Source organism: Polyangium sorediatum (assembly GCF_029946465.1).
Lineage (GTDB): Bacteria > Myxococcota_A > Polyangia > Polyangiales > Polyangiaceae > Polyangium > Polyangium fumosum.
In genome coordinates this window covers 1-57671 of the sequence record NZ_JARZHI010000028.1, presented here as the reverse complement: position 1 = coordinate 57671, position 57671 = coordinate 1, and the positions used below count along the sequence as shown (strand labels likewise).

At 67.2% G+C, this 57671-nt stretch carries 42 protein-coding genes (1 of these 42 running past the window's edge); 32 read left to right on the top strand and 10 right to left on the bottom strand.

What is annotated here, in order from left to right:
* From QHF89_RS27605 to QHF89_RS27595, 3 genes are all read left to right on the top strand, one after another.
* Positions 1 to 1124, top strand: partial view of an NAD(P)/FAD-dependent oxidoreductase gene (locus QHF89_RS27605; protein WP_136966619.1) — the 3' portion only. Its footprint begins 229 nt before the window's first position; only the last 1124 of its 1353 coding nucleotides appear in the window; its start codon lies off the left edge, out of view; its stop codon occupies positions 1122 to 1124.
* A 386-nt stretch (positions 1125 to 1510) separates the two neighbouring features.
* Complete coding sequence (locus QHF89_RS27600) at positions 1511 to 2941, top strand: thrombospondin type 3 repeat-containing protein (protein ID WP_284721003.1); 1431 nt, start codon at positions 1511 to 1513, stop codon at positions 2939 to 2941.
* A gap of 369 nt (positions 2942 to 3310) precedes the next feature.
* Entirely contained in the window at positions 3311 to 4057 is a 747-nt protein-coding gene (locus tag QHF89_RS27595) for a thrombospondin type 3 repeat-containing protein (protein WP_284721002.1), read from the top strand.
* Between the two features lie 57 nt (positions 4058 to 4114).
* Here the strand turns inward: QHF89_RS27595 and QHF89_RS27590 are convergent, their stop codons facing one another.
* Both QHF89_RS27590 and QHF89_RS27585 read right to left on the bottom strand, forming a co-directional pair.
* Entirely contained in the window at positions 4115 to 4534 is a 420-nt protein-coding gene (locus QHF89_RS27590) for an NUDIX domain-containing protein (protein WP_136966621.1), read from the bottom strand.
* 13 nt (positions 4535 to 4547) lie between these two features.
* Positions 4548 to 5150 carry a hypothetical protein gene (locus tag QHF89_RS27585; RefSeq protein ID WP_136966622.1) on the bottom strand — a complete coding sequence of 201 codons (603 nt, stop codon included), beginning with the start codon at positions 5148 to 5150 and terminating at the stop codon, positions 4548 to 4550.
* A 41-nt stretch (positions 5151 to 5191) separates the two neighbouring features.
* Here QHF89_RS27585 and QHF89_RS27580 point away from each other — a divergent pair, with 41 nt between their 5' ends.
* From QHF89_RS27580 to QHF89_RS27535, 10 genes are all read left to right on the top strand, one after another.
* Positions 5192 to 5779, top strand: a complete 588-nt coding sequence (locus QHF89_RS27580) for a hypothetical protein (RefSeq protein ID WP_136966623.1) — start codon at positions 5192 to 5194, stop codon at positions 5777 to 5779.
* 104 nt (positions 5780 to 5883) lie between these two features.
* Positions 5884 to 7023 carry a right-handed parallel beta-helix repeat-containing protein gene (locus QHF89_RS27575; RefSeq protein WP_136966624.1) on the top strand — a complete coding sequence of 380 codons (1140 nt, stop codon included), beginning with the start codon at positions 5884 to 5886 and terminating at the stop codon, positions 7021 to 7023.
* A 119-nt stretch (positions 7024 to 7142) separates the two neighbouring features.
* Complete coding sequence (locus QHF89_RS27570; RefSeq protein ID WP_136966625.1) at positions 7143 to 7646, top strand: deoxycytidylate deaminase; 504 nt, start codon at positions 7143 to 7145, stop codon at positions 7644 to 7646.
* Between the two features lie 76 nt (positions 7647 to 7722).
* The gene (locus tag QHF89_RS27565) at positions 7723 to 10467 is read left to right on the top strand and encodes a WD40 repeat domain-containing protein (protein ID WP_136966626.1); all 2745 of its coding nucleotides are present in this window, start codon (positions 7723 to 7725) and stop codon (positions 10465 to 10467) included.
* 88 nt (positions 10468 to 10555) lie between these two features.
* A complete protein-coding gene (locus QHF89_RS27560) occupies positions 10556 to 12064 on the top strand; it encodes an SWIM zinc finger family protein (protein ID WP_136966627.1) in 1509 nt (502 codons plus the stop codon).
* 16 nt (positions 12065 to 12080) lie between these two features.
* Entirely contained in the window at positions 12081 to 13961 is a 1881-nt protein-coding gene (locus QHF89_RS27555) for a HEAT repeat domain-containing protein (RefSeq protein ID WP_136966628.1), read from the top strand.
* 49 nt (positions 13962 to 14010) lie between these two features.
* Entirely contained in the window at positions 14011 to 15141 is a 1131-nt protein-coding gene (locus QHF89_RS27550; protein ID WP_136926828.1) for an AAA family ATPase, read from the top strand.
* Between the two features lie 6 nt (positions 15142 to 15147).
* Entirely contained in the window at positions 15148 to 17553 is a 2406-nt protein-coding gene (locus QHF89_RS27545) for a DUF5682 family protein (protein ID WP_136966629.1), read from the top strand.
* Between the two features lie 5 nt (positions 17554 to 17558).
* Positions 17559 to 18869, top strand: a complete 1311-nt coding sequence (locus QHF89_RS27540; protein ID WP_284721001.1) for a VWA domain-containing protein — start codon at positions 17559 to 17561, stop codon at positions 18867 to 18869.
* Between the two features lie 84 nt (positions 18870 to 18953).
* Positions 18954 to 19319: a hypothetical protein gene (locus QHF89_RS27535; RefSeq protein WP_136926826.1), complete on the top strand. Its 366-nt coding sequence runs from the start codon at positions 18954 to 18956 to the stop codon at positions 19317 to 19319.
* On the opposite strand, the gene QHF89_RS27530 is transcribed toward QHF89_RS27535, so the two are convergent.
* Positions 19270 to 19680, bottom strand: a complete 411-nt coding sequence (locus QHF89_RS27530) for a hypothetical protein (RefSeq protein ID WP_136966630.1) — start codon at positions 19678 to 19680, stop codon at positions 19270 to 19272. The genes QHF89_RS27535 and QHF89_RS27530 overlap by 50 nt on opposite strands.
* A 165-nt stretch (positions 19681 to 19845) precedes the next feature.
* On the opposite strand from QHF89_RS27530, the gene QHF89_RS27525 reads away from it, so the two are divergent.
* From QHF89_RS27525 to QHF89_RS27490, 8 genes are all read left to right on the top strand, one after another.
* On the top strand, positions 19846 to 22827 hold the full coding sequence (locus QHF89_RS27525; RefSeq protein ID WP_136966631.1) for an AIR synthase-related protein: 2982 nt from the start codon (positions 19846 to 19848) through the stop codon (positions 22825 to 22827).
* Complete coding sequence (locus tag QHF89_RS27520) at positions 22817 to 23680, top strand: phosphoribosylformylglycinamidine synthase subunit PurQ (RefSeq protein ID WP_284721000.1); 864 nt, start codon at positions 22817 to 22819, stop codon at positions 23678 to 23680. The genes QHF89_RS27525 and QHF89_RS27520 overlap by 11 nt, the downstream gene beginning before the upstream one ends.
* 80 nt (positions 23681 to 23760) lie before the next feature.
* Entirely contained in the window at positions 23761 to 25902 is a 2142-nt protein-coding gene (locus tag QHF89_RS27515; protein WP_136966633.1) for a hypothetical protein, read from the top strand.
* A gap of 183 nt (positions 25903 to 26085) precedes the next feature.
* A complete protein-coding gene (locus QHF89_RS27510; RefSeq protein ID WP_284720999.1) occupies positions 26086 to 27705 on the top strand; it encodes a golvesin C-terminal-like domain-containing protein in 1620 nt (539 codons plus the stop codon).
* Between the two features lie 54 nt (positions 27706 to 27759).
* Positions 27760 to 29058 (top strand): PD40 domain-containing protein, encoded by a 1299-nt coding sequence (locus QHF89_RS27505; RefSeq protein WP_136966634.1) that lies wholly within the window; start codon positions 27760 to 27762, stop codon positions 29056 to 29058.
* A gap of 29 nt (positions 29059 to 29087) precedes the next feature.
* Positions 29088 to 31397, top strand: a complete 2310-nt coding sequence (locus QHF89_RS27500; protein WP_136966635.1) for a PhoX family protein — start codon at positions 29088 to 29090, stop codon at positions 31395 to 31397.
* Positions 31376 to 33028 (top strand): hypothetical protein, encoded by a 1653-nt coding sequence (locus QHF89_RS27495; protein ID WP_136966636.1) that lies wholly within the window; start codon positions 31376 to 31378, stop codon positions 33026 to 33028. The genes QHF89_RS27500 and QHF89_RS27495 overlap by 22 nt, the downstream gene beginning before the upstream one ends.
* Before the next feature lie 22 nt (positions 33029 to 33050).
* Positions 33051 to 33965, top strand: coding sequence for a class I SAM-dependent methyltransferase (locus tag QHF89_RS27490; RefSeq protein WP_136966637.1), 915 nt, complete (start codon positions 33051 to 33053; stop codon positions 33963 to 33965).
* A 3-nt stretch (positions 33966 to 33968) separates the two neighbouring features.
* On the opposite strand, the gene QHF89_RS27485 is transcribed toward QHF89_RS27490, so the two are convergent.
* Positions 33969 to 35591, bottom strand: a complete 1623-nt coding sequence (locus QHF89_RS27485; RefSeq protein ID WP_136966638.1) for a PAS domain-containing protein — start codon at positions 35589 to 35591, stop codon at positions 33969 to 33971.
* A 100-nt stretch (positions 35592 to 35691) separates the two neighbouring features.
* Complete coding sequence (locus tag QHF89_RS27480) at positions 35692 to 36441, bottom strand: SDR family oxidoreductase (RefSeq protein WP_136966639.1); 750 nt, start codon at positions 36439 to 36441, stop codon at positions 35692 to 35694.
* A gap of 167 nt (positions 36442 to 36608) precedes the next feature.
* On the opposite strand from QHF89_RS27480, the gene QHF89_RS27475 reads away from it, so the two are divergent.
* Positions 36609 to 37238 carry a TetR/AcrR family transcriptional regulator gene (locus tag QHF89_RS27475; RefSeq protein WP_136966640.1) on the top strand — a complete coding sequence of 210 codons (630 nt, stop codon included), beginning with the start codon at positions 36609 to 36611 and terminating at the stop codon, positions 37236 to 37238.
* Between the two features lie 22 nt (positions 37239 to 37260).
* On the opposite strand, the gene QHF89_RS27470 is transcribed toward QHF89_RS27475, so the two are convergent.
* The 3 genes from QHF89_RS27470 to QHF89_RS27460 all read right to left on the bottom strand — a co-directional run bounded on the left by QHF89_RS27470 (position 37261) and on the right by QHF89_RS27460 (position 40150).
* The gene (locus QHF89_RS27470) at positions 37261 to 38559 is read right to left on the bottom strand and encodes a PAS domain-containing protein (RefSeq protein ID WP_136966641.1); all 1299 of its coding nucleotides are present in this window, start codon (positions 38557 to 38559) and stop codon (positions 37261 to 37263) included.
* A gap of 149 nt (positions 38560 to 38708) precedes the next feature.
* A complete protein-coding gene (locus QHF89_RS27465; RefSeq protein WP_136966642.1) occupies positions 38709 to 39563 on the bottom strand; it encodes an SDR family NAD(P)-dependent oxidoreductase in 855 nt (284 codons plus the stop codon).
* 32 nt (positions 39564 to 39595) lie between these two features.
* Complete coding sequence (locus QHF89_RS27460) at positions 39596 to 40150, bottom strand: glutathione peroxidase (protein WP_136966643.1); 555 nt, start codon at positions 40148 to 40150, stop codon at positions 39596 to 39598.
* Positions 40151 to 40363: 213 nt separating this feature from the next.
* Between QHF89_RS27460 and QHF89_RS27455 the strand changes: the two genes are divergently transcribed.
* From QHF89_RS27455 to QHF89_RS27435, 5 genes are all read left to right on the top strand, one after another.
* Entirely contained in the window at positions 40364 to 40528 is a 165-nt protein-coding gene (locus tag QHF89_RS27455; RefSeq protein WP_284720998.1) for a hypothetical protein, read from the top strand.
* A gap of 362 nt (positions 40529 to 40890) precedes the next feature.
* Complete coding sequence (locus QHF89_RS27450) at positions 40891 to 44964, top strand: TOMM system kinase/cyclase fusion protein (RefSeq protein WP_136966682.1); 4074 nt, start codon at positions 40891 to 40893, stop codon at positions 44962 to 44964.
* Positions 44961 to 45791, top strand: a complete 831-nt coding sequence (locus tag QHF89_RS27445; protein ID WP_284720997.1) for a BMA_0021/BMA_0022 family TOMM bacteriocin — start codon at positions 44961 to 44963, stop codon at positions 45789 to 45791. The genes QHF89_RS27450 and QHF89_RS27445 overlap by 4 nt, the downstream gene beginning before the upstream one ends.
* A 20-nt stretch (positions 45792 to 45811) precedes the next feature.
* Entirely contained in the window at positions 45812 to 48037 is a 2226-nt protein-coding gene (locus QHF89_RS27440) for a TOMM precursor leader peptide-binding protein (RefSeq protein WP_136966645.1), read from the top strand.
* A gap of 17 nt (positions 48038 to 48054) precedes the next feature.
* Complete coding sequence (locus QHF89_RS27435; RefSeq protein WP_136966646.1) at positions 48055 to 49221, top strand: amidohydrolase family protein; 1167 nt, start codon at positions 48055 to 48057, stop codon at positions 49219 to 49221.
* A gap of 28 nt (positions 49222 to 49249) precedes the next feature.
* Here QHF89_RS27435 and QHF89_RS27430 read toward each other — a convergent pair whose 3' ends face one another.
* The gene (locus QHF89_RS27430; protein ID WP_284720996.1) at positions 49250 to 50989 is read right to left on the bottom strand and encodes an AAA family ATPase; all 1740 of its coding nucleotides are present in this window, start codon (positions 50987 to 50989) and stop codon (positions 49250 to 49252) included.
* A 515-nt stretch (positions 50990 to 51504) separates the two neighbouring features.
* On the opposite strand from QHF89_RS27430, the gene QHF89_RS27425 reads away from it, so the two are divergent.
* The 4 genes from QHF89_RS27425 (at position 51505) to QHF89_RS27410 (ending at position 54761) form a co-directional block, all read left to right on the top strand.
* Positions 51505 to 52476: a coiled-coil domain-containing protein gene (locus QHF89_RS27425; RefSeq protein ID WP_284720995.1), complete on the top strand. Its 972-nt coding sequence runs from the start codon at positions 51505 to 51507 to the stop codon at positions 52474 to 52476.
* Positions 52477 to 52934: 458 nt separating this feature from the next.
* On the top strand, positions 52935 to 53291 hold the full coding sequence (locus QHF89_RS27420; protein WP_136966650.1) for a hypothetical protein: 357 nt from the start codon (positions 52935 to 52937) through the stop codon (positions 53289 to 53291).
* Between the two features lie 44 nt (positions 53292 to 53335).
* Complete coding sequence (locus tag QHF89_RS27415; RefSeq protein WP_136966651.1) at positions 53336 to 54310, top strand: hypothetical protein; 975 nt, start codon at positions 53336 to 53338, stop codon at positions 54308 to 54310.
* A gap of 19 nt (positions 54311 to 54329) precedes the next feature.
* The gene (locus QHF89_RS27410; RefSeq protein ID WP_136966652.1) at positions 54330 to 54761 is read left to right on the top strand and encodes a hypothetical protein; all 432 of its coding nucleotides are present in this window, start codon (positions 54330 to 54332) and stop codon (positions 54759 to 54761) included.
* Positions 54762 to 54984: 223 nt separating this feature from the next.
* Here QHF89_RS27410 and QHF89_RS27405 read toward each other — a convergent pair whose 3' ends face one another.
* Entirely contained in the window at positions 54985 to 57378 is a 2394-nt protein-coding gene (locus tag QHF89_RS27405) for a hypothetical protein (protein ID WP_136966653.1), read from the bottom strand.
* A gap of 166 nt (positions 57379 to 57544) precedes the next feature.
* Between QHF89_RS27405 and QHF89_RS27400 the strand changes: the two genes are divergently transcribed.
* A partial coding sequence (locus tag QHF89_RS27400; RefSeq protein ID WP_284720038.1) for a transposase occupies positions 57545 to 57671 on the top strand: 127 nt, incomplete at its 3' end.

Here is a 57671-nt window from a genome sequence, read left to right as displayed (position 1 = left end):
TCCTCCTCGCCGAGGCGAACGGCGTCGACCTCCCGGGCAAGCGCCTTTTGCTGGACAAGGGCGAGCTCCGCTACGATTACCTCGTCCTCGCCGTCGGCGCGACGCACAACTTCTTTGGCCACGACGAGTGGGGCACGCACGCGCTCGGCCTGAAGACGCTCGACGAGGCGCTCCGCATTCGCGAGCGAATGCTCCTCGCGTTCGAGGGCGCCGAACGCACGACGGACCCCGAGGCACGCAAGCGCCTTTTGACCTTCGTCGTCATTGGCGGCGGCCCCACGGGCGTCGAAATGGCCGGCGCCTTCTCCGAGCTCGCCACGCACGTCCTCTCCAAGGATTTTCGCGCCATCGACCCCTCCCAGGCCCGCGTCGTCCTCGTCGAGGCCGGCCCGCGTATCCTCGCGGCGTTCCCCGAGGACCTCGGAAAACGCGCCGAGGCCCAGCTCGCCTCCCTCGGCGTCACCGTCGAAAAAGGAAGGCCCGTCGCGCGCATCGACGACGATGGCATTGCGTTCGGGGATGGCGAGCGTATCGACGCCGCCACCGTCGTCTGGGCCGCGGGCGTCCGCGGCACCAAGCTCTCGCGTGCGCTCGGCGTCGAGCTCGACCGCGGCGGCCGGGTCAAGGTCTCCTCCGATTGCTCCCTCCCGGACCACCCCGAGGTCTTCGCGATCGGCGACATGGCCGCTTGTCGCGACAAGAACGGCGTCGACGTCCCCGGCCTCTGCCCTGCAGCCATTCAACAAGGCCAATACGTCGCGCGCACCATTCGCGCCGAGATCCGGGGAAAACCGCGCGAGCCTTTTGCGTACCTCGACAAGGGCACGATGGCCACCGTCGGCCGCAAGCGCGCCATTGCGATGATGGGAAAACTGGAGCTCGCGGGCTTCCTCGCCTGGCTCGCGTGGATGGCCGTCCACGTCTTCTTCCTGATCGGCTTCAAGAACCGCTTCCTCGTCATGTTCAACTGGATCTGGCAATACTTCACGTGGAAGCGCGGCGCGCGGCTCATCACCACGCATACCGGCGTCGAGCCGCAGCTCTTGCTCGCCGCCGCGCCCGACGGGCCCGTGCCTTCTTTGCGCACGACCGACGCGGCCTCGAAGCCGGCTCCGACGCGCTGACGACACGTCCTGGGCGTCCGCGGCGCGCGGAAACGACGCTCCCCTCCCCTCTCTTCGTGCCCCCTCCAGGTCTCCAGGTCTCCTCACCGCCTGGAGTTTCGCCGCAATGACGCAGCCTTGATGACCGCGGAATCGGCTTGATAGCCGAGCCTCCACGGCTAGATTGTATCTGTATGAATTGACGCGGGGTCTGGCGGACCGGTGCGTCGCGGACGCGCGTGCGCCGCGAATCCGCGCACGACGTGGCCGCGCCTCATCGACCGAACCGAGCCGCGCGAGCTTCCGCGTCCCTTATGGCACGTGCATGGGGGGGACGTGCCGTCACGCACGGCGCGCCTCCGTCACGCTCTTGGCAATCGTCTTCACGGAAGCGAGGTATCATTTCCATGAATCGAAGAAATGGCTTCCATTACGCGACGGGGTTCTTCACCGCGATGATCCTGGCCGGCTGCATGGATTTCGGCGGCCACGGCGAGGACCTGGAGGCGTCCCGGGACAACCTGGTCGCGCCGCCGGTGACCTGCCCGGATCGCGACTTGGATGGAATCTGCGACAACGTCGACAACTGCCCGGATGACGAAAATCCAGACCAGAGAGACACCGACGGCAACGGCCTCGGCGACGCCTGCGATTGTCCGGACATCGATGGCGATTTCATCTGCGATTTCGCGGACAACTGCCCCGCTTGGAAAAACCCCGACCAGAACGACACCGACGGCGACGGCATCGGCGACGCCTGCGATTCGGCCTGCCCCGACATCGACGGCGATAAAATCTGCAACGACGTCGACAACTGCCCGGAGTGGGGAAACCCCTTCCAGGAGGACAGCGACGGCGACGGCATCGGCGACGCCTGCGAATGCCCCGACGCCGACAAGGACACGGTCTGCGACCCCGACGACAACTGCCCGCACCACCCGAACCTGGGCCAGGAGGACGTAGACCTCGACGGCCTCGGTGACGCGTGCGACGCCTGCGCCGATGGGGACGGCGATCTCGTCTGCGATATCGATGATATTTGTCCAGCCGTCCCGAATCCCGATCAGCTCGACACCGATGGCGACGGCATCGGCGACGTTTGCGAAGAGCTTCCGCCGCCTCCGCCTCCTTGCTCGGACGTCGACGGCGATCTCGTCTGCGACATCGACGACAATTGCGTCGACATCCCGAATCCCGATCAGCTCGACGCCGATGGCGACGGCATCGGCGACGTTTGCGAAGAACTTCCGCCTCCGCCTCCCCCGCCTCCTTGCTCGGACGTTGACGGCGACCTCGTCTGCGACATCGACGACAATTGCGTCGACCTCCCGAACCCCGATCAGCTCGATGGGGACCTCGACGGCATTGGCGACGCCTGCGAACTGCCCCCGCCTCCGCCGCCTCCGCCGCCTCCGCCTCTTTGCTCGGACGTCGACGGCGATCTCGTCTGCGACATCGACGACAATTGCGTCGACGTCCCGAACCCCGATCAGCTCGATGGGGATCTCGACGGCTTCGGCGACGCGTGTGATTGCATCGACAAGGACCGTGACTTCATCTGCGACGTGGACGATTTCTGCCCGTTCACCGTCGTCCCGGAACTGACCGTGCCAGCCGTCTCGCTCTGGTTCAACCGCTATGCCCTCGTCGACGGGGACCCCGTCTTCGACACGGGCGGCGTGAAGGGCCAACCCGCGCCGCGCCTCTACACCCTCGAGGACACCCGCGGCTGCTCGTGCGAGCAGATCATCGCAGCGCTCAACCTCGGCCAGGGAATGCTCGACCACGGTTGCAGCATCAGCACCATGGAATACTGGATTTCCCAGGTGAACAAATAGCTGGTCGTATGCCGCGCGCGCTCGTCTGGTCACTCCACTGACCACCGCCCGCTGCCTGGCGCGGCTCCCCTTCCCGATCCTCCAGACAATCATTCGAGCGACGGAAAAACCTCCGGCGTTCTCGACGCCCGCGCCCTTTCGCCGACGGAGCAGATTCGTCGCGGCTTTGCGCCGTTCCCTCCTCGCCTCGACCTCCCGATTTCTTCTTGATGACCACCCCTCCCCCTCCGTGATGAATAGTGCGGCACGAATTCGACGCGGGTGATGATTTTGACCTTCACTGTACCTGCGTCGCGCGTTTGTCCCGTGCAGCGGGGTGAGCAGCGCACTTGTATGCCGGCTTCGCACGAAAAGAGGGGTGTGTTTCGCATGAAACGAAAGAATGCCTTCTACTCCTTGGCTGCCGTCTTGACGACGCTCATCGCGGTGGGCTGCATGGACGCCGCGACCCCTGAAGACGAGGCGCAGGAACTCGGGACGGCCGAAGGTCGTCTGGAGTGCGTGGACATCGACTACGATTACGTGTGCGCGCCTTACGACAACTGCCCGTACGTGGCGAACGCGAACCAGGCGGACATCGATTACGACAAGGTCGGCGACGTCTGCGATAACTGCAAGTACACGCAGAACCCTTCCCAGGAGGACGCCGATTACGACAAGGTCGGCGACGCTTGCGACAACTGCCCGTACGTCGCAAACGCGGACCAGGCGGACACCGACTACGACGGCATCGGCGATGCCTGCGACAACTGCGTATACGTGGCGAACCCCGCGCAGAGGGACGCCGACTACGACGGCATCGGCAACGCCTGCGAATACGGCTGCACGGGCGACAGCGACTACGACGGCGTCTGCGACAACGTCGACGAGTGTCCCTACACGACGTACGACACGGCGCCCGGCGGCCTGAACCCGAACCACTCCATCTGGACAGGCACGAGCGGCCCGAAGTTCGAGATCGGCCCACCGAACGGCCCCGGCTTCGACTTCTCCATCAAGGACACCGCGGGCTGCTCCTGTGCGCAGATCATCAAGGCGCTCGGCCTCGGCGCTGGCCACACGAAGTTCGGCTGCAGCCCGAGCGCCATGCAGACCTGGATCGGGTCCGTCTACTGACGCGCTCTCGATCCCGCTGAATCAACGCGCGGGGCTTAGAACCGCCCCGCGCGCCCTTCACCCGCGCGCCCGCGCCGTGAGCGCGATCCTCCCGAGCTGCGCCACGTTCGGCGGCCCGCCGACGTCGTCGAAATGCGTCACCCAGCGCCACTCCTCGAACTCGTCGTTCGGGTGCACCTCGTCCGTGTCCACGTCGGCCACGAACACGAAATTCAGGTGAATCCCCTTGCTCCCGGCCGGGTGCTCCTCGTAGCCGATGAACCCCGGCGGCGTCCCGTCGACGTCGCTCACCACGGGAAAACGACCGACGAGCCCCGTCTCTTCGCGCAGCTCGCGCGCGGCCGCTTCGAGCGGCGTCTCGTCGGGCAGCATCTCCCCGCCCGGCGGCAGCCAGATCCCGAGCCGCCGGTGGCGGATCATGAGAATGCGGCCTTCAAACCGCGGATACACGGCGACGGAAAATGCGCGGCGGGTCATTCGTTCATCCCCTTCATTTTCCATGCACGACCGTCGCGGCGCAATGCCCTTCGAGCACCGGTTTTCCCCCGGAGAGCGCTCGCTCGACGCACGCCTTCACCTTCGGGCTGCCCGCTGCTTGCACCTCGGTCACCTTCCCGCCGCGCGCCTTCCATACCACGCGCGTCTCCGTCCCGGCGGGCGCGCATGCGTCGAGCGCTTTTTTCTGCGGCGACATCCACGCCGTCACCAGCACCGCCCCGAGCAGCGCCATTCCGCCGCCCTCGGTCTTGCACTGAATGTCCTTCGCCGTCAGCCCGTCCGCTTCGAGCTGCCCGATCGACAGGTTCGCGCCCGGCACGTCCGACGCCGCGGCTTTGCCGTCCGCCGGTGACGAGGGTTTTTCCTCGGGCGTCGGGGATGCCTTGGGGCTCGGTTTCTCTTCGCTCGCTGCGGGGCTCTCGCCGGGCTCCGGCCCGTGATCGGCCTCGGGCGGCGGGGGCGGCGCGTCTTCACGCTCCGCGGCGCCACTCGACGGCGCGAACTCCGGCGGCGGAGACGACGCGCTCTCACCGCCGCAGGCGGGGAACAAACAACCAGCAACGACCAAAACGATCCCAGGGGCTCGGAAATTCATGAGGGCGTCCGCAGCCTACCAGCCCATGCCATGATGGGGCCATGAGAATGACCCTTGTCCTTCCTTCGCTCCTCCTCGCCCTTGCGGCGTCGACCACGACGAGCACCCCGGCGCGCGCCGACGACGCCCCCGACGTCGACGTCGACGACCTGCGCACTTTCAAACGCCGCCGTTTTCCGCTCCTGCCCACCGCCGGCCTCGTCCTCGGCCCGAGCTTCGGCGCGCCGACGACGCGCTTCTTCGGCGGCGCCTGGCTCGGCGCGGCCCACTACCCCATGTCGGGCCCCCATACGTTTTTCTGGTCCCTCGCGGGGGCCCTCGAAGTCCAAAGCGCCGGCGATGAGATCGCCTTCCCTTGGGGCGTCGACCTCCGCATCGGCTCCGCCTGGTTCAGCACGACGCGCCGTTATCTCCTCCAAGGCACCGTCTACCTCCTCGGCGGCTACCGTTTCGCCTCGGCCCTCGACAGCGGCTCGGCGCGGTTCGGCATCGGCGCCTCCTCCCCGGCGTTTTTCCTGGGCGCAGTGCGGACGATCTTCTTCCCGGTCCCCTCCACGCTGGAGCTCGTCGGCGTCCTGCCTCGCGACGCGCCCGCGCGGTTCGAGCTCCGCTTCGGATGGTCTTACTGAAAACGCCCGAGGCTTCGCCACGGACATGCGAGCACGCTTCTGCTCGATGCAAAGTGGTTCCCGCCCGCCATGGCTCCAGGTAAGCTCTTCGCTGGAGAACCTTCATGATCGTAAGAACCTCGCGCACTACATCGTGGATCCGGTCGTTCCTTTCGGGCTCGGGTGTCGTCTCTTTGACGGCCCTCTTGCTCGCGCTCCCCATCGTCTCCGCGTGTGGGGATGGCTCGAGTGGTGCGGGGGGCTCGGGCGCCGCCGGCGCTTCGGGCGGCGCGGGTGGCATGGGAGGTTCCGGCGGCGTGGGCGGCGAGGGCGGCATGGGCGGCGGTCCCCCGGCCGATCCTTGCGAATGGCCGCATGACGTCGTGGTCGAGGTCGCCGACGCGGCCGCCTTGACGGACGCGCTCTCCAAGGCTGCGCCCGGCCAGCTCATCCGCCTCGCGCCGGGCACCTATGCGGACACGTTCGACCTGGAGCTCGTGAGCGGAACCGCGGACAAACCCATCGTGGTCTGCGGCCCGCGCGACGCGATCCTCGATACGAGCGCCATGTCCTCGAACACCGGGCTCCGCTTGCTCCAGGTGAACCATTGGGTCGTCTCGGGCATCACGATCATGGGTGGCCGCAAGGGCATCTACGTCGATGGATCGAGCGACAACATCCTCTCGAGCCTCTTCGTGCACGACGTCGGAGAAATGGCCATTCAGCTACGCAATGGGGCCAGCCGCAACACGATCCAGTATTGCGAAATCACGAACACCGGCCTCAGCGTGCCGGACTCGGCGGAGGGCGTCTACGTGGGCAGCGACGACAGCGCCTGGCCGTCTCCGGACATGCCGGACGCCTGCGACGGCACGAAGATCCTCTGGAACAAGTTCGGCCCCGGGATCCAGACCGAGCACGTCGACCTCAAGGAGGGCACGCAGGGCGGCGAGATCCGCGGAAATACCTTTGACGGCGAGGGCCTCACGCCCGACGGCTCGGAGGACGCGTGGGTGGCCGTCACGGGCAACAAGTACCTCTTCGCGGAGAACATCGGCGACAAGAGCCCGAAGGACGGCTTCGTCGTGCGCCAGGCGACGATGGGCTGGGGCAACGACAACGTATTCGAGAAGAACACGGCCAATGGCATCAACAACCCGAACCTCGGCATCAACGTCGGACCTGGCACGACGGGCACGATCGTGAAATGCGATAACAAGGTCTCCGGCACGGGCATGCTCACGAACATCGAATGCACGAATTGAGGCGCGCCGCGCCCATTTCGACGCCCCTCCCCGGCCCGGCTCGCTTCATCGCTCTCTGCGGGATCCTCCTTGCGCCGATCGAGCGAGCCGGGTAAAACCCTCGCCGAGACGTCCCCGTCATGAAGGCGAAACACCTGCGCATCCGGATCGAGCAATGCTTGGCCCTCGCCAAGGCGTCGAACTGCCCCCGCCGCAAGTTCGGCGCCCTCCTGCTCGACCCCGACCGCAACGTCATCCTGATGGACGGCTACAACGGCGGCCCGCGCGGCGGCGGCGACCTCTGCGGCGGCGACGTGTGCCTGCGCGACAGCATGCAGATCCCGAGCGGCACGCGCATGGAGATCGGCTGCCACCACGCCGAGATGAACGTCGTCTGCAACGCCGCCGCGAGCGGCGTGGCCACGCGGGGCGCCTGGATCATCGTCACGGGCGAGCCGTGCATCCTGTGCGCCAAGCTCATCCACCACGCGGGCATCACGAAGGTCATCGTGGTGGCCGAGGGGTATGCGGGCGAGAACGGCGTGGAGTATTTGACCCGCCATGGAATCGTCGTGGAAACGACGGAAGGCCCGAAGGATCCGCGCCTCTTGGGCGCGACCGAGGGCGAGGGCGGCCCCGCTTGACGGGCCGTTGACGGCCGCGCGGCCGGGGCCCTTCGCCGCATTGCGACACACGGATCCCCCGTGATACGGTCCGCGCATGTTCGCTCGCTCGCTTCGCCTCGTTGGGGTCCTTCCTGCCGCACCGCTCCTCGGGCTCCTCGCCTGCGGGGGCGCGCCGCCTGCGCCCTTGCCCTCGCCGCAATCGTCGGTCGCCAAGACCAACCCGACCCCGCCCCCGCCCCCGGCGACCCCTTGCGAGACCGCGGATGCGCTCCGAAAGAAGGTCCCCGCGCTCCTCGGCAAAGGAAAACTCGACCGCGCCGCGCGCGTATTGGCGCGCGTGCGCGAGCTCTGCACCGAGCCGGCCCCGGAAGTGCTGGCCGAGGATCTGACGACGAGCGCCGAGCTCGCCGTCGAGCTTTCCGATTTCATGTCCGCGTACACGCTCGCGGCGAAGCTGCTCCGCATCCCCGGCGTGAGCGACGCCCATAAGCAGCGGTGGAAGACGGCCCGCGCGGCGGCCGACAAAGCCGAAAAGAAGCTCGCGTCCCTGTCCACGCCCGACATCACGAAGGTCGCGCTGCCGCTCGTCGTGCAAGCCGATGCCCTCGCGGCCAAGGGCGACGAGGCCTCGCTCCGCGCCGCTCGCGAGGCGTACCTCGGCGCCTTCGCGGCGCATCCGAATGGCCAGGCCGCGCTCGGCGCGGCCCTCGTGACGCGCAGGCTCGGCGACGCGGTCGAGGCTCAGAAACTCTTCGATCGTGCCTTGGGCCTGCTCGCCAGGACCGAAAAACGAACGCCGGTGGCAGTCCTGCCAAACCATTCCCTCCTCCCGCGCTCGCTCGATTGGTCGAGCGACGGCCGCTACCTCACGTTTTCGCAAAGCGAGGACGGCGTCGACACCGAGTTCTCTCTCTTCGACGCGGAGACGGGCCGCGAACACCTTCACCTCTACGGGCCCGCGACCTTGTGGGATCCGATCGCCCTGTCGAACGACGGCAAGCTCCTCGGCGTGAAGACCTCCGGGACCGGGTTTTTCCTCGACGTCTCGTCACGCCTCGTCGTCCGCGAGTTCGACCACTTCCCCAGCGCCAAAGACGGCTCCTTCTTTTCTCCCGACCTCACGCGCCTCGTCTTTTTGGAGAACAACACTCCCTTCGTCCTCGATGTCAGCGCGCCGTCGTCGTCGAAAATCCCGATCAAGAATGGTTTGCCAGGTGAGGACGAGGCAACGTGGCCCACCGGCAACCAGCGTCTCTCACCGGACGGCAAGACGCTCGCCATTCTCTACAGCGACGACAAGGTCCGCCTTTGCGACATCGAAAAGCGCCGGGTCTCCGCGACCCTCTCCCCGAACGGGGCCATCTGGCAGATGGCCTTTTCGCGGGATGGGAAAACCTTCGCGACCGCCTCCGAGAAGAACGACGTGCAGATATGGGACACGCGCAGCGGGGCCGTGAAAAAGACGGTTTCATTCGGCGCGGACACCTACATCAGTACGCTCGTCCTCTCGCCGGATGGCTCCCTGTTCGCTACGGACTTCGTCAGAGAAGTCTCCGTGTGGGATGCAAAAACAGGATCTGTCCAGGCAAAGCTCGAAGAATTCGAGTATGGCGGAGACCTTGCCTTCTCGCCCGACGGCCGCCGCCTCGCGACCACCTGCGCGTCCGGTCTGGTCTGCGTGGTCGACGCGACGAACGGCGCCCTCGTGAAGAAGATCGCCTTGAAGGACGTAGGCCTCCGCTCCGTTTTGATCTCCCCCGACGGGAAGACCCTATTCGCGCAGCCCTTTGACGACACGTTGCGGGTCCTCGACCTCGAAAAAGGAACGCTGCTCCGCACCTCGTCGCTCCCCGACGACCTGGGCCGCATCACATTGTCAGGGAACGGAAAGCTCCTCGGCGCGGCTGGTAACCGCATGCGTGTCTGGAACGCGCAAACGGGCGCCACGGTCCGCGAGGAAAAACTCAAAGACTCCCCCTGGGACTTCGCCCTGTCGCCCGATGGCTCCTGGGCCGCCGTTGGCGTGGAAGGCGCGATCCTCCTCTTCTCGCTCACGACGACGAACGCGCCGGCGCGCCCTCTCCTCGGGCACACCGGCCCGGTCGAGGCTCTCGCGTTCTCCCCCGACGGAAAACGCCTCGCCTCCGGATCGAGGGACAAGAGCGTGCGGATATGGGACGTCGCCGCGGGCACCGAAAAATTCCGCTTGCCAGGGCACAGCAACACCGTAACGGCCGTCGCGTTCTCCCCCGATGGAAACCTCCTCGCCTCGGGCTCCGCCGACAAGTCCGCGCGGATATGGGATGCGGCAACGGGTACGTCTCGCCAAACGTTCCTGGACAAAAATGCGAGCATCACGGAGAGCGTCAACGCGGTCGCGTTCTCCCCCGATGGCAAACGGCTCGCCGTGGGCGGGTCCGGCAATACCCTCCGGCTCTGGGATCTCGCGACCGGCGAGCCACGCGCCATGCAGAAGCCGGGCGCGAGCCTCGATTCCCTGGCTTTCACGCCCGACGGTGAATGGCTCGTCACGAGCTGGCGCAACGGCACGATCCTCTTTCAGCGCCCCACGGGCGAGGGCCCGACCGCCTCGATTCAGTTCCTCGCCCAAGAGGACGTCGCCACCGTCCTCGACGGCGAAGGTCACGTCGACTTCTTCGGCAAAAACCCCTGCGCCGCCCGCGCCCGCCTCCAATGCCGCGCCGGCCGCTTCGGAATGCCGTTCGAACTCTGCGAGGAGCGCGCGTTCACGAGCGGCCTCTTCGCCAGGATCCTCGCCGGAAAGCCCGCCGAAGGCGACCCCTCGCACGAGGACGATCCCCCGCGTTGCGCCCGCTGAACCGGTTCGTCCTGGCCCGGACTTTTCCTGTCACACCTCTCCAAACTCCCCCTCCCCACGTCGGCGTCCTTCTGGTACGGTCCGATGCATGGCTGTGGTCGTCACCGAGCAATCGATCGCCGAGTGGGCGCCGAACGAGAAGGTGCTCACCGACGCGAGGGCGCTCTTGCGGAAAGGCGCGCTGAAGAAGCTCGCCAAGAACGACGATGGGACCCTCGCCTTCGGCCACTGCGACGGCTCTGGAAGGACGCCTTATGCGGTCTCCATGGACCTCGCGACCGGAGCGGACAAACCCACCGTCCGATGCTCCTGCCCTTCGCGCCTCTTCCCTTGCAAGCACGGGCTCGCGCTCCTGCTCGCGTACGCGCAAAAAGGCGCGCTCTTCCCCGTCGAGGAGCCGCCGAAGGACCTCGTCCAGAAGCGCGAAAAGCAGGCGCAAAAGGCGGCCGCCGAAAAGAAGCCGGCCGCGGCCGCCGCGGCCCCGCGTAGCGTGAACAAGACCGCGCTCGCGAAAAAAGCCAAGGAGCAGAGCGACGCCCTCGATACCCTGGAGACGTTCCTCGTCGACCTCGTCTCGGGCGGCCTCGGCGGCCTCTCCAGCAAGAGCATCGAGGCGATCGAGCACCAGGCGAAGCGCATGGCCGACGCGGACATGAAGCGCACGGCCGGCGTGCTCACGCGCCTCGCGGCGTACGTATCCGGCGATTGGCTCGGCGACGAGGACGACGAAGACGCCCCCGGCGTGCGGGACGTGGCGCGGGGCCTCGGCGAGGCGCAGGAGGCGCGCATTGCCTTCATGCTCACGCAGCTCTACACCACCGTTCGCCGCGGAAAGAAGGCGCTCGAAGGCAAATTCGTCGAGGAGGGCACGACGCAGAGCGAGGCCGACGCGCAGCTCGAATCGATCCTCGGCAAGGCCTGGCGATTGCCCGAGCTCCGCGAGGCCGGCTACTGGGTCAAGAATCGAAGGTTCCTCGAGCTCGCCCACGAGCGCTCCGACGACGAGATCACCGAGTTCGCCACGGCGATCGGCTTTTTGGTCGACCTCGACGACGGCTCGGTCGTCTGCGAGGTGACGTCGCTGCCGTTCCACACCCTTCCTTTCACGAAGCTCCGCGCCTCGCGCATGGGCACGCTCGAAATCGCGGACGCCGCGCTGTACCCGGGCGACCTCGTGAACCGCCGCGTCCGCTGGGACGAAAAGGTCGAGGGCGTCGTGCGCGAGCGGCCGCGCGAGGCCGCCGATTACGAGGCCGTGCACCGCCACGGAAAGCCGCTCGACCCGGTCCTGCGGGCGATGCGCAATCAGCTCAAGAACCCGCTCCACCCGCTCGACGCAGTGTTTCTGGTCGCGGCGAAAAAATTCGGCGACGTGGGGGGCGAGCTCGTGCTCGAGGACGAGGCGGGCATGCGGCTCGTCCTCCGCAACACGAACGACGGCAAGCTCCCGAGCACCGACGCCCTTCGCCACGCGGCCGCGGCGTTCGGCCCGGGCACGCTCGCCGTCCGCCTCCAGTATGACCTCCTGACGCGCGCCATCTACGGCGACCCGCTCGCGCTCTTCGTGGGCGACGAGCACCTGCGCCTCCGCGCCTGATCGAAGGGGAACGACGATGGCCAAGGATACCCTGAAGCAGCTCGACCGGGACGTCGACCGCTGGCTTTTCGCCGGCGCGCAGATTGCCCGGACAGACCCGAACCTCGCGGGCGCGAGAGACACGCTCGCGCCGCTCGCCGCGCGCGCGCCCGCGCTCGGCAAGGTCACCGACCAGATCGAAAAACTCCAGATTGCCACGGGCAAGGCCGCGGCGTCCGAGCTGCTCGCGCTCGCCTCGCTCATGGCGCAGGTGCGCGGCGCGCAGGCGACGCCAGCCCTGCCCGAGGCGGGCGGCGATATGCAGCCGCTCCCGCCGGCGCGGAAGATCGGCACACCGCTCACGCCCACGGAGCTCCATACGCTCGTCGGCGCCCTGACGAACGCGCCGGATGCGCGCCAGCGCTCCCGCATCATCCGCGATTACGCGACGTCGGACCGCGGCGCGGCGCGGGACCTGCGCATTCTGCCGCTCGTCCTTCCGGCGCTCTCGGACGGCGCCATCGCCGAGGTGGTCGTGCAATACCTCGTGCCGGCGCTCGGCGAGGCGATCGTGCCGAGCCTCCAAAGGCACCTCGACCTCGAAAAGGGCCGCGCGCTCGACGTGCGGCTGCTCCGCGCCATTGCGCAGATCGAGGGAGCGAAGGCCACGGGCATGCTCCGCGAGGCCATCGAAAAGGGCGGGCCGGAGATCCGCGCCGCGGCGATCGCCCAGCTCGGCCGGATCGATCCCCTCGCGGCCGAGCCCATCGCGATCGTGCTCTCGGACAAGGATCGGTCGAAGGACGTGCGCGTCGCGGCCGTGCATGCGCTCGCCGGGGCCCCGAGCGACGAGGCGCTCGACGTGCTCCTCCGCGCCTTCGGGGGCACGGCGGAAATGCGCTCGGCCGCCGAAAGCTCGCTTGCCGTGAGCAAGCACGCGCGCGCGAACGAGCAGATCCTCGCGCTCTTCACGCCCGAGCTCCGCGACCTCGGCCATTTCCGCATCAAAAAAACCACGACGAAAGAGGAAAAGGACGCGGCCGCGAAGGCGCAGAAGGCCCATACGAACCAGATCGAATTCCTCGTCGATCTCGTCGATCTCCTCACGACGCGCGGCACGGACGAGGGGGCGAACCTCGTTCTCGAAACATTCCGCCAACACAAGGTCAAGGAAGTGCGCGACGCGGCGGCGCGCGCGCTCTTGCGAATAGGTTTTCCCGGCGCGTGGGAGGAGCTCATGCCGTCGCTCTACGACGCGCCCGATGCCACGCGGGACGATTTCGTCGTCGGCGTCATCGCCCTCGACGCGGCGAAGGCCCACGACCGCCTCGCGCGTTTCTTCGAGCCCGCGGCGCTCGCGCGGAAGAATGGCAGCCATCTCGCGCAGAGCATCCTCGCGCGGATCGCGAACCATTTCGTGGAGATTGAAGTGGGGGATGACGACACGCTGAGCAACACGGAAACGGCCGAGGCCATTGCGGCGATCAGGAAGGACGAGCGCTGGCTGGATCTCGGGGCCGCCATGCTCGAACAGGAGGGCCTGCGCGCCCCTGCGCTCACCCTGCTCTTGCATGCGAACTCGCCGAAGACGCTCGGCGATGAGCTCTCGATCTCGCGCCACGAGGGTCTGCCCAGCAACGAGGCCTTGCTCGTCTTCGAGTACCTCGGCAAGCAGCGGGATTCGCGCATCCTGCACGCGTTCCTTCGCCTCCTCGAGCCTTTGCACGGCAGCTACGAATATGGCCGCGCCTGCAACGTCATGCTCGCGTACGACGATCCGGCCCTGGCCCCGATGCTCCGGAGCTGGCTCGACGCGAAACAAAAGAAGAAGCGCCTCTCACGCGCCGAGGCGACGCCGTTCGAGGAGTGCCTGCGCTTCCTCGAACGAGCCCGGACGGCGACGTCCACGGACGATTAACACGACAAACCACGAATCTTTCATCGAACGCACGGTCGGGGACAAGAGCATGGCGACGAAAAAGGACACCCAGAAGGCGGACGGCGGCGAGGGCTCTGTGAAATCGGACGTGCTCCGCGAGCCGGCGGAGCGGCTCTATGCGAGCGAGCTCGACGCGCTCGCGGCGGCCGACAAATTCGAAAAACCCACGGGCTGGCGGCTCTCGCCGAAGGCCGTGCTCCTCTACATCATGGGCGGCAAGGTCGGCGAGACGAACATCACGCCGAAATACGTGGGCGCGCCGCGCATCGTGGAGATCGCGATCGCCACGCTCGCCACGGACCGCGCGCTCCTGCTCATCGGCGAGCCGGGCACGGCGAAGAGCTGGCTCTCGGAGCACCTCGCGGCGGCCATCTGCAATGACTCGCAGCTCCTCGTCCAGGGCACGGCGGGCACCACCGAAGAGCAGATTCGGTATACGTGGAATTACGCGCTCCTCCTCGCGGAGGGGCCGAGCCCGAAGGCGCTCGTGCCCTCGCCCATTCACCGCGCGCTCGAAGCGGGCAAGCTCGTCCGATTCGAAGAAATCACGCGTTGCCCCTCGGAGGTGCAGGATGCGCTGATCACGCTCCTCAGCGAGAAGGTCCTCACCGTGCCCGAGCTTGGATTGCACGTGCAGGCGAAGCGCGGGTTCAACGTGATCGCCACGGCGAACACACGCGACCGCGGCGTCAATGACATGAGCGCCGCCCTGAAGCGCCGCTTCAACATTGTCGTGCTCCCCGTGCCGAGCGACATCGACACGGAGGTCGCGATCGTGGCCCGCCGCGTCCGCGAGATTGGTTCGAGCCTGCAATTGCCCGCGGCGCCCCCGGCCGAGGAGGCCGTGCGCCGCGTGGTGCAGGTCTTCCAGGAACTCCGGCGGGGCCAGACGATCGACGGCAAGCAAAAGCTGAAGAGCCCCTCGGGCGTCCTCTCCACGGCCGAGGCCATCTCGGTGCTCGGCAATGGAATGGCCCTCGCCGGCCATTTCGGCACCGGCCGTGTGAACGACCGCGACCTCGCCGCGGGCCTGCTCGGCGCGGTCGTCAAGGAGGACTCGAAGGACGCGGCGGTGTTCGTCGAGTACCTCGAAAACGTCATGAAGAAGCGCGGCGGCGCCTGGGAGTCGCTGTATATGGCCTGCAAGGAGCTCGTGTAGGCAGCCATGGCGGCGAGGAAGGCAAACCTCGGGGCGGCGACGACCATGGTGCCGGGAAAAACCGCACCCACCACAGGTCCGCTCGCCCGTATCTTCGGCGTGCGCCACCTCTCGCCGATGGGGGCCTGGCACGTCGAGCGATTCCTCGACGAGGTCGATCCCACGGCCGTGCTCGTCGAAGGCCCAAGCGACGCGACCGATGAGATCGCGCACCTCCTCGACAAACGCACGAAACCCCCGGTTGCACTGCTCGCCTTCACGCAGCAGCGGCCCGTCCGCTCGGTCCTTTTCCCCCTCGCCGCGTATTCGCCCGAGTGGGTGGCGCTCCGCTGGGCGCTCCAGAAAAACCGCGTGGCCCGCTTCATCGACCTCCCCGCTTCGGTCTACCTCGCCCGCAGCGAGCCCGCGCCCGAGCACACGCACGAGGACGAAGCCGAATCCGGCGAGGCGGAGGAAAAACAAGAGACGGACACGCAGCGTTACCTCGGCGATCCCTACGAGGCCATTGCGCAGCTCTCGGGCGATCCGGACCATGACACCTGGTGGGAGCGCCATTTCGAGCATTCGATGGCGCCGGATTCCTATCGCCTGAGCATCTTCGAGCTTGGCCGCGAGCTTCGCGCGCTCGAATACGAGTCGCTGCGGCGTCGCGAGGAAACGCTCGTGCGCGAGGCGTTCATGCGCCGTCGGATCCGCGACACGATCGCCGAGGGGCACGACCCGGACCGGATCGTCGTCATCTGCGGCGCCTATCACGCGCCGGTGCTCGTCGCCGAGGAGCCGGCGATGACGGACGAGGAAATCGAAAAGTTCCCGACGGTGCCGGTCACGCGCACGCTGATGCCGTACAGCTTCTTTCGATTGAGTTCACAATCGGGATACGGCGCGGGCAACAAGGCGCCCGGGTATTTCCAGGCGCTCTACGACGAGGCCCAGGAGGGCTCGACGGCGCGGCTCGGGACACGATTCCTCGCGGAGGTCGCGGGCAGGCTGCGCAGAGCGGGCATGGTGCGATCGAGCGCGGAGGTCATCGAGGCCGTGCGGCTCGCCGAGGGCATGGCCTCCTTGCGCGACGCGCACGCGCCGACGCTGCGCGACCTCGAAGACGCAGCCGCGACGTGCCTCGGCCAGGGCGAGCCCCTGAACGTCGCGCGGTTCATCCACGACGTCGCGATTGGCGACGCGCTCGGCAAGGTGCCCCCGGGTGTCTTGCGCACGTCGATTCAGGACGATTTTTATCGTTGGGCGAAGGATCTGCGCCTGGAGGAGTACCTCAAGGACAAGGAGCAGGTCATCACAGGACACACCAGTGATCCATGGCTCGACCAGCGAGAGAACCGATTTGTAAAGTCAATCGATGCAGCACTTCGCGACCGCAATCGATCCATCTTCCTGCATCGCCTCACCGTGCTCGGCATTGGATTCGCGGCGAACAAGACAAGCGCGGAGGACAGAATCCGGAGCACATACAAAGAAGTATGGGCCGCGCGCTGGACGCCCGATTGCGAGATCCAGCTCGTCGAGAACGCGCTCCGAGGCGACACGATCGAGATCGCGACGGCGCGGTCCATCGGCGAGGCGCTCGAAGCGGTCGAGAACGTGCATGCCGCGGCGAACCTCGCCCGGAGGAGCGTGGAATGCGAACTCTCGGACGCGACGGCGGCGGCGCTCGCCCGCGTCTCGTCGCTCGCCGTCGACGACGGGGATTTCGTGGCCGTCGCGGGGGCCGCCCTCGAATTGAGCCACCTCGTCGCTTACAAGGACGTGCGCAAGATCGACGTCACGCCGCTCGAACCGCTCGTCGCCCAGCTCTTTTTGCGCGGCGCGCTCCTCGCGCCCGAGGCCGCGCGCTGCAACGAGGACGCCTCGCGGAACGTCGGCACCGCGCTCGGGCACCTGCACCGCGTGGGGCTCATGTTCCCTGACAAACTCGACGGCGATCGTTTCGCGAGCGTACTCGACGCGATCGCCGACGACGACGCCGCCTCGGCGCACGTCGCGGGCGTCGCGAGCGCGATCCTCCTCGAACGTGGCGTCCTAAAGGACGACGTCCTCGACCGGCGTATCTCGCGCCGCCTCTGCCCCGGCATTTCGCCGAGCGAAGGTGCTGGTTTCTTCGAAGGGCTCGCCACACGAAACCGTTATGCCTTGCTCTCGCGCCGTTCGCTCTGGGCTGCCATGAGCGCGTTCGTCGAAGCGATGGACCACGACGATTTCCGGCGGGCCGTCGTCGCGCTCCGCCGCGCGTTCGGCTCGTTCGAGACGAGCGAGGCGCGAAAGATCGCGGCGCTGCTCGCGGAGCTTTGGGGCGGCAACGAAAAAGAGCTGCTCCAGGCCATCGAAACCAAGGTGGACGACGCCGAACTCGCGGCCCTCCAGGACGACCTCGGCGATCTGGATCTGGACCTGTAAACATCATGGCCAAAAAGAAGGCGCCTCCCGCCCCCACCCCTTCTGCGACGAACCCGCCCGCCGCGCCGCCCGCGCCCGCGGGACCAATGACGTTCGACCGGCCCCAGCGTTGGCGGCTCATCCTCGGCAAGCGTGTCGAGGATCAATTGTGCGGCGGCGGGGGCGCGGGCATGGGTGGCCGCGGCGGCGGCGGTCTCCTCACGCGCGAGATGGCGGAAATGGACGCCGCGCTCGGCGCCCTGTACGACATCGAGGAGACCGACCCTGGGAATGGCAGCGGCAGCAGCAACAAGCGCAGCGCGGGGCTCGGCGCGAGCCGCCCGAAGCTCGCGGCGTGGCTCGGCGATGTGCGCAAGTATTTCGAGCAGGACGTGGTCGCAGTCATTCAGCAGGACGCGATCGAGAAGAAGGGCTGGAAAGAGCTGCTCTTCGAGCCCGAGTCGCTCGCGCAGATCACGCCGAGCGTCGAGCTGGTGGGCACGCTGCTCACGATGAAGGACATGATCCCGGACCGGGCCAAGGACGCCGCGCGCGAGATCGTCCGGGCCGTCGTGGAGGAAATCAAGAAGCGAATGCAAGGCGAGCTCGAACGCGCGGTGCGCGGCGCGCTCGATCGCTCACGCCACCAGCCCATCCCGAGCCTGCCGAACCTCGATTGGCGGCGTACGATCGGGAAAAACCTCAAGAACTATCAAAAGGAGCGCCGCACGCTCGTCCCCGATCGGTTCTTCTTTTTCGCCCGCCAGCACCGGCGGCGGGAGTGGAACGTGATCGTCGCGATGGACCAATCCGGCTCGATGGCGAGCAGCGTCGTCTACGGCGGCGTGATGGGCTCGATCCTGGCGAGCTTGCCGGCGCTCGAAACACACGTGGTGGCATTCGACACGGAGGTCGTGGATCTGACGCCGCGGCTCGTGGATCCGGTGGACCTCCTCTTCGGCATCCAGCTCGGCGGCGGGACGGACATCAACCGAGCCGTCGGGTATTGCCGGGGCCTCGTCTCGAACCCGCGCCGGACGCTCTTCATTCTGCTGACGGACCTTTACGAAGGCGGCGATCAGGAGCAGATGGTGAAGCGCATGGAGGAGATGGTCCAGAGCGGCGTGCGCGCGATGTGCCTCCTCGCGCTCGATGACTCCGGGACGCCGATGTACGACGCGGAGCTCGCGAAGAAGCTCGCGAAGCTCGGCGTGCCTTGTTTCGCGTGCACGCCGAATGCACTGCCGTCGATGCTGGAGGCAGCGCTCAAGGGGCATGATCTGGAGATGATCGCGCGGCGGTTCGACGCACGAAAGGCAGAGGGGCGCGACGTGTAACTTCGGCGCTCTCCCCGGGTTGCCACGCCGGGTCTCCTCGTGTCATCATGCTTGGGTTCCAAACGAACGTAGGGAGGAGACCCAGTGGCGAAAATCACCATCTACGAGACGTTCACGAAGGCCGACATCGACGCGCTCCTCACGGTCGGCGCCCATCTCGCGCTGGCATTCGATGCGTCGCATCCGCACGCCGTGAAAACCGTCCACCTCGAACTCGGCATGCAGATCTCGGCGACGCAGATCGTCGACCTCGAATCACGGTTCCACTCCACGTACGTCAAGCTCAAGGGCGGGCTGATGCACGGCGAGGGGAAGTACAAGCTTGAAGCGCACCACTTCGAGCAGGACATCGTGGACGCGTCGCCGAAGGCCTACGAGATCAAGAAGAACCGCGCCATCGTCAAGCACGGGAGCGTGGGCGATCTGGTCGCCGATATCGGCTGGTGGTGACGGCGGCGATCACGAGCACGGCCACGAGCGGCGCGAGCCCCTCCAAAACGATCGTGCCCAGCCAAACCCGCGCCTCCCCCGCGGAGAGTTCTGCGCGAAGGTACGGCCCCACATCGTCCGAGAACCATTCATCCCCGCCGATCCGATAAACGGCCCACGAGCACGCGAGCACGAAGCCGGCCACGCACTGCATCTTTTTCGCGGAGAGGGCGAGCGCGACCGTGACGGCGAGCGCGACGAGCGTGCAGCCGAGGACGAGCGGCGTCCACGGCGGCGGGACCTTGTCGAGCACCTCCGCCCGCGCCACGCACGGAAAGGCGAGCACGGGCAAACCTGCAGCCCACCGGATCCTTCGAGGCACGAGATCGCTCCTTCGCCGAGAGTATCCTTTTGCGCAGGACCTTCCAAGCGCGAGCACGCGCCGCTCGCTCGGGCCCCTCGGCGAAGCGAACGAAGCCGCGCCCGCAAACCTTCCACATCCCCCAGGTTGTGCTAGACGGCTGCGCGGACGAGGAGCCCACCCACCATGCCCATCTACCGGCTCGAGATCGAGAACCGGCCGGCCGTTCCGGACGCGCTCGCCACGAAAACCGCGCAGACGCTCTCGGCCTGGCTCGGCCTCTCTCCGGCGCGCATTCGCACGCGCAAGGTATACCTCTGTGATCTCGACATGTCCGAGGCCGAGGCCCACAAGGTCCTCGCCGCCATCGCCGACCCCGTCATCGAGGTCGCGGCCCTCGGCGCCCTGCCCGACGGCGAGCCCGGGGATCCGCCCGTAATCCTGACCGTTTCTTTTTTGCCCGGCGTGACGGACGCGGTCGGCAAGAGCGTCAAGACCGCATGCGAGGACGCGCTCGGGCGCGCGCTCGCGGGCCAGGTGTACACGGGCACGATGTACCTCGTCTGGGGCCTCGGGCGGACCGACGTCGCGCGCGCCGCGGCCGAGGTCCTGCACAACCCGCTCATCCAGCGCATCCGCATCGACGAGCCGCCGCGCAGGCCCGATCTCGGCGTCCCGCGCGCTGGCGCGACCTCGACGCCGCGGACCGAAATCGTCGCGCTGCGAGGCCTCTCCGACGAGGCGCTCGAACGGCTCTCGCGCGAGCGGCTCCTCGCGCTCTCGGTGCCCGAGATGCACGCGACGCGCGCTCATTTCGAGGCGGAAGGCCGCGAGCCGACAGATGCCGAGCTCGAGTGCATCGCGCAGACGTGGAGCGAGCACTGCAAGCACAAGATCTTCAACGCGCCGATTGATTACACCGATCCGGAGGGCAATACGCGGCGCATCGAGCGGGGCGTCTTCAAGACGTACGTCGTCGCCGCGACCGAGGATGTGCGCAAGGCCCGCGCGTCGTCCGGGATCGACGGGGACGCGGGCGATTTCCTGGTCTCCGTCTTCAGCGACAACGCGGGCGTCGTGCGCTTCACGGACGAATGCCACCTCGTTTACAAGGTCGAGACGCACAACTCGCCCTCGGCGCTCGATCCGTACGGCGGCGCGATGACCGGCATCGTCGGCGTCAACCGCGACAGCTTCGGCTGCGGGCTCGGGGCGGACCTGCTCGCGAACGTGTGGGGGTATTGTTTGGGCAAGCCAAACCATACCGGTACGCTCCCGAAGGGCCTCATGCCCCCGCGGCGCATTCGCGACGGCGTCCACCACGGCGTCATCGACGGCGGCAACCAGTCCGGCATCCCGTACATGCGCGGCTTCGAGCTGTTCGACGACCGGTTCACGGGCAAACCACTCGTCTATTGCGGGACCGTCGCGGCGATGCCCGTCACGACGGCCGGAAGGCCCACGCACGAAAAATTCACGGCGCCCGGGGACCGGATCGTCATGATCGGCGGGCGCGTGGGCAAAGACGGCATTCATGGGGCCACGTTCTCCAGCGTCGAGCTCAATGAGAGCTCGCCCGTGCAGGCGGTGCAAATCGGCGACCCGATCACGCAAAAGATGATGTTCGACATGCTCGCCGAGGCGCGGGATCGGGGCCTCTACAGCGGCATCACGGACAACGGCGCCGGCGGGCTGTCGAGCAGCGTCGGCGAGATGGCCGAGGCCTCCGGCGGCGCAGAGATCGACCTCGCCCGCGTGCCGCTCAAATACCCGGGCCTCGCCCCCTGGGAGATCCTCGTCAGCGAAGCGCAGGAGCGAATGACGGTCGCCGTGCCTCCGGACAAACTGGAGGCGTTTTTCGCGCTGGCCGCGCGGCGCGAGGTGGAGGCCACCGAGATCGGCACGTTCACGAATTCGGGGAGGCTCGTCGTGCGGTACGGCGAGGAGAAGGCCTGTGATCTCCCACTCGCATTCCTGCACGGCGGGCTGCCGAAGGTCGTACGCACGGCGCGCTGGAGCCCGCCCGCGCGGGCCTTCGCGACCGCCGTGGAGCGGGACAAGGCGCTCGCCGCGCGGCCGATCGGAAATCTCGTGGTATCGATGCTCGCGCAGCCGAACATCCGCAGCGGCGACCGGTACGCACGCCATTACGATCACGAGGTGAAGGGGCTCGCGGTCGTCAAGCCGTTCGTGGGCGTTTCTCGGGACGTACCGGCCACGGCCACGGTCATGCGCGTGCGGCACGGGCGCGACGAGGGCGTGGTGCTCGGCGAGGGAATCCACCCGCATTATAGCGACCTCGACGCGCACGCGATGGCCCTCGCCTGCGCGGACGAGGGCGTGCGGCGTATCCTCTGCGCCGGCGCGCGGATCGATCGCATGGCCGCGCTCGACAATTTCTGCTGGCCCGACCCCATCAAGAGCGCGACGACGCCCGACGGCGAGCACAAGCTCGCGCAGCTCGTGCGCGCGTGCGAGGGCCTGTACGAGGCGTGCGTGGCGTACGGATTGCCGCTCATCTCGGGCAAGGACTCGATGAAAAACGACGCCACGATGGGCGGCGTGAAGATCTCGGTGCCGCCGACCTTGCTCGTCAGCGTCATCGGGCAAATGAAAGATGTCCGGCGCGCGCTCACGCTTTCGCCGCGCGCCCCGGGTGATGTCGTGTATCTGCTCGGCGAGACCGAGAACATGTGCGGTGAGAGCGAGCTTTCGCGGCTGCTCGGGCTCTCGCTCGAAGGTGTCCCGCGGACGGACCCGAAGCGCTTTGCGGCCCTATATCACGCATTCGCCGCGGTGCACGAGGCGGGCCTCGTCCGATCGGCGCACGTGCTCTCGCGCGGCGGGCTCGCAGTCGCGCTCTCGCACCTGGTCATGGCGAGCGAGCTTGGTTTGTCGATCTCGCTCGATGCCGTGGGCCAGGGGCTCGCCCCGGCGATCGCGCTGTTCAGCGAATCGACGGGGCGCATCTTGCTCACCGCCCGGGCCGAGGACGCCGCCGCGCTCGAAGCGCGCCTCGCGCCGCACGCGCTCGTCCGGCTCGGCGCGGTCGAGCCAGGCGTATCGGGCCGGGGGTATGTACGTATTCGTCATGGAGGACAAACGCTCACCGAGCTCGGCTCGGACGCGCTCCGCCGCGCTTTCCAGGAGGAATCCCATGCCGTCTGAAGTCACGACCAGGCCCGCGCCGAAAGAGGCGCGCGACGTGCGTGTCCTCGTGCTCACGGGCTACGGGCTGAACTGCGAGGCCGAGACGGCCGCCGGGTTTTCCCGCGCGGGCGCGACGGTCGAGCTCGTGCACCTGAGCGAGATCCTCGATCGCGGCGCGCGGGCCGACGCGCTCGCGGGGTATCACATCCTCGCGTTCATCGGCGGGTTTTCCTTCGGCGATCACATCCAGAGCGGGCGCGTGTTCGCCAATCGCCTGCGCTTCCGGCTCGGCGAGGCGCTCTGCCGGTTCGTGGACGACGGGGGGCTCGCGCTCGGGGTCTGCAATGGATTCCAGACGCTGGTTTGTCTCGGGCTGCTCCCGGGCGTGAGCCGCGCGCGCGGCACGCCGCTCGCCGCGCAACAAGCGGCGCTCGTGCACAACGACCGGCTCGGGTATTTCGATACCTGGGTGAAGCTCGCCGTGGACACCGAGAGCCCCTGCGTGTGGACGCGCGGCATCGGCCCCACGATCGAGATGCCGAGCCGCCACGGCGAGGGCAAGCTGCTCTTCCTCGACGATTCGCTCCGCGACGAGATCCTCGCCTCGCGCCTCGTGCCGGTGCGGTACGCGGACGCGAGCGGGGCGCCGACGGAGGTCTGGCCGGACAACCCCAACGGTTCGCCGGGCGGCGTCGCGGGGCTCTGTGATCCGACGGGGCGCATCTTTGGGCTCATGCCGCACCCCGACGCGTACCTTTACCCTGAAAACCATCCCGATTGGATCCGGCAGCACGACGCAGGGGCGCTCCCGGCCGCGGGCCTCGGCCTCCGCATCTTCGAGAATGGGGTGCGGGCCGCGCTCGCAGGGTAGAACTTCCGCGCGACCTCGCCATTCTCCTTTTGCCGGCCCGGGGGCATTCGTGCTCTCATGGCCGGGAGGAGAGATTTCGTATGGCGATGCGGCGTGTCCGTGGGCTGTTCTTCGCGGTCGGTTTGTCGGCCCTCGTTTCCTGCGGCGGCGCGGCCGTGCAGACGCCGCCCGAGACCGGCGGCGGGGCGACGTCGGACGTCGCGGTCGTCGCGCCGCCCGCGCCCACCACCACCGCCCCGGCGCCGGCCAAGGCCGCGGCGCTCGACCCGCCGCAGAAGGTCGACTCGCTCCTCCGCCTCGTGCCACGCGACGCCGTGCTCGTGGCCAACGTTCCGCCGCCTGAGAAGGCGCTCGCCGCGATGGATCCGGCCCTCCGGGCGGGGCTCCTGTCCGAGCTTGCGGGCGGTCTCTCGGGCAAGCTCGGGCTCGCCCCGGCGCTCGTCGCGGATCTCGTCAAATCATTCGAGGGCGCCGTCGTGTTCGCGGGTCCGGCGACGCCCGACGGTCCGCCCGAGCCGATGGACAGGTTTTGTTATGCAGCCCGAATGAACGACAGAGCGCTCGTGACGAAGGCGCTCGACGCGCTCGGGGCCGAGAAAATGGAGCGGGGTATCTTCGTCGTCCGTTCGCCGAAAGGCCTCGAAGTCATGCACGGAGCGTGGATCGAAGGGTCACGCGCGCTCGTCGGGTGCCTGCGTAAAGAGAACCTCCGTGATGCGTTCGAGGTCGGTCATGGGCGCGCGCCCTCGGTCGAAGGATCGGCGCTGCTCGTCAAGGAGCGCGCGGGGGATCCGTTCGTCGCGGTCGATTTGCATGGAATGGGGGCCGGCACGAAATCGCCGCCCGAGCCGGGCTCGCGTCTCTTCGTCGCGCTCGTGGGACAACCGCAGGGGCTCGGGCTCGACCTGCGATTCTCGGGGTATGGGCCCGATTTCCCGGCGCTCGGCTCGGTGCTCGACGCGGCGCCGCAGGTGCTCATGCCGAAGCTGCCGGAAGGCGCGCTTGCTGCCATCGGTTTGTCGACGGAGCGTTCGTCCGGCAAAACTGTGACGGACGTTCTGGAGGTGGTGCTCGGGCGCTCGATATCGCATGATGGCGCGCAGCGCTTGTTGAAGCGGGAGCTCGGTGACCTCGGGATCGAGCTCGCGGACTTCGAAAAGGCGCTCGGCGGTGAGGTCGTGGTCGGATTGTACCGGGATCCGAAGCAGCCGTTTTCGTTCGACGACGCGAGCGACGATCCTGCAAAGGACATGGCGGCGCTCGTGGTGCTCTCGATCAAGGACGCGTACGCGCAAAAAACGATTTTTTCTACCGCCCAGGCAAACACAAAGGGGAACAAGAAGATCACGGCCAAAGGGGATTCGTTCACGCGGGATTCGGCCGGCGGCACTGTCGTCCACATCGAATCGCGGCCGGGGTTCGTCGTCCTCGGGCTCGGCAACAAGAAGGTGGCGCTCGACGCCGTGCGCCGGTTCGGGAAGGACCCGAATACATTGGCCACGAATCCAGCATTCCTCACGGCGCGCGCGAAGGAGAAGGCCGCGTCGCATATGCTGCTTTTCTTCGATCCGGCGCTCGCCCGGCTGATCTCCGATCCGACCTCGGGCGCGAAGCCAGGCACGCGGGTCGGGGGCGGATCGATGCTCTCGCTCGTGCTTTTCCCGAGCGATCGAGGGCTCGAGCTCGCTGCGACCGGGGACGGCGCCGCGGAGCTTCTGGGGATCGGCGCGGCGCTCGCGGTGAACGGCGTCCGGCGGTATACGGCGAGCGCGAAAGCGGTGGAGGCCAGGAGCACGGTGAGCATGCTGGCGCGCGCGGCCGTGGCCGCGTACGAGCGCGAACAGGCCGACGCAAAGCCGGGGACACACAGGTTGTGCAAATCGGCGACGCCGGTGCCGAGCGTCGTGCCCCGGGACACGACATATCTGCCCTCGGGGAAACCGGGGCAGGATTTCGAGCAGGGCGATACAACCTCGGGCTGGCGTTGCCTCCAGGTCTCGCTCGTGCAGCCGATCCGGTACCAGTACGAATACCGTGCGGGTGGGAACTACAAAGGGCCGAAGCGCGGCGGGCCCGATCCGGGCAAGGACGGGTTCGAAGTCTCGGCCGAGGGCGATCTCGACGGCGACGGCAAGACGAGCCTGTTCACCATGACTGGAAAGATTCAAAATGGGACGGTCGTCCTGTCCACACAGATGTTCCTATCGGATCAGCTCGAATGACGTGATTTTCGGCTTTACGCCGCGCGTCATCGTTGCTCGGGACAGACACGGCGCGCCAAGGCGTCACTCGCGCTTGCGCTCGGCGCCCAATCAACGTACGCCTCCATATTCGTATCCTTGCCTCGGCATCGCGTCCCGAAGGCTCCCACGCTCCCACCCCGGAAACGAAGAAGGGTTCAAGCCATGAGACGTCTGCTTTGTCTGCTGATGTTCGCGCCCGTGCTTTCTGCCTCCGCCATGCTCTCCGGCTGCGGCAGCGATGAAGGCTCCGGCGAGGGGGACGCCACGCTGATTCCCGGTGAAGCGGCCGGTAGCCCGACCGCTGGTATGCACCCTTATCAGCCCCATTTCGACGCCGCCGCGAAGGAGTTCTCCGTCCCGGCCTCGCTCCTCGTGGCGATCGGATACGCCGAGACGCAGCTCTATCATGTGCCCGGTGATACCTCCGAATTCGACGGTGTCCCGGCTGCGTATGGCGTGATGGCTCTGCGCGGCGATGCGCTCGCGAAAGGCGCGTCGCTCGTGGGCTTGAGCGAGGAGGAAGTCCAATCGGAGCCCGAGGCCAACATCCGCGCGGCGGCGGCGCTGCTCGACGCGCACGCGGAGGAGATGGGCCTCGACCGCGCGGACATCGGCGCGTGGGCGCCCGCAGTGGCGGCGTACTTCAACCATCCGAGCCTCGACGCGCAGGCGCATTTCGTCCATGACGAGGTCTACCGCCACCTGCGTGAGGGCATCGCGGCGCCCGAGGACAGCGGGATCGATGAGATCCTGGCGGCGAACCCGGAGGCCACGCCGAAGTTCCCGAAGCCCCAGTTCGTGGGCAAGGGCGGGCCCGCAAACGCCGTGTATTCCGGCTCCATCTGGCGTCCGGCACCGTCGTCGAACTACACGTCGGGCCGCGGTGGGAAAAAGGCCGAGCTGCTCGTCATCCACACCTGCGCCGGCACGTACGCGGGATGCTGGGGCTGGCTGACGACGCCATACCCGACGAACCCCAACAAGACGAGCGCGCATTACGTCGTCAACGAGAGCGGCAGCGAGGTTTCGGCGCTCGTCGACGAGGTGAACACGGCGCACCACGTCGGCGCGTCGTGGAATGGCCTGCCCACGAACCCGCGCTCGGTCGGCATCGAGCACGGCGGGTATCCGTACACCAGCGCGAACCCGTGGAAAGAGGGGCAGATCGCGGCCTCCGCCAAGCTCTCCTGCGATATCGTGAAGCGGCAGAACATCATCCGCGACCGGCAGCACATCATCGGCCATTACCAGCCCGATCCGGTGAACCGCGCGAACGACCCGGGCACCGGTTTCCCCTGGGCCGATTACATGAACCGCATCAACACCTGCGTCGATGGCGGCGGCGGCGGCGGCAGCACGACCATCACGGTCGACAGCAACAACGCGAACAACAACAGCGCGGTGGCCCGCATCGTGGCGCCCTCGGCGAACTGGACATCGTCCACGAACGTGTCCGGGTATTACGGTACGGGGTATTATGCCGCGCCCACGGCGGCGATCTCCGACGGCGCGACGTTCGAGTTCTACCTGGCCGCGGCGGGCTCGAAGCAGGTCTACGCGTGGTGGACCTCGGCCTCCGACCGGTCGACGACGACGCCCTTCGTGATGTTCAACGCGAGCGGCACGAACCTCGGCTCGGTGAGCAAGAACCAGCAGACGGGCGGCGGCGCATGGCAGCTCCTCGGCACGTACAACTTCACGGCCGGCTGGAACAAGGTCGTCGTCTCGCGCTGGACGACAACCGGCTATCAAGTCATCGCCGACGCCGTGCAGATCCGCTGAACCCCTCTCCAAGGCCCGCGGCGTCACGCGCGCCGCGGGCCCTTTCCAATACGCATGCAGCATCATTCCCTGCCCCGCCTCTCCCGCCTCGCGCCCGCCCTCCTCGTCCTCCTCGCGGCGACGTCCTGCTCGAAAAAAGAAAAAGAACCGGACAATGCATTGCCGTCGCGCTCTGCAATGCCGGGGACCAGCACGAGCGCTGGATCGATAGAGGAAAAACCACCTGTCCCGACAACCGGCAACAAATCGGATGTCGAGACAAACAAAGACAAACCATTGCCGTCGGAATCGGCGAAAAAGGTGGAGGGAGGACCGGAGAAGGCGACGGGAGACGAAATACGCCCCGAAGAGCGGCAAAAAATCGCGGGGAAGATCGCGTTCATCTCGGAGCGCGATGGAAACCGCGAGATCTACGTGATCGGAGCGGATGGCAAAGGGGAAGAGCGGCTCACGAAGAGCCCACACGCCGATTACAATGGCCCCGCCTCGCCGGACGGCCGCGCGTTGCTCGTGATCCGCGTCGAACGCGAGGAAGGCCCCCAACAACTCCTGCTCCAACCCCTCGACGGAAGCCCCCCAAAACCCCTCGGACCCCTGGCAGGGCGCGTACGTCATCCCACATTTTCGCCGGACGGGCGATTCGTCGTCTACGAGACGAACGGCGGGAAGGTGGACCCGGCCCATTTTTCCGATCTCTACCGGGTGGGCAGCGACGGCAGCGGCTTCAAGCGCATCACGAAGAACGACGAAGGAAACTTCGAGCCCGCGTTCTCGCCGAAAGGTGATGCGATCGTCTTCCTTTCCAGCCGCGACCGCGTGGCCGAGCTCTATCGCATGCGGCCGGACGGGAAGGATCCCGTCCGCCTGACGAACACAGACCGCGACGAATGGGGCGCGCGGTACTCGCCCGACGGCAAGGTGCTGGTGTTCGTGAGCGATCGCGAAGGCGCAGATCGCGTATGGCTGATGCCCTCGTCCGGGGGCGAGGCGCGCCGCCTGACGCAAATGCGGCCTGCGCCGCGGATCGTCGAGGACAAGCCGACCTGGTCCCCGACGGGGAAACAAATCGCCTACATGCTGAGCGTTCCCGAAGAGCCGTCACGCGTGGGAATCGTCGCCATGGAGGACGGGAAAGAGACGTTCGTGCGCGGTCCCGGAGGGGCGGGGCAAGTCGGTGAGCCCGCGTGGTCGCCCGACGGGCGCTACCTGGCCGTGACGGTGACCCGCGGGCCCGACCAGCAGATCTGGATCGTGCGGGCCGATGGGACCGGAATGACGAAGCTGACGAGCTCTTCGGGCGGGAACTGGAATCCGATCTGGATACCGCCGAGCAAGGGAAAGGGCGGCAAATAGCACGGCGAGCGGTCTGAACCGCTAAACGGGTGGTGCCCGACCTCTGCAATGGCAAGATCCTCGGGCGCGCGCTCCGCATCCGCGAGCGCCGCCCGGGGGAATGGCGAATGAAACGGAAAACGGGCCACTGGGAGCAACGACATTTCCAGGCGCTCGGGACGACCGGCGTCCTGATTGCGGTCGTATTCGTCGCGTGCCAGGGCGACGGCGAGGGTCCGGACCGGACCCCGGCGACGGCCAAAGCCCTCGGCGGGCGGCCGCTTTCGAGCGTCGTCGGATTCACGTTCGCGGACGACCTCGACACGGGCGCTGCGGATCTCGGGCGCTACGTCCGGGCGCGCGTGGATCAGGTTGCGCGAGGGACGCTGCCAAAGGGCGTGGCGTTCCCGCTTCCGAATACGTCGACGGAGAGCGTGCAGGCGATCGCAGGGCTCTCGCCGAACGTGGTGGTGTCGTGGCTCGATCCGCTGACGTTCGATCGGAGCCCCACGGCGCCGCGGTTCGGGACGAACAACGATTACATCGCGTTTTTCGGAGATCGGTGGAGCGACGTGCCCGGCGATCCGCCGCAATGGCACGGCAGCGGCACGTCGGCGTGGATGTGGGTGAACCACGAGTCGATTCCGAATGAGGCTCCTACGTCGACGACGGCGCCGACGGGCCAGCACCTCACGCTCGCGAAGGATCTCGCGGCGGAGAACGTGCTGACGAACGACGTGACGTCGAATCGGTGGGCTCCCGCGGATCTCGCGACGTACTTGCGGGAGGCCAAGCGCCAGGTCGGCGGCTCGTGGTTTCACGTGGTGCAGGATCCGGAAGGGACATGGCGCGTCGATCGCGGCGCCGGGGCCGTTCGATACGACGCGACGAGCAAGACGCTCGCGCGCCTCACGGGGATCATGCCGCTCGAAGTCGATCACGACGACGAGGGGCACGCGCTCCCGCCCGGCGTCGTGAGCGGCATCATGGCCGATTGCTCGGGCGGTCAGACGCCGTGGGGCACGGTGATCACCGCCGAGGAAAACGTGCAGGACTTCCATGGGGACATGGAGGTGTTCTGGACGAGCGAGCAAAAACTCGTCCGCGGCGCAGGCGCGGATCCGGGCGGGCCGATCACGTTCGACACGACGCCGAGTCCAGCGAGCTTGTTCGGGATGTCGCCGGATGTGAAATCGCGCCACGCGAAGGATCTGTACGGCTATCTCGTGGAGATCGATCCGGGCAAGGCGCCGGGCGAGTATGACGGGAAAAACGCGGTGGGCGTGGGCCACAAGAAGCTCGGCGCGGTGGGCCGCGCGCGGTGGGAGAACACGTCGTTCGTGGTCGACGCGGACTGGAAGCTCCTGCCAAACGAACCCATCGTCCTCTATGCGGGGGACGATCGGCGGAGCGGCCGCCTGTACAAGTTCGTCTCGAAACACGTCTACGAGCCGGGAATGACGCGCGCCGAGACGCGCGCATTGCTCGACGAGGGGAAGGTCTACGCCGCGCATTTTGCCGGACTCGACAACACGACGGGCGTGACGATGCTCGCGACGGGCGAGGCGCCGACGGAGGCGCAGCCGGGGATCGGGCAATGGATCGAGCTCGGCACGGCGAGCACGGCGATCGCCCCGAACGCGGCCGCGCTCGGCGAGCCGGGCAAGACCGTGGGCGAGGCGCTCTCCGACATGGACTACAACGGGCTCGGCGGCTTCGCGAGCGACGACGACGTGCGGCGCGCGCTGTTCACGGCGAGCGCGAAGGTCGGGATCATGGAGCTGAACCGGCCCGAGGACGTCGAGTACAACCCGCGGGATCCGAGCGGGACGCCGAGGATCTACGTGTCGTTCACGAACCACGGGCACAAGACGCAGCTCGATCAGGCGGGCAAGCTGATCGATCCGGCGGTGCACGAGCAGGCCTCGGTGAAGCGCCCCGACATGGTCGGCAACATGTTCGCATTGCAGGAGGCGAACGCGAAGCGCCCCGGGGCGTCGACGACATTCGTGTTCTTCCGCGTCTGGGCCGGCACGAATGCGACAGGGCCGTACGATGCGTCGAACCCCGACAACATCCTGATCGATCACGAGGGAGGCGTGTGGTTCGGCACGGATGGGAATTTCGCGACGAACCAGCGCGCCGATGCGGTGTACTTCCTCGACCTCGATCGCGCGCACGCTGCAGGCGCGCCGGGCGTCGTGTCGCCGACGTTCGGCAAGGCATTCCGCATCGTGGCAATGCCGAGCGACGCGGAGGCCACGGGGCCGGCGCTCGCCGCGGACATGCGCACGCTCTTCGTGAGTGTGCAGCACCCGGGCGAACACGTGCAGAGCGTATGGCCCCACGGGGCGCGGTGAACGCGCGCCTGCCCTCGTTCGTGCTCGCGTGCGGGCTCCTCGTGGGCCTCGGGGCGGCCTCGTGCGGGCGGCGCGAGGAAAGGGCAGCCGAGGGGCTCTACGACCCGCTCGCGCGCGCCCGCGAGGCCGCTGGGCGGGTGAACAACCCCGAGGCCTCGGTGCCGCCGCTCTGTTACACGAAGACCGGCGGGACCTCGAACCCGTGCTGGGTCTGCCACACGAGCGCGCACGGCACGAATGTGCGCGCGGACGCGCATTTGCAGGAGGAATACGCGTTCTCGGACGCGGCGCGCGAGAACCACTACACGAACCTGTTCGTCGATCGGAGCGCGGAGATCGCGCAGATGTCGGACGAGGAGATCCTCCGCTACGTGCGCGAGGACAACTACGCGCCGCTGCAGCGCGCGCTCACGAGCGCACGCGGGTACGAAGGATACGTGCCGGATCTCGATCTCGATCGCGGCTTCGACGACGAGGGGTTTGCGCGCGATGGGAGTGGCTTTCGCGCCGTTCGGTTCAAGCCGTTTCCCGGTACGTTCTGGCCCACGAATGGGAGCACGGACGATGTGTTCATCCGCTTGCCCGAGGTGTTTCGCGCGGACGAACACGGAAAACCGTCACGCGCGATCTACGCGCTGAACCTGTCGCTGCTCGAAGCCGCGATCACGACGGATCCCGACGCGAAGGAGGATCGGATCGACCGCACGATCGAGCCGGTCGACGAGCGGCTGCTCGGGGAGGATCTCGACGACGATGGAGCGCTCTCCGCGGGCGTGACGCGCGTGCGGCGCTTGCCACGCACCTACGCCGGCGCCGCGTCGAGCGAGCCGCTCGAACGAGGGATCTATCCGCGGGGCGTGGAGTTTTTGCATTCGGTCCACTACCTGGATCCGGACGCGCCCGGATACGTCGCGCGGCGCATGAAGGAGCTTCGATATTCACGCAAGGTGCTGAAGCTCGATCGATGGGCGCTCCTCCGCGCCTACGAAAAAGAGCAGGACGAAAAGGACGAGGGGCTCCTGCCCGTGTACACGGGGTCGGCGACGAGCGGGCTGCGCAATGCGTTCGGCTGGCAATTGCAGGGGTTCATCGAGGACGCCGAGGGGCGGCTGCGGCTGTCGACGGACGAGGAGCATCGGTTCTGCATGGGCTGCCATTCGGGCCTCGGCGTGACGGTCGATCAGACGTTTGCCCTCGCGCGCAAGGTGCCGGGAAGGGAAGGCTGGCGGGTGCAAGACCTCCGCGGCATGCCCGACGTCCCCGAGCTCGGGCACGCGGATCCTGAAGTGCTCACGTATCTGCGTCGTGTGGGCGGAGGCGACGAGCTACGCGCGAACGACGAGATGCTCGCGCGCTTTTTCCCCGGCGGAATCCTCGCGGAATCCGAGCTGCGACGTGCAGCGCCCGGCGGCGATCGGGACCTCGCGTTCCTGCTCCTGCCGTCGCGCGAGCGCGCGCTCGCGCTCGACAAGGCGTATCGGGCGATCGTTCGAGGTCAACGCTTCGATCTCGGCCGCGACGCGCTGCTTCGACCCGCAGTGAACGTGCACCGGGCGATCGAGAACGGGTCGACGGACCTCGGCAAGGCAAATCGGGTCTACACCGACGGGCGGCTGCGGCTCGATTGGTGATGGTGCTACACTCGGGGACGTCATGTCCCACGAGCGCACGAGCCTGACGGCCAAGAAGATTGCACGATTCATGGTCCTGATCGACGCCGTGCCCCGATTCGCCGGCCTCTTGCCGGCAGATGCGGCGACCACGGCGGAGGCCATCCTGCGCGCGTCCGGGGCCGTCGCGCAGCGGCACATCGACATGATGCGCGCGCCGTGGACACAACGATTCTACGAGATCGCGGAGGCATGGACGGCCCGCGGTCAGCTTGTCTGGTTCGGGCTGCGAAAGCGGTGGATGGCAGATGCCGTGGAGGAGGCGATCGCAGCGGGAGCGACGCAGCTTCTGGTCGTGGGCGCAGGGTTCGATCCGCTGGCCGCGATCATCGCGCGGCGTCATCCGGAGGTGACGTGCGTGGAGATCGACGCGCCGGCGACGGCAGCGCCGAAACGCGAAGGGGTGCGGGGCGCGGGGTTTGCACGGACGAACCTGCACCTGTGCGCAGCGGATCTGTCGAAGCGATCCCTCGGCGAGGTCTTGCGCGAGACGCCGTGGCGGAGCGACGCGCAAAGCGTGGTCGTGGCCGAGGGGCTGCTCATGTATCTGGACGTGAAGGACGTGAAGGCGTTTTTCCGGGCGATCCACGAGCACACGGGGGCCGGGAGCCGCGTGGCCTTCTCGTACGTGGATGGAGACGACGCCGGGCAGCCGCATCTCGGGACGCTGGATTGGCTGATCCGCACGTCGCTTCGATTGGCCGGGGAGCGAATGCGGTGGGGGATCCCGCCCGAGCGGCTGCGAGCATTCGTGGAGGAAGCGGGGTTTTTCGTGGGCGAGCAGGTGGACGGGGCGGCGTTGCAGAAGGAGGTTCTCGCGCCGCTCGGTTTGCCGGAGGAGCCGGTGGCGGCGTATGAATATCTGGCGATGGTCGAGCGGGCCAAGGCGCGGGAATGAGCGCTACCGCGCCGGCGCCTTCGGGCGGGCGCGGCGGCTCGAACGCCCGATGGCGTGCGCGACGCCTTGCTCCAGGCTGCTCACCGTCTTGATGCCGCGCATGTCGATCCCGATGTCCACGAGCGTCCGCGCAGCCGCGGGGCGCACGCCCGTGAGGACCACCTCCGCGCCGAGCAGCCCCGCCGCCTGCGCCGCCTGCACGAGGCCGAGCGCGACGCCCGTGTCCACCGTGCGAACGCCGGTGATGTCGAGAATCGCGACCTCGGCGCGATGCGCGACGACGCCCTGGAGCAACGCCTCGAGCACGAGCGCCGCCCGGCTTTCGTCGATGGCGCCGACGAGCGGCATGAGCACGACGCCCGGGGCAATCGGCAAGAGCGGCGTCGAGAGCTCGCGCAAGGTCTCGCGTTGCGCGTCGATGAGCCGGTCCTGGAACGTCGCCTGCTCCGCCTCGGCCCGCCGGAGGTCGGTGACGTCGGAGCCAATGGCGCAGACCGCATAAAGCTTGCCCCGCGCGTCGAACAACGGAAACTTGGACCCGAGAAAGATGCGCGGGCCGATCTTCGTGGGAATCTCCACTTCGAGCTGGACCGGCACGCCCCCGTCGAAGACGCGCCGGTCATCCGCGCGATTCCTCGCGACGACGTGGGGCGGAAAGAGATCGGTATCCAATTTTCCGACCGCGGAGCCCGGTTCGAGGCCCAGCCCTTCGTCGAAGCCGCGGTTCGTCAGGGTATAACGTCCCTCGATGTCCTTGACGAAGAGGAAGATGGGCGCATTCGAGATGACCGCATGCAGCATCGCCTCGCTCCGCTCGCGCGCCTCGCGGTCCCGTTTCTGCTCGGTGATGTCGTAGCCGCTGGCCACGACCGCGGTCGGTCGTCCCTCGCCGTCGAGCAAGCGCCCGACGTTCCATTGCAGGATATGAACGGCGCCGTCCCGCGACGCGACCGGGTTCTCGAAGCCGCGCGTCTCCTCGCCCGCGAGCACCTTGCGCATGTCGGCCGCGACCCGAGGCCGCGCCTCGGGCAGCACGAACAGTTCGAGGTAGTTTTTCCCGAGGATCTCGTCCCTCGACCACCCGTAGACGCGCTCGGCCTCGGTGTTCCATTCGAGAATGGTGTCGTCTTCGCCAATGAGCACCACGACGCTCTTGAAGGCGTTTATCAGGCTCCGAAAACGCGCATCGCCATCGCAGCGAACGGCAGCGGTGGCAGACGCGGCGCACCTCGCGAGCGCGTACGCCGCTTCGTCGAAGACGGCGACCAGCCTGTCGAGCGCGTCCGCATGGGTCGCGGGGTCGCCGCCGGAAGCAGACCACGCGCGGAGCACGCGCTGGAAATGGCGGCGGGCCTTGGAAAGGGCGCGGTGCACCTCGTCGGCGGGCGCGCCGCGACGCCCGAGGCCGAGCGCCGCCGCCGAGACGCGCTCGGCGGCCGCATCGTCTCCGAGGAGCGTGTCGATCGTCGCGCCCACGAGGGCCTCGGACCAGGCAGCGACCTCCGCCGTCGTCGCCTTGCCGAGGCACGCGACCTCGGTCGTGGCGTCGCCGGCAATCACCAGCGCCAAATCGCGCGCCTGGCTTTCGAGAAACGCGCGATACGTGGTCGCCCCCTGATCGCTCATGTCGCTCTCCTCTGTCCGCCCATGACGGAGGGATCACGACACCTCACCTCTCCAAGGACGTCAAGCGATTGGACGAACCATCCTGCTGGCGCGACGCCCCTCAGATCTGCGCGTACCCGCCGTCGACGAAGAGCTCGGCGCCGTTGACGAAGCTGCTCGCGTCGGAGGCGAGGAACACAGCGGCCTTGCCGACCTCGTCCGGATCACCGAGCCGGCCGAGGGGAATCGTGCTGGCGAGGCCCTGGAGAAGCGCTTTGGCCTCCTCCTCCGTCGGCGCAAGCGAAGCGAGGCCCGGGGTCTTGATGGGGCCGGGGCTGATCACGTTGACGCGAATGCGGCGCGCCTTGAGGTCGAGGATCCAGCTTCGCGCGAAATTTCGCACGGCCGCTTTCGTCGCGCTGTACACGCTGAACGACTCGGTGCCCATCGTCGACGTGGTCGAGGCGTTCAGGATGATCGAGCCGCCGTCGACGAGGAGGGGCAATGCCTTCTGCACCGTGAAGAGCACGCCCTTCACGTTCGTGTTGAAGGTCTTGTCGTAATGCTCCTCGGTGATCGCGCCGAGCGGGAGGAACTCTCCGCCGCCGGCATTCGCGAAGACGACGTCGATGCGGCCCGCCTGCTCGCGGACGACGGTATACAGTTGGTCGAGATCCGCGAGGTTCGACGAATCGGCGCGGATGCCGACGGCGCTGCTCCCGATCGCCGCGACGGCCGCGTCGAGCTCGGCCTTTCGCCGGCCCGTGATGAAAACGCGCGCGCCTTCCGCGGCGAACCGTTTGGCCGCGGCCAATCCGATGCCCGTGCTCCCGCCCGTGACGACGGCAACTTTTCCTTCGAGTGCACCCATGATCATTCTCCCGCTTCTTTGAGATCCGTTCGGTTTGGTTCGCCGGGCACGCGCTCCGACGTGGTAGGACATGCCGCCGCCGCGGAGGACGTCCGCGTCGACGTTGTTGACCACGTGGTCCAGTATTGGACTTGTGGACCGATCGGTCAAGTACCATAGAGAGAGGTATGGGTCGTCCACGTAAGTTCGAGGTGGAACAGGTGCTCGAAGCCGCGCGGGACCAGTTCTGGGAGAAGGGGTACGCGGCGACGTCGCTCGACGACCTGATGCGGGCGACGGGGCTCGGAAAAGGCAGTCTTTACGCGGCGTTCGGCGACAAGCACCAGCTCTTCCTCGCCGTGCTCGACGCCTACGCCACCTGGCGACTCGACGCCATACGCGCCGCGCTCGGCGGCGACGCGCCCGCGATCGATCGCCTTCGGGGTCTCTTCCGGATGGACCTGCCGACGCCCGAGGCCGCCGCCGTCTGCGAGCGTGGGTGTTTGCTGGTGAACAGCGCCTCGGAGCTCGCATCCCACGACCCCGAGGTGCGAAAGCGGGCGCGGGAGACGTTCGGCGCGCTCGAAGAGCTGCTCGTCGGGCTTGTGGGGGAGGCGCGCGATGCGGGGGATCTGCCGCCGGAGACGGACGCGCGCGAGGTCGGCCGGTTATTGCTCGCAGTCCTGCAAGGGATGGAGTTCCTCGCCAAGACGGGGCTGGAGCGCGAGGCGCTCGGGCGCATCGGCGAGGCGGCCGTGGCGAGGCTGCTCGGCGCCGCCCCCGCGTGCCGTCCGGCGAAGCGGCGGCGGCAGACGTGAGGGGAGGCGCGAGGGCGCGACTTCAGCGCCGTCGCCCGCCCTGGCCCGTGGCGTAGGCGATGCCGCTCGCCAGCGTGCCGCGAACGACCAGCGACGCGAGGGAGACATCGAGCTCGACCAAGGTTCGCGCGACATCCGAGCGGATGCCCGTCAGCACGACCTCCGCACCCACGAGCCCGAGCGCCTGCGCCGTACGCAGGAGCGTATTGGCGACGTGGGTATCCACCTGTTTGACGCCGGTGATGTCGATGATCACCACCCGCGTCTGCTTGCCCACGGCCGCATGCAGCACCGTCTCCAGCATCTGGTCGGCGCGCCTCGCGTCGACGACGCCGATGAGCGGCATCACCATGATGTCCTCGCGAATGGGGATGAGGGGAGTGGACAGCTCTTCGAGGAGCGCGCGTTGTACACGGATCACCTCGTCCTGCAGGGCAGCACGCGCTTGCTCGGCCTGCTCGCGCGCCACGAGCTCTTGTTCGAGGCGCCCCGCCTGGAGGCGAATGATATCGGCGGACTGTCTGCGCTCCGTGACGTCCTGCACGGTGCCGAGCATCCGAAGCGGCGTGCCCGATTCGCTGTAAAAGACCTTGCCTTGCTCGTGGACGACGCGCGTCTCGCCCGTCGGCAGCACGATGCGGTGCTCGATGCTGTAAGGGGCGCGCTCGTTCACGGTCCTGTTCACGGCCTCGGTGACCATGGCCCGATCGTCGGGATGAATCGTGCCGATGAACGCCTGGTAGCTGACGTCGAACTTTCGCGGCTCGTAGCCAAAGATGCGAAAAATCTGGTCGGACCAGGTCAAGCCCCCCGTGGGAATGTCCCAATCCCAATTGCCCATGTTCCCAATCTGCTGGGCCCAGAGCAGGCCTTCCTCGCTCGCGCGGAGCGCACCTTCCGTCTTTTTGTGCGCCGTGACGTCGCGAAGATGGACGAGCGCGCCGCCCTCCGGGTCGACCTGGCACGGCGTCACGACGAGCGAAAACCAGCGCTGCGCCTCGTCCGCTGCGTAGCTCGTCCCCAGCTCCAGGTCGAAGCGCGCGCGGCCGCCCGCGATCACCTCGCCGATGCCGGCGCGCATCGCCGCTCGGTCCGTCTCGTGCATGTCGAGCATGGATGCGGGGGACGTGCCCGCGGGGAGATCGCGGCGTCGTCGCCCCGGCTCGCTGTCGTCGGCGAGCCGATGCCACGCGAGATTGGCGTACCGAATGCCCCCGCGCGCGTCGACGAGCGCGACCGGATCCGTGAGCGCATCGAACGCAGACCACGGCCCCGCGGCCAAATGGGACGAACTCCCGGACGACGGCGTGTCCTTCAACATGTAACTCCCCCCCGAAACCCGAGCCCCAGCTCTGGCCCCCCGATGGCCAAATCCGCGAGCTTGCGCGCCTGCGCGTCTTGGGTGTGAATTTACCGGGTGGGCGTGCTTGCCGTCAAGCTTGGAGGAACGACCGCGTCGACGGTACCGTGCTATTTCCGCTGCGACGCGAACGCCTTGAATGCCTCGGCGTAGTCGGGGTGCCACCGCGAGAGCGGTGGGCGGTTCTCGACGATGTCGCCGGCCGCCCAGAGAATCCGGCGCTCGTCGAGCGAGCGCGGGACCTCGTTGTCCGGGCAGAGAATGTAGAAATCATTCGCGGCCAGGCGCTCCATCATGAAGTCGATCGTCTGCTCCGGCGTCCACGCCCCCGCCGGTTTGTCGGTACGGCCGGACCCGGTGAGCTCGGTGAAGACGAATCCCGGAATGAGCAGGTGCGCGCTGATCTGGCAGCCGGGGGTGTTGCGGAGCTCATGCTGAAGCGCCTCGGTGAATGCTTTCACGCCAGCCTTCGAGACATTGTACGCCGGGTTGCCGGGCGGCGTGGTGATGCCCTGTTTCGAGCCGGTGTTGATCACGAGGCCGGGCCGCCCCTGCTCGATCATCCGAGGCACGAAGACCTGCGTGCCGTGGAGGACGCCCCAGAGGTTCACGTCGATCGTCCGCGCCCAGCTCTCCGCGGGTCCGAGCACGGTGCTTCGAGGGCCGATGCCGGCGTTGTTCAAGAGGATGTTCGTCCCGCCAAACCGCGCGGTGACGGCGGCTTCGAGCGCGACGAGCGCCTCGACGCGGCTGACGTCGGTCTCGGAGGTCATCACATCGGCGTCGCCGCCCGCCGCCACGGCCACGACGGCCTCACGCGCCCGCGCGAGCCGATCGGCGCCGAGGTCGGCGATGCAAACACGAAGGCCGAGCGACGCGAGCTTCTTCGCGGCCGCGAGGCCAATGCCCGCGGCGCCGCCCGTGACGACGGCAACGGCGCCCGGAATGAAAGCGGGGTGCATCATGACATCTCCTGTGGTGAGAATCGCTGGGGGTTTCAGGTCTGCGCGAGCGCGCGCTCGATCGCGGTCACGAGGAGGTCGGCATCGGGCGGCACGTCGGGCGAGAACCGGTCGACGACCTCGCCCTTGCGATCGACGAGAAACTTCTCGAAGTTCCAGAGGATCTCGTGCGGCGCGCCCGGTTCGATGCCGTAACCGACGAGCCGCGCCCGAAAATCACTGCCCGGGAGCGCGCGCGCCTCGGGCTGGGCCGAGGTGAGCGCGCCATAAAGCGGGTGCTGGCCCTCGCCCTTGACGACGATCTTCGAGAAGAGCGGGAAGGTGACGTCGTACGAGGTGGAGCAGAACGACTGGATCTCCGCGTCGGTCCCGGGCTCCTGCGCGCCAAACTCGTTCGCGGGGAAAGCGAGGACCTCCAAACCCTGGTCCTTGTACTTGCGATAGAGGGCCTCGAGCGCCGTGTACTGAGGCGTGAGCCCGCACCGCGAGGCGACGTTGACGACGAGGCGAACCTTGCCGCCGTACGCGCCAAGCGAGGAGGGACGGCCATCGATGGTGTTGACAGGGATCCGTTCGAGGGAAGATGCCATGGCCTTGGGATTACTCGTCACAGGCGCGAGGCGCAATCGGCCGCGGGCGAGTGCGTCCCTCCAGGACGCTGCGTCCGCAAGAGCCGCCACACCCGCTCGTTCCACGTGGACCTGCCCCCCACCGTGCCCGTGGCAAGACCCTCCTCTCGCTCGTACCCCGCCGCGTCTCGGCCTCTCCTTGTCGAAGAAGCCGCCACCGCGGTCCTCCAAGCCATGTTCGCCTGCACGGCGGCGACGTTCGACGGGAGCCCTCACGTCACGCGCGCGCGGCTCCTTCGCGGCGTCGTCCACCTCCGCCCCGAGGGCAGCTACCAGCGCCTCTTCGGCATCGACCGTCCGACCGGCGCGCGGATCGAAGGCACCGGCGACCTGACCTGAGTTCGGCTGGGCAGGCTGTTACGTGAAGATGAGGTCGATCCGGATCTCCAGGCCGTGCTCGACGCCGAGGAGAAGGCGTGAACGTAATGAGCAAAACCCGGTCGACATGACGCGCGATAGCCCCCAGGCTCGCTTGACAGGCTGCAGCGTTTTGCGTTCTTCTCCCTAAGGCGTCGATTCGTTGGCGCAGCGTCCTAGGCTTCTCGTCCCATAGGTGGACGTCCCGCGTCCCGCCTCGCGAGCAAGGCGTGGCCCGGCTTGCTTCACCCCCGAGGCGAGCTCGCTTCGCGCTCTCGCAGAACGGCGAAGGGGTCACCACGCGAGCGCTCTTTCGAGCGCCTCCCGTGAACGTGAGTCCGATCATGCAGCACAACCACGCAGCATTCGCGCCTGGCACCATGTTCGAGGATCGTTATGAGATCCTTGCCAAACTCGGCGAGGGTGGCTTCGGCGTGGTGCACAAGGCCCGCCAGCTCACCACGGGGCAGCCAATCGCGTTGAAGACGCTGCGCCTCACCGAGCACGGGGGCGCCGCGCAGACCGACACGCGGGTCGCGCGCTTCCTGCGCGAAACGCAGCTCTGCGCCCAGCTTCACCACCCCAACATCGTCCAGCTCGTCGACGCAGGACAGAGCAGGGACGGGATTCTTTACACCGCATTCGCCTTCGCCCCCGGCGACGACCTCGCCGCGCTGCTCGCGAGGGAGGGCGCGCTCGCGCCGCGCGAGGCGAAGTATTTGATGCTCCAAGTACTCGACGCCCTCGCGGCTGCCCACGCAGCAGGCGTGGTCCACCGCGATCTGAAGCCCAGCAACATCATGGTGATCCCCACGGGCGCCCGCCGCAACGCGCTCGTGCTCGACTTCGGGATCGGCTCCACGATCGACGCCGAGAGATCCACACGCCTGACCGGCAGCCACGACGCGCTGGGCACGCCCGGCTACGGGGCGCCGGAGCAGTGGCGCGGCGCCGAGCCCTCGCCGCGCGCAGATCTCTTCTCCTGGGGCCTCGTGTTCCTCGAATGCCTGACGGGCAAGCCGGTGTACAGCGGCACGGCGGCCGAGATCTTCTATCAACTGCTCGACGCCGATCCCGTCCCGATCCCGGCCGCGCTCACGCGCCACCCCCTCGGCGCCCTCCTCGCCCGCGCCGTTTGCAAGGACGTCGCCGCGCGTGAGGTCACCGCCCGCGGGCTCCTCGACGCGCTCGACGCCTGCGACCTGCGCGGGTTGTCCCGCGAGGGGATGCTCGGCGCCGCGAGCCCCGCGGCCGGCGAGGGCCTCCGGACATGGACCACGAGCACGACGATCACCACGTCGCTCGAGCACCGGAGGGGGTCGGTCCCGCCGACGCTGGACGGCGAGCGCCGGCAGCTCACGGCGCTCTGCTGCCGCCTGAGGACACGCGCCGCCACGGAGCAGGCCCTCGACGCCGAGGCACACGACGGCCCCTTGCGCTCCGCGCTCGCCCTCTGCGCGAACGTCGGACACCGCCACGGGGGGTACGTGGCCGCGGCGCTCGGCGACGATCTGCTGATCTACTTCGGCTACCCCACCGCGGCGGAGGACGACGCCAAGCGCGCGGCCCGCGCGGCGCTGGAGATGGCCGTCGCCGTGCAAGCCGAAGAGCCGCGGATCGCTGCGCGGAACGTCCGGGTCGAGGCAAGCATCGGTGTCCACACCGGCCCGGTCGTCGATGGGGATCTGGAGGACCTCCACGGCACGAGCCTCGTCACGGGCGCCACCCCGCGACTCGCCGCACGGCTCGCCTCGCTGGCGGTGCCGGGGTCCGTGATGGTCAGCGCTGCGTCGCAAGCGTTGCTGCGCGTCGCCTTCGAGCTCGAAACCGAAGGCGTCCGCTCCATCGAGGGGATCGCGGCGCCCGTGGAGACCTTCCGCCTCGGGCAGGAGCACGTCCACGCGACGAGGTGGCCGACCCCCGACGGCACAAAGGCCCCGCTCTCCGGCCGAGATTCCGAGATGGCGCTGCTCCTGGAGCGATGGCGCCTCGCGTGCGAGGGCGTCGGCCAGTCGAGCCTCATCACGGGCGAGCCAGGCATCGGCAAGAGCCGCCTGACGCGCGAGCTGCGCGTTCGGCTGGCGCGCGAGCCCCACACCTTCCTCGAAGCGCGGTGCTCACCCGACATGCAGCACAGCGCCCTCGCGCCGGTGGTCGATCTCCTGTCGCGCGTGCTCAAGCTCGACCAGGAAGCGAGCGCGGGCAGCAAAAGCGCGCGCCTCGCGGAGGAGCTTACCGCGCACGGCTTCACGCCGGCGGAGGCCATGCCGCTCTTCTTGCCGCTCTTCTCCCTGCCCCTCGACGCGCCGTATGCCCCGCTCGACGTCTCGGCGCAGCGGCAGAAGGCGCTGACGCTCGAGGCCATCGCGTCGCTGATCTTCACGATGGCCGACACGCAGCCCGTCCTCCTGCTGGTCGAAGATTTGCACTGGGCCGATCCCACCACGCTAGAGCTGCTGACCCAGCTCGTTCGCGAGGTGCCCACGGTCCCCATGTGCTTGCTCATGACGGCACGTCCCGAGTTCTCGCCATCGTTCGCGATGAACAGCGTGCTCCTGCTCCCGCTGAGCCGCCTGGAGCGCCCGCAGATCGCGGAGATGCTCCACGGGTTCGTCGGCCACAAGGCGCTGCCCCCCACCTTGATCGATCGGGTGGCGAGGCGCGCCGACGGGGTGCCTCTCTTCGCGGAGGAGCTGCTGCGGATGATGATCGACGCGGGGCAGCTCGTGGAGCGCGAGGAGCGCTACGACCTCGCGGGCCCGCTCTCCGACGACGCGATCCCGGGGACCCTGCACACGCTGCTCACGGCGCGCCTGGATCGGCTCGCGCGCGCCAAGGAGACCGCGCAGCTCGCGGCGGCGCTGGGGCGGGAGTTCAGCCTCGGGGTGCTCTCGGCCGCGAGCCCGCTCGGTCCCGCGGTGGTGGCGGACGACCTGGAAAAACTGATGCGCGCAGGACTCGTGCTGCGCAAGGGGCGGACCAAGGACGCGGTGGGGGTGTTCAAGCACGCGCTGATTCGCGATGCGGCCTATGAGTCGCTCTCCACGAACGCGCGGCTGCGGGTCCACGCACGGATCGCGGGCACGCTGGAGGAGCGCTTTCCGGAGGTGGTCCGGACGCGACCGGATCTGCTCGCGCATCACCACGCGGCGGCGGAGCAGAAGCCGCAAGCGATGGCTTACGCGCTGCAAGCGGCGGAACAGGGGCTGCAACGCTCGACGTACGCCGAGGCCGTCGCGCACGCCTCCAATGCCATCGCGTGGGCGTCCGCGCTGCCGGCCACCGAGGGGATCGAGGCGGAGCTCTCCGCGAACGGCATTTTGACCCAGGCCCTGATGGCGATCCGGGGCTGGGCGGATCCGCAGGTCAAGGCGACCGCGGATCGCTCGGCCAGCCTGCTCCAACGGCTCGATCAGGACAGCAAGCACAGGGTGCCGACGTTGTGGTTTCTGTTCACCTATCACCACGTGGCCAGCAATCGCCGGACGGCACGCGCGGCGGCTGAGGCGCTGGTCGCCATTGCCGAGCGCTCCGGCGACCCGGGATTCCGCGCGGCCGCCGCGGCGCTCCATGGCCTCGCGCTTTTCATGGATGGCGACCATGCGGATGCGAGACCCGCCGTCGAGCGCGCTGTCGAGCTCTACGATCCCACCCTTCACCGGGACCACGGGGCGCGCTTTGGGCTGGATACGCTGGTCCTGGCAAAGTCGTACGTGGCCCAGCTCCGGTGGCTCTCGGGCGATGCCGCTACGGCCTTCCCGCTCGTCACGAGCACCCTTGAATGGGCGCGCGAGATCGGTCACGTCCCTTCGATCGCCATTGGCTTGCTGTACGGGGGGATGGTCCATCAGCTCGCCGGCGACCGGCGCGCGGTCGCCGCCATGGCCGGAGAGCTCCTCGCGCTGAGCGGGAAATATGGGCTGCCTGCCTACGAAGGCTATGCCGCGACCCTCCACGACTGGGCGACCGGCGACGGGCGGCGCGCCCAGGCGATCGTCAATGTCCTCTCCGACCTCGGGTGCAAGCTCGGCCTCTCGTATTATGGTTCTCTGGCCGCCGATGCCCAGGCGGAGCGCGGCGAGCTCCTCGAGGCCATCACGAGCATCGACCATTGCCTTTCTTTGTGCCGCGAGAACGACGAGCACTTTTACGAGCCCGTGCTCCACCTTCGCCGCGCCATGTACGAGGCGCAAAGGGATCCTGCGGCCGAAGGCGTCCGGAGCTCGCTGGAGGAAGCGGCCCGGCTGGCGCGGCGCCAGGACATGCCGAGGATCGAAGCGCTGGCGACGCTGGAGCTCGTCCGGCGCTCCGGCGCAGCCGAGCAGCGCCGCGCACGGCTCGACGAGCTGCTCACGCGCCACCCGGGTCTACGAGAGATCGAAGTCGACAACCACGAAGGAGAAGCCCGATGGGCATGAACAAGTTGCTGGATTTTCGCACGGCTTACATGCGTTCGATCGCGACGGCGTGGTCCTCTCCGAGTTTTCTGAACGAGCTGACCACGAACCCCACCGGGACGTTATCGAGGTATTTCGGCTTCGACTGGCCGTGGACCAGCGCCTGCACCCTCGAAATCACGACCAGCGAGGCCGCCCAGGGCCGGTTCGAGTGGATTGGCGACGAGTGGGTCTGGTCCAAGAACCTGCTCGACAGCCTGACGCTATACCTGCCGCTCACGGCGCCGTCGAGCGACCCGAACGCGAGAGCCATGGCGCTCGCGGATTATTACCGGCAGCGCGCCTCGTTGTTCAGCGACGACTGGGGAACGGAGTACGGCCCCTTGGGTCCCCTCTCGGCTTTGAGGAGCCCCCGAGGGGTGCCGGTGTTGAACGACCCGGCCATTGGACCCCATAGCAGCGCTCCTGTCGGCGGCTTCGTCCCGAGTGACAATGAATTCAGTGCATTCCAGGTCGCGCTACTTTCGGCGCTCGCCAAGGCCTGGGCCGACCCGGGCTTCAAGCAGAAGCTCTTGATCGATTCCACGGTAGCTCTGCACACCATCCGCGGGTACGAGCTGCCCTGGAACATGAACATCATCATCAGGGATGATAGCGGGGCCCACTGGACTCCGCCGAACGTGTCGAGCAGCCCGCCGTCGCACGGCCAGTCGTATTGGACGTTCTCGCAACCGTCCGCGCTCACGCTCTATTTGCCCACGAAACCGCACAATGTGGAAGCCGAGCCCATCGCGCTCGCTGCATACAACGCGACGGGCGCCGAATACCCCTTCACCTGCTGCTGCTAGCGGGTGGAACGAAGACCTCGATGGAGCCTCTGGAGCTGAGTCAGGTGCTGGCACTCAAGCCGACCCTGCGGGTCGAGCGCGTGGAGACCGGCGCGGCCTTCTTGATTGGCGAGCGTGAGCGATTCGTCCTCTCCGGCGCCAGCACCGTCGAGGTGGCCATGCTCGTCGATGGCCGGCGCACCGTACATGACATCCTGCACGCCGCGCGCGCTCGGGTCTCGGAGCCGGAGGCGCTTTATATCCTGAGCAAGCTCGCGGCGCGCGGCTACCTCGTGCCCGCGGCTCCAGAGCTTCCCTCCGAGGCTACGGCCTTCTGGCACGGGGTGGGCCTCGACGGCAGGGCCGCCACCGAGGCCCTGCGCCGCACCCCCGTGTCGGTCCAAACCCTCGGCGAAGCCATTCCTGCCGCATGGATGACCGAGGCGCTCGTGCAGGCAGGCGTGCGGGTCGACGGCGAGGCGCGCGTGCAGGTGGTCGTGAGCGACGATTCCCTGCGGCCGGAGCTTGCCGCAATCAATCGCCGCGCGCTGGCGGAAGGGACGCCCTGGTTCCTGATGAAACCCACCGGCGTCCAGCCGCTCCTCGGACCCGTGTTCGAGCCCGGCGCTGGCCCCTGCTGGGAATGCCTTTCCTTCTGGATACGCCAGAACCGCCCGGTCGAGGAGATGGTGCGCCGGCGCGGAAACGACGAGGGTGTCGTCGCTCCCCCCAGGGCGGCCATGGAAGCGAGCATCCGAACGGCCTGCGGAATCGGCGCCCTGGTGATCGCCCGCGTGCTCGCCGGGGGGGACAGGAGCTCCCCCCCTCCGCTCGGCTCCCGGGTGCTCGCCCTCGATTGGTCCACCTTCCAGACCACGGCGCACGCGGTCGTCCGGCGGCCGCAATGCCCGACGTGCGGAGATCGAGGGTTGATGACGGACGTCGGCGAGCGGCCGATCGAATTGCAGCCGATCGAAAAGGCGCATTACGAGGACGGGGGATACCGCAGGCAAACCCCGCGGCAGACCTACGAGCGTTATCAACACCTCATCAGCCCGATCACCGGAGCCGTGACCCACCTGATCCCGATGCCGGGAAAGGACACCGAGCTCCGTGCCGTGTATGCGTCGGGGTACCTGGTTTGCCCTCGGGACGGCGTGCCGCACGCCAACGTCTTCGACAAGGCCTGCGCGGGCAAGGGACGCAGCGCGGATCAGTCGAGGGTCAGCGCGCTCTGCGAAGCCCTCGAACGTTATAGTGGCGTCTACCAGGGGGACGAGGCGCGCGTCCGCGGCAGCAAGGACGAGCTCGGCGCGGCGGCGCTCTGCCTTGGCGATCTCTTGAACTTCAGCGACGCGCAATATCACGCGCGCGATCGACTCCGTGCGCAAGGCGTGGATCGACGCCAATCGGTGCCCGAGCCGCTCGATGCCAGCACCCGGATCGATTGGACGCCGGGCTGGTCGCTGAGCAAACGCGAAAGGCGCTACGTCCCGCTGGCCTATTGTTATGCCGAGGCCCCGGCCGAGAGTGGCACCGCATTCTGCGGCCCCTGCAGCAACGGGGTGGCGGCCGGCACCTGCCTCGAAGAAGCCTTGCTTCAGGCCCTGCTCGAGCTCGTGGAGCGCGATGCAGCCGCGATCTGGTGGTACAACCGGATGTCACGCCCGGCGATCGACCTCGAGAGCTTCGCGGATCCCTACTTCGACGCCATCCAGGCCGACTCCACCCGCCTCGGCTGGAAGGTATGGGCGCTCGATCTCACCCACGATCTGGGCATCCCCACCTGCGCGGCGCTCGCCCATGAGCCCCGCGCGGATCGATTCGCCATTGGGTTTGGCTGCCACCTCGATCCACATCTCGCCGTGCAGCGATCGCTTACCGAGCTCAACCAGCTCTTTGACCCCGAAGGCACGCGCCGGGCGCCGTGGGACGTGGAGCGCCTGCTTGCCCGCGACTATCTCTTCCCCCACCCCGATCTTCCGCGGATCACGGCCGGGAGCTTCCCTCGCATCGGCGGCGCCGATCTGCGCGCCGACATCGAGCATTGCGCGAAGCGTATCGAGGAGGCGGGCCTCGAGCTCGTCGTGGTGGACAAGACCCGCCCCGATATCGGCCTGCACGTGATCCAGGTGATCGTCCCCGGGTTGCGCCATTTCTGGCCTCGATTCGGCCCGGGGAGGCTTTACCAGGTTCCGTGCGCGCTCGGCTGGCTCGCGCGCCCGCTCGCCGAAAGCGAGCTCAACCCGGTCCCTCTTTTCGTCTAGCCGCTCAGGAGATCCGCATGCGTGATGGATTCCGGATCATGGACGTGGACCGTCACGTCATGGAGCCAATCTCCCTGTGGCCCGCGTACCTGCCTGCGCGAATGAAGGAGTATGCGCCTCGGCTCGCGCCCTTCGGCTCGCCCGAAACGTTGACCGAGCGGATCCATCGCTTGGGCGAGTATGCGCTTTTGCCCACACCCCCCATTCTCTCCGTGGCGGGCGAGCCCATCATGCGTGTGCCCGAGGCAGGGTACATCGAGCTCGGGCTCGTCGCCGCGCGCCGTCGCGAGAACCTCGCCGCCGCGGAGACGCCTCGGGGGCACCTCGCCGAAATGGACGCGACCGGCGTCGACGTTGCCGTCCTGCTCCCGACGTACGCGTCTTTCCTCGTTCATGACGACGCCATCGACGCGGAGCGCTCGCGAGCCTACGCGCACGCCTACAATCGATGGCTGAACGATTTCTGCTCGAACGCGCCGACCCGGCTCCTGGGCCCGGCGCTCCTCTCGCGCCACGATCCGGAGGCCATGGTGGACGACCTGGAGCAAGCGGTCCGCGACGGCCAGCGCTCCGTGATCCTCCGGCCGAACCCGGTGCAGGGCCGCACGCTGAGCGCCCCTGCGCATGCGCGGTTCTGGGCCGCGTGCGAGCACCACGCAATCACCGTCCTCCTGCACGAAGGCACACACGCACGTGTCTCCGCGGCGGGGGCGGATCGCTTCGAGACGCGCTTCGGCCAGCATGCTTGCTCGCATCCCATGGAGGCCATGATGGCGCTGCTTTCGCTGCTCGAAGGCGGCGTCCTCGAAGCGCACCCGACGCTGCGGGTGGGCCTGCTCGAGGCGGGATGCGGCTTTTTGCCTTATTGGCTCTGGCGGCTCGACCACGTCGAGTATTCGCAGATGCGCGGCGAGGTGCGCGGTCGGGTGCGCCTGCCGCCCTCCGAATACTTCCAGCGGCAATGCTGGATCGCGCTCGAGCCGAACGAGCCCATGCTCGACCGGGTGGTGACGGAGATCGGCGCGGCGCGTATGGTATTCGGAACGGATTTCCCCCACCTCGATCATGGCCCCGGAATGGTCGGCGACATGATGGCCCAGCAGGGCGCGCTCGGCGCTGAAGCGCTGCGAACGATCCTATGGGAGAGCGCATGCAACCTGATGGGAATCGATGGCAGGGCATGAGGAGCGAGCTTGGCCGGACGCACCGCGGCTACCGTGGCGGCAAGCGCCTCGGTGATGCACGACGCGACCGCACCCAGGCGCGCTTGCCCGAGAAGACGACCGCGATCTGATGGATGGGCTTCGCGCCTCGCTCGCGCAGATCCTGTGCGTATTCGAGCGTCTCGATCTGCAAGAGCGCGGCCTCCAGCGTCGCCTCGACCTTTGCCTTGCTGGGGACCTTGGAGCCTCGCGCCGGCAGGACCTTGAGCTCCATCACCACACCAGGCAAGCCCGGCCTCTTCGGGATCAGCATCACGTCGTATCGCCCGTACCCCGATTCGCGGTTCGATTTTATCTCGAAGATTCGCCCTTCGAGCGTGATGAGCAATCCCATGAGGAACACGTGATAGTGCGCTTCGATTTCCTTCGGCGCGCGATCGTAGTTGGATAACTTGAGCAGGAAGCCCTCCAGGAGGACGGCGAGCCGCTCCGCGTTCCCCTCGAAAAGAGACATTTCGAGTTCGGCGAGCCCCGGCTTGCCGCCGATGCCGGCCTCCATCCACCGCTTGAAGATGCGCGTGAACTTCCCCCGGACCTCTCGATTCGGGAAGGACAGCTCGCAGATCGGCTCGCCGTCCTCGTCTTCTTCGCGCTGCGCGATCACCTCGGCCCGCAAGTAGCCGGCCATCACCAGGATGCTCCATACCGTTTCTTGGTGGCTCGTCGCGTCCCGCAGCGCGATATGATCCTGGATGGGTTTCTCGATGACCTCGCCGCGCAGGAGCTTCTCGAAGTCATCGTAACATTGCGTGAACCACCGGGCGATCAGCTCTTCGGAGATGTCGCTCGGGCTCTCCCTCGCCCAGTAATCGAGAAACCGTACGTCGCTCTGGCGCACGAAGTTCAGCACCGACCATGGATTGAAGATCGACTGCTGGCCGAACAAATACCCCTGGTACCACCTGCGGACCCGCTCGCGCTGTTCGTATGCCTCGGCGTCCCGGAGGATCTTCGTCGTCTCCTCCTCGGTGAACCCGAACGACGTCGCGCACTCCGAACAAAGGATCGAATACGTCACGACGTTGTTGAGCCCCGAAAAGATGCTCTCGTTGGAGATCCGGAGGATCCCCGTCAGGACACCTTTGGCCAGGTGGGGATTGTCCTTGATGCCAGAATGAAGAAACTTTCGAATCAGGTCGACGGTCTCGGCGAACGATTTGTGCACCTGAGACAGGTGCAGCGGAGCATCGTATTCGTCCACGAGGATGACCACGCGCTTGCCATGGTACCGGTGCAGGAACCTGGACAAATCGGCCAGCGCCGAGCACAGGAGGGCCTCGTCTGCGCGACGCTCGAAGATCTCCAGAAAACGCACGCGCTCATGCGGCGCGAGCGCGCCCTCGGTCAGGAGATACGAATGCGCTTCGTAGATCCGCCGAGCTTCCTCGCGGAGCGTCTCCCGGGCCTCCACGCGATCCCCTGCCCACACGGTCCCGAGGCGCGTGTAAATGACCGGGTATTGCTGGAAATGAGCGAGAGCGTCCGGGTCCTGCATGACCGCGAGCCCCTCGAACAGCGGCCTCCGGTCCTCCGGGGTCCGCTCGAGGAAGCACTTGAGCATCGACATGTTCAGCGACTTGCCGAACCGCCTCGGCCGCGGGAACAGCAGCACCTGCGGCGGCGCCCGGAGGACCTCGCCGATGAACGCCGTCTTGTCGACGTAGTACCTGCGGCCCTCGCGCAGCGCCTTGAAGTCCGAGACCCCGATGGGAACATCAAGCGGTCGCATGAACACCCCCATGCACGCGCTTGCCCTGACGAACCACGGAGGTTCGGCGCAGGACGACGGTAAAACCGTACGTTTGGCCAAGCGTCCAGAAGATGAGCGGTTTCCGGCGGAACTGCGCCATGGGTCGTGCTCCTGGCAGGGTCGTCTCCAGGTCCGTTTGCCATGTACGCCGGTCCGCGGCCAAACTCAAGGGGCGAACGCTCTGCCGTTCAGCCCGTGCGTCGGTTTTGCCTGTGCCTCGGTTCGTCTAGACAAAACTCGTCCCGGGCGAGAGGCTCATGCCGGGGCCGCGCTCCTCGCTTCGGGCGCGAACCTCGAGGACCCACACATGGCTCGGAGTGAAAGCGCGCCTCGTCGGCGCCACCCACTGCGCCTTGCGTGGGCCGATGCGGGAGGCGTGGCCAAGACAAGGAGGTGTCGACAGAAGAGGGAGCTCCTGACAGCCGCAGGATGGAGGATGAAGAAAAGTTGGTGCCTTTGTCAGATCGACGTCCTCGTCGTGTCACTCTCCGGTCATGAACGCTCTCGCGCCTCCTTTTACCGAGCTGATCGACGCCTTCGTCCACGTGACCGGCGCGGCAGCTCTCGTCGGGAAGGCCGACGATCTGCAGCACGGACTGCAGCAGCTCGCGGCCGAGCTTTCGGTCGTCGGCGCCGAGGTCCATCGGGCGAACGTGGCGGGGATCAGGCTCGTGGACGCGGTGGACCAGCCGGCTCGGTATCCGGCGCTCGCCAGGTTTCATGCGACCTTCGACGACCTGCTCACCCTGACGCTGCCGCCGGAGGTCGCGAAATGGGCCGAGCGCCTCCTACGTCTCCCGGAGATCCCTTATTATGAGGAGGCACGGACATACCTCCTCGTCCTCGCGAGACACGCTGAAAATCCGCAACTGCGCGCGCTCTACCGTCTGATCGCGACCGAGATCGTCCGGGCCCACCTCATCGTCCACGCCCACAGGGACGCCGCGTTGCTGGCCCAAATACCGATCGATGACCTTTCCCTGCTCGAAATTGCAGAAAGAGAGGTCGATTGGTACCTGTCGAACCTCGACGAGTCGTTCGACGTACGGGAGTTTCATATCCTGCTGGCCAGCGCGCTCTGCAAGCTCACCCAGCATGCCCAAGAGCTCGCGGAGGCCCTGGCGCGACTCGATCGCGACGTGCGCGAAGCGATGGAGCGCCGAGCGCGCGTCGATGCGCTCCTGGCCGAGATGGACTCAATCGATGCGTTGCTGATCCGAAACGCATTCGCAGGCGAGGCGCAGATCGGGATCGAGCGCCTCCAGGATCTGCACCCGATGCTCCTCGGCAACAAGAAACGGAACACGCTCGATAAGCAGCTCAGCCGGCTCCGCAGACAAATCGAGAAGGGTGGCGCCGAGTCCGTCAAGCGCAAAGGAACGAGCTTCCTGGATCTCGTCAAGGTCGTCCCAGAAAGCAGCAAAAAGTCGCGCAGCAAGAACAAGAAGAAGGAGGCCCAGCGATGAACAGCACTCGATGGACATGGGACCAAATCATCCTCGCGCTGCGCCAGCATCCTTTCGGGACCATGATTCGGGTACCCGCGGGACAGATCGCTCATCCGATCGACGTGGCGATGATCCCTGCGGTCGGCGTGCCCCTCGGCCAACAGGCCGATTACGTGTGGCCAGCCGACAACGCCACGCTCTGTCACGTGGCTGATTTCGGCGCGCATTACGACGTGAGGCTCGCTCCAGCGCCCCAGATGCATCATCCCCAGCCGTACGCTCCGCCCCTTCCGCAATTCATGCCATATGTGCCGCCAGCTCCTCCGCCGCCTCCGCAGCCGGCCATCAACGACGCAGGAGCCGCAGTCCTCGCGACGACGGCTCTCGGCGCGCTCCTCGGGGCGATTGGCGGGACGAAGCAATCCATGACCACGGGAGCTCTCCTCGGCGGCGTGTTTGGCCTCGCCGCTGTGGCCGTGAGCAACGCCGAGAATTCGCCTGCAACCAGCGAAGCCGCCGTGTCCATCGCCCAACTCCTCGCAAAGCTCGCGCAGGCGGAAGAAACGAGCCGAGCGAGAGGCGGAGGGCGGGCGCCCGCGCTGGAGAGCGAACTCGCCCCAACCGAGCGCCTGAACGCACTACGCCAGAAAATACGCGCCGTCGAGGCGAAGCGGAAGGAAACCTCGACCGAGCGCCTCGCGCGGTTGTTGAATGCGCCGTCAGAAGTTTACGATCCGCGCTCGTCCCACGCTCCCGAAGAAGCCGCGCCCCGCAAACGCGCACGGAAACAAGCGGCGACCGAAAAGCCCGCACGCGGGCGACATAAAAAGTAACCCCGAACAAGAAATAGTAAATATTTGAAGAAAAGGAACTCGCCATGCTCGTCCCTGTCCTTGCCCTGCTCCTCGTCGGTGCCCTGACAAAAACGGGTATCACGAAAGCCAAGTCCGGCATGAGCGCCCTCGAACGAGCACGAGAACTCGTGCGCGACGCAGAAGAACGCCACGAAGGCTTTCGCCAAGCTCACGCGGCGTGGATTGCCGCCGTGAACGCCGATACTGATGCATTCGGACGATTCAAGGTTGACACGATGGCCACCTTCCAGCGATTCGGCCTCGTCCTCGATCGGCTTCATCAGCGCATGCGGCTCGATCCGATTCTGCACGCCTGGGCCTTCGACAGGAGCACCCTCCCCTCTCCGTGCCACGTTCCCGTCTCGGTCGACGCGGCGAATGCGATCGGAGGGGCGATGACGGCGATCTCGGCAGGCTCGGCGACCGCAGCAGGAGCCTTGGCGCTCGCCGGAACCGTAGGCGTGGCCAGTACGGGGACAGCGATTGGCTCGTTGAGCGGCGCAGCGGCGACGAACGCGACCCTGGCCTGGTTGGGCGGCGGCTCCCTCGCTGCCGGGGGCTTTGGAATGGCCGGTGGGACGCTGATCGTCGGAGGGCTCGCGGTCGCGCCCGCAGTCGCGGTGGCCGGCTTCGTGATCGAGGTACACGGGCAGAAGGCGCTCACCGCGGCCGCGACGCACGCAGCGGCTCTGGAGATGGCAATCGCACGGATGAGCAACGAGATCGCCCTTCTTCACGGGGTACGCCAGCGCATCGACGAACTTCAGCGGGTTGGGCAGGGCCTGCACCACGGTCTGAAGGACATCCTCGTCTGCCTCGAGATGATCAGGGACGATTTCGATTCCAACGATCCGGACCACCTCGCCCGCCTCTCCTTGGGCTTCCAGTACGCGCGTGCCCTCGCAGATGTGCTACGAGTGCCAATCGTTCCGGGGAATGGCGATCGCATCGGACAGATCGTCGCTCGGCAGGCCAATATCAAGCCCGGGCAGGGGTAACATGAGAGGGAGCGTGGACATGACGACGCGTGACGGAGCAGGGGGCACGACAGAACAAACGCTCCTGGCGAAGGTGGTCGTGCCACTCGATGCGCTGAAGCTGCTCACAGAGGTCGTGGCGAGCGTCGCAATGATGCATCGGACGACGCAGGAAGAGCAGACGAAGCGCGCGCACATCGAGGCGCAGGTGCTTGTGAAAATCGAGGCCGTCAGCTCGATGCGAGAGGTCCTCATCGACTATTTGGCCCGTTCCTTCGACGAACGCCGTGGGCTCTTCGATGAACTCTTCTCGCGGCTCGGTGAAGCAGCAGAGGTGCGCGACGTGAAGATGGCCGCTTCGATACTCGGTGGAATCGTCGAAATTGCCAGGTCGAACCCCCTCGGCGACTTGGCCGAGCTCTCGACGATCGCCGACTTGCTCGGCAAAGACGGAGCGGAATGGAAGATCTGAAGTCGCGTAGCTACACGAGACCGACCCCGCGGGCTCGCACCAAAAGTTAGCGGAGGAGAAGGGATTCGAACCCCTGGTACCCTTCCGGGTACGGCGGTTTTCAAAAACGAGGGTGCGGATGGGGGGTGGCATGGGTTTGGTGAGGGATTTCTAGGGGTTACTGCTGGCAAGGAACCGCGGGAGGGGGGGCTTGCCAGGAATTTGCCAGAACTTCGTTCCCTGGCTACTTACCGATGTTCCCGTGTGCTTGAAGGATGAGCGCGTAAGCCTCCCGCCATCCAGGCGACCGCTGCTCGACCACGCGTGCGAGCCAGCGGCGTACCCACCCCACGACGCCTGGGTAGGTCGATGGGGCCGAAAGCCACGTGCGAGCACGCTCTACGAGCCGTGGGCAATGCTCGGCGGGCGCCGCGTAGACGAGCGACGAGATCGGCCCGCCGCTGTCCTGGACCCTGGGATGCGGGTTCGGCGGGAGCGCTGCGAGCTCATCGACGAGCTCGAGGAGCGCATCGGGCATTCGCTTCCAGAGAACCTCGCGAACTCCGTGGCACCACGGGTCGACACGCCCGTCACGAACGGCTTCTAGCGCCAACGCCTTGGGCAAGGCACTGAAGACGGTCGCGTCGTTGCTCCAGCGCCCCTCCTGCTTGGACCACAGGTCCAGCCAACGAGCCCATATGGGTTCCGTGAGCCAAGGCCATACCTCCGGCATCTCTGCGAGCTGCCGGTAGAACACTTCCGGGAGAACGTCGGCGGACGCAAGCTTCCAGATGTGCTGCGCATCTTCGTGTTTTGGGCCAAACCCTCCGCGTCCGATCCACCGGAAGGGGGGGAATCGCCAAATGTCCTTGTTGCTCATCCAACAGCGCCAGCACCAGCGGAGCACGTCCACGACCTCCATCCCCCGCCGCTCGCAGGCCTCCTCCAGCGCCTCGAGTCCGAAGGACAAGAAGAGAAGCGGTTCGCGCTCGGATGGCTGGATCTCGAGCTCCGCTCCGCTCGCCAGCATGACCAGCAGATCGGGCGTTTGGAGCTCGAGCAAGCGGTGGTGACGATGCAAGACGCCGAATCTGTCCAGCAAAGCCGCGCCTAGACGATACGCCAGAAGCCCGAGTGGACCCGAGTCACCATTCTCCGTGCGGGCTCGACCTACCCACTGGATGCTTGACAGCGCCTCGAAGAAGAGGTTTTTCTCTCCCGCGTCCTCGGGAAGTCCGCGCCATGGGTTCAATGCGGAGCGGTCGATCTCCACGCCAGCCTCGGTGAGCGCGCGCGAGATCGAAAACGCCGCGAAGAGCCACACGTCGGTCGACGTGGCCCCGCGATGTTCATGTTGGGCAACCTGAAGGAGCGGGATCGGTGGCCAGTTCGTATACCGCTGAAACGTATAGCGCATCTGCCGGGCCCAGATCGTGTGGACCCAATCCATCGGCGGCGGCGAGACGCCCCTCATGAGCGCGATCCCGATTGCACGAAACACCCCGTCGAGCGCGGCCATCTGCTCCGGGGACGTCGGCTCCCCGGCCTTCATGCAGGCCTCGATGCCACGGAAATCGCCGGCGCGTACGTCGTCGATCAACCGATGCAGCGCGCTCTCCGACGTGCCCGGGTAGAGCAGCAGCGATCCGAGCCCGCTCGGGGCGTCGTCATACAAGCTGGCAATGGCGACGCTGGCGATGGCGTTGGAGATCCAGGTTGGCCTGATGAACCAGCAATGATCATGACGTTCCGCGAGAACGCCTATCGCCTTGAGCCCAGCGATGACAGACGCACCATCAGGAGCCAAGAGGGCACGAAGTTGCGGGACCACATCGCTTTCGGCTGCGTCGAGCACCGAAAGGAGACGATCCCGATTCAGCTCCGGTGCATGCCCGCGAGGAACCAGTTCGATCCAACAAGATTCGCATAACGCGGGGCCGAAGCCACGGCGGAGTCGTTCCATTTCCATATCCCGCAGCATCTCGGGTCCACACATCCTGAGCAGTTCCGTGGTACCCGGAGCGCATCGGCGATCGTCCCGCTCCAACAGGGCCTTGAGCCAGATGCGAACCAACCAGAGGGGATCTTTGACTTGTCGCTCACGATCCTCGAATCGGTCAAGCCCCGCATACTCGACGATGCCGAGAAACCCGATCAATTCGCCGGGCGTTTCGAATAGCGCGAGCATGTCCTCGTGAGACAGGAGCTCGCGCACTCGGCCTGCGTCAAACCCGCCGCCGGGTTTCACCCGCTTGGTGACCCATTTGAGCAGCGCATCCGCCCACACCGCCGCGTGCTGCGTGTGGAGAATGGTAAACAACGAGTGCGCGACGGCCTGTCCCAACTTTTCCCCAGGGAGTGAGGGCAGGCGGGGCACACCATGGTCGTACAAGCCGTTATTCGGGCTCTCCGACTTCTCTGGTGGCGGGTTTGGACAGGCGACGCAGATCGCCACCTCCGCCGGGGTTCCTTCGAGGGCTTCCACCGAAAGCCCCGCCGTCGACGCCAAATCGACATATACGCGTCCTTGGCTGGGAAGCTCAACGTCTGCCCAGCTTTCGGCCTGGAGGAAGGTCCAGCCATATCGCGCGTCGAGCCAGCGGCCGACGAGCGTCTTTCCTGCGCCGGTCGGCGCCACCCACCACGTTCGCGCCTCTCGGGGTCCTCCCACGCGCATGAGCGCGGGCGGCACACCGGGGAATGGTTCTTCCGAGCGGAGATCGATCGCCCGAAGGGCCGGAAACTGATCCTCCCCCGGATCCGTGGACAAACCCAAAGGCGCGGAGATGCGCTAGGAGAGTTCCATGGCGAGGCGGAAGCGGAGGTCGTTCAGCGCGGAGTTCAAGGCAGAGGCGGTTCGTCTCTGCCAGGTTGGGGACCGGAGCATCGCGAAGGTCGCGAAGGATCTGGATCTCACCGAAACGGCGCTAC

Bases quoted from the DNA above. Each gene is read 5' to 3' on its own strand.
- QHF89_RS27440 (WP_136966645.1), top strand. From the start codon at position 45,812: ATGGAGCCTCTGGAGCTGAGTCAGGTGCTGGCACTCAAGCCGACCCTG.
- QHF89_RS27475 (WP_136966640.1), top strand. From the start codon at position 36,609: ATGGGTCGTCCACGTAAGTTCGAGGTGGAACAGGTGCTCGAAGCCGCG.
- QHF89_RS27445 (WP_284720997.1), top strand. From the start codon at position 44,961: ATGAACAAGTTGCTGGATTTTCGCACGGCTTACATGCGTTCGATCGCG.
- QHF89_RS27580 (WP_136966623.1), top strand. From the start codon at position 5,192: ATGAGAATGACCCTTGTCCTTCCTTCGCTCCTCCTCGCCCTTGCGGCG.
- QHF89_RS27410 (WP_136966652.1), top strand. From the start codon at position 54,330: ATGACGACGCGTGACGGAGCAGGGGGCACGACAGAACAAACGCTCCTG.
- QHF89_RS27480 (WP_136966639.1), bottom strand. From the start codon at position 36,441: ATGGGTGCACTCGAAGGAAAAGTTGCCGTCGTCACGGGCGGGAGCACG.
- QHF89_RS27600 (WP_284721003.1), top strand. From the start codon at position 1,511: ATGAATCGAAGAAATGGCTTCCATTACGCGACGGGGTTCTTCACCGCG.
- QHF89_RS27495 (WP_136966636.1), top strand. From the start codon at position 31,376: ATGGCCCCACGGGGCGCGGTGAACGCGCGCCTGCCCTCGTTCGTGCTC.
- QHF89_RS27590 (WP_136966621.1), bottom strand. From the start codon at position 4,534: ATGACCCGCCGCGCATTTTCCGTCGCCGTGTATCCGCGGTTTGAAGGC.
- QHF89_RS27435 (WP_136966646.1), top strand. From the start codon at position 48,055: ATGCGTGATGGATTCCGGATCATGGACGTGGACCGTCACGTCATGGAG.
- QHF89_RS27525 (WP_136966631.1), top strand. From the start codon at position 19,846: ATGCCCATCTACCGGCTCGAGATCGAGAACCGGCCGGCCGTTCCGGAC.
- QHF89_RS27550 (WP_136926828.1), top strand. From the start codon at position 14,011: ATGGCGACGAAAAAGGACACCCAGAAGGCGGACGGCGGCGAGGGCTCT.
- QHF89_RS27555 (WP_136966628.1), top strand. From the start codon at position 12,081: ATGGCCAAGGATACCCTGAAGCAGCTCGACCGGGACGTCGACCGCTGG.
- QHF89_RS27540 (WP_284721001.1), top strand. From the start codon at position 17,559: ATGGCCAAAAAGAAGGCGCCTCCCGCCCCCACCCCTTCTGCGACGAAC.
- QHF89_RS27585 (WP_136966622.1), bottom strand. From the start codon at position 5,150: ATGAATTTCCGAGCCCCTGGGATCGTTTTGGTCGTTGCTGGTTGTTTG.
- QHF89_RS27455 (WP_284720998.1), top strand. From the start codon at position 40,364: ATGTTCGCCTGCACGGCGGCGACGTTCGACGGGAGCCCTCACGTCACG.
- QHF89_RS27595 (WP_284721002.1), top strand. From the start codon at position 3,311: ATGAAACGAAAGAATGCCTTCTACTCCTTGGCTGCCGTCTTGACGACG.
- QHF89_RS27565 (WP_136966626.1), top strand. From the start codon at position 7,723: ATGTTCGCTCGCTCGCTTCGCCTCGTTGGGGTCCTTCCTGCCGCACCG.
- QHF89_RS27485 (WP_136966638.1), bottom strand. From the start codon at position 35,591: ATGAGCGATCAGGGGGCGACCACGTATCGCGCGTTTCTCGAAAGCCAG.
- QHF89_RS27470 (WP_136966641.1), bottom strand. From the start codon at position 38,559: ATGTTGAAGGACACGCCGTCGTCCGGGAGTTCGTCCCATTTGGCCGCG.
- QHF89_RS27560 (WP_136966627.1), top strand. From the start codon at position 10,556: ATGGCTGTGGTCGTCACCGAGCAATCGATCGCCGAGTGGGCGCCGAAC.
- QHF89_RS27430 (WP_284720996.1), bottom strand. From the start codon at position 50,989: ATGCGACCGCTTGATGTTCCCATCGGGGTCTCGGACTTCAAGGCGCTG.
- QHF89_RS27450 (WP_136966682.1), top strand. From the start codon at position 40,891: ATGCAGCACAACCACGCAGCATTCGCGCCTGGCACCATGTTCGAGGAT.
- QHF89_RS27575 (WP_136966624.1), top strand. From the start codon at position 5,884: ATGATCGTAAGAACCTCGCGCACTACATCGTGGATCCGGTCGTTCCTT.
- QHF89_RS27510 (WP_284720999.1), top strand. From the start codon at position 26,086: ATGAGACGTCTGCTTTGTCTGCTGATGTTCGCGCCCGTGCTTTCTGCC.
- QHF89_RS27545 (WP_136966629.1), top strand. From the start codon at position 15,148: ATGGCGGCGAGGAAGGCAAACCTCGGGGCGGCGACGACCATGGTGCCG.
- QHF89_RS27520 (WP_284721000.1), top strand. From the start codon at position 22,817: ATGCCGTCTGAAGTCACGACCAGGCCCGCGCCGAAAGAGGCGCGCGAC.
- QHF89_RS27465 (WP_136966642.1), bottom strand. From the start codon at position 39,563: ATGATGCACCCCGCTTTCATTCCGGGCGCCGTTGCCGTCGTCACGGGC.
- QHF89_RS27415 (WP_136966651.1), top strand. From the start codon at position 53,336: ATGCTCGTCCCTGTCCTTGCCCTGCTCCTCGTCGGTGCCCTGACAAAA.
- QHF89_RS27570 (WP_136966625.1), top strand. From the start codon at position 7,143: ATGAAGGCGAAACACCTGCGCATCCGGATCGAGCAATGCTTGGCCCTC.
- QHF89_RS27505 (WP_136966634.1), top strand. From the start codon at position 27,760: ATGCAGCATCATTCCCTGCCCCGCCTCTCCCGCCTCGCGCCCGCCCTC.
- QHF89_RS27460 (WP_136966643.1), bottom strand. From the start codon at position 40,150: ATGGCATCTTCCCTCGAACGGATCCCTGTCAACACCATCGATGGCCGT.
- QHF89_RS27515 (WP_136966633.1), top strand. From the start codon at position 23,761: ATGGCGATGCGGCGTGTCCGTGGGCTGTTCTTCGCGGTCGGTTTGTCG.
- QHF89_RS27425 (WP_284720995.1), top strand. From the start codon at position 51,505: ATGAACGCTCTCGCGCCTCCTTTTACCGAGCTGATCGACGCCTTCGTC.
- QHF89_RS27490 (WP_136966637.1), top strand. From the start codon at position 33,051: ATGTCCCACGAGCGCACGAGCCTGACGGCCAAGAAGATTGCACGATTC.